This window comes from Arthrobacter sp. 10L424 (assembly GCF_056395325.1).
Genome location: NZ_JBFTJH010000003.1, coordinates 567,161 through 623,584, shown reverse-complemented (window position 1 = coordinate 623,584; position 56,424 = coordinate 567,161). Strand labels below are relative to the sequence as shown.

Here is a 56,424-nt window from a genome sequence, read left to right as displayed (position 1 = left end):
TCACCGTGGTGGCGCCGGCGAGCGCGGCGCCCGCGACGGCTGCCACGCCCACGCCACCGCAGCCGATGACGGCGACGGAATCGCCGCGCTTGACGTTTCCGGTGTTGATGGCCGCGCCGATGCCTGCCATCACCCCGCAGCCGAGCAGGCCGATCGCAGCGGGGTCAGCCTCGGGGTCAACCTTGGTGCACTGCCCGGCGGCGACCAGGGTCTTCTCGGCGAAGGCGCCGATGCCCAGCGCCGCGGAGAGTTCGGTGCCGTCCTCGAGCGTCATCTTCTGGGTGGCGTTGTGCGTGTTGAAGCAGTACTGCGGCTGGCCCTTGGCGCAGGCACGGCATTCGCCGCAGACGGCACGCCAGTTGAGCACCACGCGGTCGCCGGGGGCCACCTCGGTGACGTCCGGGCCCACGGCGCTGACGACGCCGGTCGCCTCGTGGCCGAGCAGGAACGGGAACTCATCGTTAATGGCGCCCTGCTTGTAGTGCAGGTCGGTGTGGCAGACGCCGCATGTGAGGATGTCCACCAGGGCCTCGCCGGGTCCGGGATCCGGGACCAGGATGGTCTCCAGGGTGACGGGGGCTCCTTTGGAGCGGGCTACGACGCCTTTGACTTTATGGACCATGGAAATAGCTCCTCTGCTCAAATCGCGGTTCTCACCGCAGGACTCTTTGTCGTACGGCTTCTGCCGCACACAACTTTGCCGCACAACGAAGTCCGGCGCGGCCCCCAAAGGAGGCCGCGCCGTCGTCGTCATCGGTTCATAAAAGGGCCTTAGGCCGCGAGGCGGCTCTTGACCTCTGCCGCGGAGGGGTTGGTGGCCGCAGTGCCATCCGGGAACAGCACGGTGGGGACGGTGCGATTGCCGCCGTTGAGCTTCTCCACGAGATCTGCGGTGCCTTCAACTTCTTCGATGTTAATCTCGGTGTACCCGATGCCCTGGGCGTCCAGCTGCTTCTTCAGGCGGTTGCAGTAGCCGCACCAAGTGGTCGAAAACATGGTGATGGTGCCGGATTCGGGGGTGAAGTCCATGAAGTTCTCCTTCAAGCTGGTTGACGGCGCGCGGTGGCAGCGCCAGTTGCGACAAAAAGTCGTACGTTACTCCCAATAACCGTAACCCGCAGGCCGCTATTCCCGCACAGTGCGGCGCCGGTGCTACGTCGCGGCCGGGTGCGAAGTCGCCGGAAAGCTGCGGAGTCGCCGGAACGTTTCGGCGACCTCGCATGGTTCCGGCGACTTCGGTGGGCTCAGCCGGGTCGCCTGTGGCGCGCGGATGACACAGCATGGGTGCGGTGGCATGCTGGTGCCATGTGTGGACGCTACGTGATGGCCCGGGCCGTCGGGGACCTGCTGGCCGAGTTCGACGCCGGGCTGGAGGAGGAGGTCGCGATTCCGCCGTCGTGGAATGTGGCCCCGACCGCGGATGTGCCCATCCTGCTGGAACGGCTGGTCGACGGGCAACCGGTCCGGCAGCTGCACATCGCGCGCTGGGGACTGGTGCCGTCCTGGGCAAAGGACCCGGGAATTGGCTCGAAGATGATCAACGCCCGCAGTGAGAGCGTGCTGGAGAAGCCGGCGTTCCGGAAGGCCACCCGCGCCCGGCGCTGCGCCGTCCCAGCCGACGGCTACTACGAATGGAAGGGCGAGGGCCGCGGCAAGCAGCCGTATTACGTGCACCCCAGGGACGGCCACCCGATAGTCTTCGCCGGCCTCTACGAATGGTGGAAGGACCCGTCGAAAGCCGAGGACGACCCGGCACGCTGGCTGCTCTCGACGTCGATCATGACCACCGATTCACCGCCGGAAGGCTACGCCGGGGGAATGCTGGCCGAACTCACAGCCCTGCATGACAGGGTGCCGCTGCCGATGGACCGGGAAACGATGCAGTCGTGGCTGGACCCGCAGGCCGATGACGCCGCCGGACTCGTGGACCTCGTCCGGGCCGGCGCACACGATGTCGCGGAGGGCTGGACGATCGACGCCGTCGGCACCGCCGTCGGGAACGTCAGGAACGACTCCCCGGAACTCATCCAGCCGGTGGGAAGCCTGTTCTAGCCGCGCCGGCGTGAAGTGCTGCATTGATGAGCGGACGGTAGGCCCGAATCTTCCGGTTCCCGTCCTTGCTGGGTGCGCTACCAGCGCTAGTCCTGCACGGAGGGGTTTTCGGGCCTGCACTCGAACCCTGCTTCGTAACGTGGGTGAACGACGGTAACGGACGAATGATTCTGCGACTCGAAATGTCGCTGAGTCCCCGCCAGCCGAATGAACGTAGGGGGTACGGTTACCATTTGACTCGGCGACTATCTGGTTCCACCAAGGGGTGATTTGTGACAATTGTCAGTCGTGAGGCGGCCACAACGATTTACCGCATGAAACGGATGGCGAGGGGCGTACGGTGGATTGTCCTGAGCACCGTTCTCGCAGTGTTGGGATTACTCGGATTGTGGGTAACCATCCCGGTCTGGATAAACGTTGCACTTGCGGTGATTTCATTTGCCCTGTTGTTTCTGGAGATACGCGCTTATCGACGTGCTTTGGCATCCACGGAGTTTGTCCCTCGACTAAGCGATTCCTTCGAAAGTGTCCTGCTAGCAGTCGCGAACAGCAATCGGTTCACATACCGCAAGTTTCCGCACGGGACGTTCCTCTCAGATGTGGTTGTGTCATCGGGCATCGAGAACGGGCTGGAGGCTAGGTTGGACCCAGAGCCGTTTAGTGTGCCGCCGCGACTCAGAGCTCTCAGCCAGCGCTTTCTGGACGAAAAAACCAAGGCAAAACACGTCTTCGACGGGCCTATCCTGGGCTGGAACTCCAATGTCGGCACTGCTGACGCACATCTTCCGTCGAGGATAGATTTTCAACCTGCAACGTACTTTCAGCACATCGCAACCGACCAGTTTGCGCTTCATGACGTCCGCCAGAACGATCAGTTTCTTGAAGACCACGGGCGAAGGCTTTTCATTGGCCGACGTGGGATGCTCAGAGATTTCCACGACTCATGGCTCGTCAACGTGGTCGGCACCTCGTGCATGGCATTCACGAGCGATGGAAAACTTCTCATCGTCGACCAAGCGGTTCATAATCTGAACAGCGGAGGCCAGTTGGCGCCTAGCGGTTCGGGCGCGTTGGAATACCGGGATTTCCAGGGCCGAGAGTCGCTTCCCCTGGCCGAGTTGGCCGCCAATGGCGCCAACCGCGAATTGCAGGAGGAATCGGGGGTACGGCCAGAGGAAATTCTGGAGAGCTCCTTCCTCGGGTTTGGGCGATGGCTTGAAAAGGCGGCGCGTCCCGAACTAGTGACCATGAGTCTGCTTTCTGTGGACTCGCACGTTCTCGAGCAGCGGGCAACGGAAAAGCTGGAGAGACCTTTTGTCAGGGGCCGGGCGTTCACGCGGCTGGTTGGAGGTCCTGGCAACTGGTCGTCAACGAGCCCCGAAATAATGCTGGACTCGCAGTTCCGGGGCAGGCTCTCCTTGCCGCTTTCCGTCGGATTGGCACTTCTAGGAGAATTCGTTGCGGCAGGTGGCCCACGTGCCGAAAGATTCGTCGCTCAGGTATGCGCTGGCGACTGATGTGTTGCTGATTTCTTGCCTAGAGTGCAGACTGAACAGCGTCTGGCTCGGCGTGCGGCGGTCGCCGGTCCGACAGTGGCGTGGAACAGCCGCCGAACTCTTGGCTCCATTGGCTCCCTGACCGCCAGGTCCCGGCTTCAGCGACTTAGAGGCAGCGGATGAAACGAGCGGTAATCCTTGACGTCACTGGAGTCCTCGGCCGCGCCATCGCGTGGCGGCATATCAGGGCCGCGTGGGCGGTGGACGTGACCGGCCGCGACACGCGGAAGATGCCGCGGGATCTTGCAGAAGCGGGAGCGCGGGTTTATCGCCTCCGAACGACGGGACAGTACCGCTCTGGTGGGGGAGATGGGCGGCGGTCCTCGTGGATGCGGTGTGTTTCACACACGACGGCTGCGGTCAACACAGCTGCGCTTGTCGAACACATTTCCGGCGTGCCTGGTGCACGTGTTCTCAACAGTGCCGACCCCGATGCGCCGAATGCCCGTCAGATCGCTCGGACGATTGCGCGGCATCTCGGTCACCAGTGGGACGAAGTGCTGCTCGACGAAACCGCTCCCGAGGGGATTGGCGACCACCCGTGGGGTCTCCGGCCGCCGATCATTCTGAGTACCGTCGCCTCGCTTGAGCTGGGCTACGAACCGGTCGGAACGGACGGGGAGACGATTGCGCGGCAGATCGACTGTCTCCTGAACACTGCAGCGTCCGGGGCGGACCCGGCAGCCCAAGATTCGCTCTGGAGAAGTCCACGGCCGGAACCTTGCGTACCGTTGCGGATGCTGCGTGGTGCCGCCGACAAACGCCGGCACCACCGCTGCTTCCTCGTCACCGCACACCGGCTCGAATAGGCGTGCCGCCGTGTACTCCCAGTCACGTTAGCGATGCCGGTGAACACGTCAATAGGGCCATAGTGCCCTTGGCGAGTTGGCGGCGGCCATGTCCGACCCGAAGCGACCAGTCAGGGGAATCCCGACCACAATCTCCGTCGTGTCGCCGTGACTGTTGAGGGCGCTGCGGTGGGCTGGTCTGGATTCGGCAGGCCGCGGGATGACGTGGCTGCGGGAACCGGGGAAGTCCATGGGTTGAATCTCCTGCCTGCCTATTGGTCGAGTGGACTGGGCTCCGCACTGTTCTTGGCCCGGTGGAGGAACTTCGCGCCATGGGCTATGAACGTGCGTATCTCTGGGTCGCTGACGGCAACGGCTGCGCCGTCCGCTTCTACGAAAAGCATGGCTGGTGCCCGGACGGTCGGACCAAGCAGGATGCCCGCTTTGATCCGCCGCTGCTGGAGCGCAGTCTCTCGGTGTCGCTTCCCTAGGTCTCCGGATGGTCCGCCACGTCGCCGCGCCTGTACAGGTGGCTAGCCGCCGTCGCGAATGACGGATCCGAATAGCCGCAGGAGCTCATTCCCGGCCTCCAAGGCAGCTGGCGACTCTGTATCGAGACTGAGGAAGCCATGAACGAGTCCAGCATGAGGCACATGGTGGACCTCAGTTCCGGCGGCAATCAGCCTCCGGGCCAGGGCCTCGCCCTCGTCGCGAAGCGGATCGTGCTCGGCCGTAGCTATGACAGTCGCGGGCAGGCCGCTGAATCTGACGTGCAGTGGGCTCAATGACTCGAGTTGTTCGGCGTCCATGTCCGGTACCCATTGCCTCAGCGACCACGCCAGCGCTTCTGCGTCCAGTCCCCATCCCAGCCCCTTCTGCTGCACGCTTGGCTGCGACAGCGTCAGATCGGCGTTGGGACAAACCAGCAGGAGCCCGCTGAGGCGGGCGCCCTCCCCGACCAGCCGCTGAGCCGCCAGCAAGGCGATCAGACCCCCGGCGCTGTCGCCGGCCAGGGACGGAGGACCGCTGGTTGGTCCAAGGACCGCCGGTGGCTGGAGAGCCCACCTCAATACCGCGACGACGTCGTCAATCGCCGCCGGCGCCGGATGCTCGGGCGCTCGCCGATAGTCGACCGCCAGCACCGAGGCGTTGGCTTCCACGGCCAGCCGGCGGCACGTCCGGTCGTGGGACTCGAGATCCCCGAAGATGAACGCCCCGCCATGGACGTAGACGATGAGCGGCAGTGGCTGCCCGCTGGGTCGGTAGAAACGCAGTTGAACCGGGCCGTCGCCGGGCGTGGCAAGGTCGACTACTTGGGGCAGGCTTGGCCCTGCAGGCCTGGCGCGTGCGGCGCGCAGCTTGTTCACGTCCAGGGGCGGGGCTTCTGCTGGTTGTGAGCGGATGCCGGAAATCCACCGGGCCAGCCCGTCATCGGCGAGTGTCTCGTTCACTTGTCGTCAGAGCGTGACTTCGCCGCCGCCGTCGACCGCCCAGCTGGGATTGAAGGCGACCTCCCAGCGGTAGCCGTCGGGGTCGGCGAAGTATCCGGTGTAGCCGCCCCAGGGCTGGGTTCTCGGCTCGGCGATGATGGCAGCTCCGGCGGACTCGGCCTCCGCCATCACCCAGTCGACTTCCGCAGCGCTGCCCAAGTTGTGGCTCAGGGTGATGGACGGAACCCCGGCCGGGGGATCAACGGCCGCTTCGGCCTGCATCTGCCCGGCGTCCCAGAGCGAGAGGACGAGGCCGTGATTGGCCTGGATGAACAGGACCTCGCCCCGGACTTCCCGGTGGACGGGCCAGCCCAGGCCATCTACATAGAAACTGCGGGAGGCGTCAACACTGCGGACACCCAGTGAGATTAAATCGACTCGTGGCTGCATCATTCGATATTGTCATGCACATGTCCACAAATCACCAAGACGAAAAAGCTGCCAAGGCCGACCGGGAGCAGCTCGCCGCCGTGCGGGTGGCCGTGGACGAGGTGGACGAGCAGATCGTGTCGCTGATCGGCCGCCGCGAGCGCCTGATCCGGATCGCCGGAACCCTCAAGGCTGACAGTGCCGAGGTGCGGGCCCCCGGGCGCGTGGAGCGGGTTATCGAACACGTCCGCGCCACGGCGGAAAATAAGGACATCGACGTCGACCTCGTTGAGAAGACGTACCGGGCAATGATCGACGCGTTCATCACGCTCGAGCTGGAAGTCTACAAAGCCAGCTCCTAGGGCGAGGGGCCTAGAGGGCCTCCTCCACCGGAACGTTCGCCTGGTAGTCGCGGCCGTCGCAGTCGCTGAAGGCCGTCATGAGGTGCCCCTTGGCTAGGCCCATGATGGTGCTCAGCGGAAAGTGCCCGGTAATGGTGTTGCCGGAGTGCTCAACTCCCTTGAGGTCAAAGTTCTCCTCCGTGCCGTCATGACTGAAGCAATAGAAGGACACAGCTTCCCCGTTCATGAACTCGATCCCCATGCGTCGCTGGTGGGAATGATCGGGAGTCGCCGCTAACAGCCCCACCACGTAGGCGCCCTGGCCGGGGATGTTTCCGTCTATATCGAACTTCGCCACCAAGGACGTGTCCTCGGCGGCGATGCTTACCTGCTTCAGAAGTGCGTTATGGGAGCTCATGGATCAATCCTGCTACCTGTGCCTGCGTCCGTCCACCCCTGATCTAGGTTTTCCCCCGGCGCCGTCGTAGACTGGAATTGTTCGAAGATATGTTCGAATAGTTGCTGGCTGTTTGGCCAGATGGTTCTTACAGATGGTGCGGTCCGGGAGGCACGATGGGCATGTTCAGCGAGTCGGTGGACGTCGTCTGCACACCCTCCGGCCAGCCCCTGAAGCTGGACTGGGCAGGCCGGCACTACACCGTCTGCGCCGAACCGGTCCGCTGGTTTGAGCGCCGCCAATGGTGGGCGGAAGAGCAGCGGGCGCCGCTGGGCAGCGGCCCGGGACTCGTGGACCACGAAATCTGGCGGGTTCAGGTGCGCCGGGCAGATTCCCCCGACCCGGAAAGCCTCACACTTGACCTCACCCGGCATGTCGGCAGCGGACGCTGGCGCCTGCTGAGGATCCATGACGCCCTGCTTCACCGGAAACCCGAATCGGCATGAGCTTCACCCATCTCCATGTCTCCACCGCCTTCAGCGCCCACTACGGGGTCTCCTGGCCGGATGAGCTGGCGGCCGCCGCCGCCGCTGACGGGGCGACGGCGCTCGCCTGCACGGACCGCGACGGCCTCTACGGGACGGTCAAGCACCTGAAGGCCTGCATGGCGGCCGGGCTGGATCCGATTGTCGGAGTGGACCTTGCGGTCTTTGACGACGACGGCGACCTCCGCACCCAGTTGGGGGGACGCGTCGTCGTGCTGGCCCATGGGCATAACGACGGCGCCGGATACCGTGCGCTGTGCCGGCTGATCTCCGATGCCCATGCCCGCACCACGGGCAAGGCCGGGGGAGCGGTGCCCGTCGCCGTGACCCGGGCCGAGCTGGCCTCCCGCACCCTGCACCCGGAAACGCTCAAGCCGGTGCTGACCGTGCTGATCGGGCCGGACTCCGACGTCGGGCGTGCCATGGGAGGGAGGCGCTACCTGCGCCCCCGCACCCTGTTCAAACGCTGGCTCGACGCCATGCCGGCCGGAACGATTGCCGCCGAGGTCGTCAGCCAGCTCAGCCCGCCCGGGGAACCGCTCAGCACCGCCCACGCAGTACGGATGCTCAAGCTCGCCGCCGAACACGGGGTGCCCGCTGTGCTGAGCAACGCCGTGCGTTACGTGGCAGAGGACGGCGCGGCCACTGCTGATGTGCTGGACTCCGCCCGCACCCTGAAATCGCTGCCCGAACTTTCCGCGGCCCCGCTGCTGCAGCCCAACGGGCAGGGCTGGCTCAAATCCGCGGACCGGATGCTCCAGCTCGGCAAGGAGACCATGCACGCCGCCGGATACGGTGCCGCCGACCTCAAGAGCCTGATGGCGCAGACCGAGGCGCTCGCGGACCGTTGCCGGATGGATCCGGTGACGGACATGGGGTGGAAACAGCCGGTGGTGCCGGAAGCCTCGGTGATCGGGATCGCCGGGGACGCCCTCATCGAGCTCACCCAGCGGTGCGAAGCAGGCATCAGCAGGCGTTTCCCCGGGATCGCCGGCAAACCCGCCGGGGAGCTGCGCTCGCGGCTGGAACACGAGCTGCGGATCATCGACAGCCTCGGCTTCGCCGCGTACTTCCTGACCGTGGCCGAAGTCTCCCGGATGATCCTGGACATGGGAGTCCGGGCGGCCGCCCGCGGCTCGGGGGCATCCAGCCTGGTCAACTACCTGATCGACGTCAGCCAGGTGAACCCGCTGCAGCACGACCTGATCTTCGAACGTTTCCTCTCCCGGGATCGCGCCACCCTGCCGGACATCGACATCGACGTCGAAAGCGCCGAACGGCACAACGTGTACCGCAAGATTTTTGAGCGCTTCGGCTCCGAGCGCGTCACCTTGATGAGCATGCAGAACGGCTACCGCGCCCGCGGTGCCGTGCGCGACGCCGGCCTGGCCCTGGGCATGGAGGAGGGCGAGATCGGGGACATCGCCAAGCAGCTGTGGCGTTTCTCTGCCCGGAACTTCCGCGAAGCCCTCGAGGAGAAGCCCGAGCTGAAGGAATTTGCCGGCCGGGTGGGGCAGCGCGACTTCAGCGGGAACCAGCAGCTGGACCTGCTGGTGGACCTCACGGAACGGCTGGACCGGCTGCCGCGCCATATCTCCATGCACCCCTGCGGGGTCATCCTGGGGGACGCCACCCTGCTGGACCGCACGCCCGTGCAGCCCAGCGGGCTGGGCCTGCCCATGAGCCAGTTCGACAAGCACGATATGGACCCGATGGGCATGCTCAAACTCGACGTCCTGGGGGTCCGGATGCAAAGCGCCATGGCCTTCGCAGTCCGCGAGGTCATCCGCCTGCATCCCTCCAAAGCCGAAGTGGTGGCCGCCGGGGCGCACCCGGCGGGGCCGGACGGGATGGGCCCGGACTACATCGCCGAGGACGGCAGCATCGACCTTAACGCCGTGCCGCTCGACGACGAACCCACCTACGAGCTGATCCGCAGCACCCACACCCTGGGCTGTTTCCAGATCGAATCCCCGGGCCAGCGGGAGCTGATCGGCAAGCTCGCCCCCCGGGAGTTCAACGACCTCATTATCGACATCTCCCTGTTCCGGCCGGGCCCGATGAAATCGGACATGGTCCGGCCCTTCCTGGAGCACCGGCACGGCTTCGCCCCCGAGGTCTACCCGCATCCGGACCTCAAGCCGGTCCTCCAGGAGACGCACGGGGTCACCGTGTTCCATGAGCAAATCCTGAAGACCTTCGACGTCATGACCGAATGCGGGCTGGCGCGTGCAGACGAATTCCGACGCGCCCTCGGCAACGAGGTCCTGGAATACAGGGTGGAGGAGTTCTTCCGGAAGGAGGCCCGGGCCCGGGGGTACAGCCCCGAGGTGGTGGACAAGGTCTGGGGTACCCTCAAGGCCTTCGGCAGCTTCGGGTTCTGCAAAGCCCACGGCGCCGCCTTTGCCGTGCCCACCTACCAGTCGGCCTGGCTCAAGACCCACCACCCTGAGGCGTTCCTCGCCGGGCTGTGGGAACACGATCCGGGCATGTACCCCAAGCGGCTCCTGGTGGCAGAGGCGCGGCGGCTGGGAATCCCCATCCTGCCCCTGGACATCAACCGCAGCCAGGCCGAGTACAGGGTTGAGCGGGTGGCCGCCGGCCCGGACCGCGGCAAGCTGGGCATCAGGCTGAGCCTGAACGGCATCTACGGACTCTCGGGAACCGAGCTGAAGCGGATCGTGGCCGGTCAGCCCTACGACTCGCTCGCGGACCTGCGGGCCAGGTCCCGGCTCAGCAAACCCAGTATCCAGCGGCTGGCCCAGCTGGGCGCCTTCGATTCCCTCCACCGGGCCTCCGGCGGGACCGCCAACCGCGCCGACCTGGTCCAGCACTTGGTGACCCTGCAAAGCCGGCCACACCGGAAGGGCTTGGACGTGATCGAAGGGCAGCTCTCCCTGCCGCTGGGCGACGTCGAGCTGAAAAACCTCAAAGCCGTGCTGCCCGCCCCCACCCTGGTGGATACCGTCCGGGCCGAGCTGGACCTGATGGCCGTGGACGTCAGCGACCACCTGATGGCCAGCCACCGGCCGCTCCTGGACCGCCTCGGCGTCACCACCGCGGACAAGCTGCTGGGACTGCGCAACGGCACCGAGGTGCTGGTCGCCGGAGTCCGCGTCGCCACACAGACCCCTCCCATGCGGGGCGGCCGCCGGGTGGTATTTATCAGCATCGACGACGGCACGGGCTGCGTGGACTCGGTTTTCTTCCATGAGGCCCAGGAGCTGGCAGGTCCACTGTTGTTCGGCACCCGGCTGCTGCTGATCCGGGGAACCACCCGGCGGACCGGGCCGCGGGGCATCAGTATCAGCGCCAGCATGGCCTGGGACCTGAGCCGCACCGAGGCCCTGCCCTTCCCGGTCCCGGCCTCCGGAATTCCTGACACCCGGGAACCCGAGCCTCCGGGGCCCCTTGACGGCATCACCCGCCACCTCGCAATTACCGGGCTGGGAGGCTGAGTGGCGCGTTGGTTGGCCTCTTCAGAAACCGATAGCATGGACGAGGCTGGCTGTGGTCCCCGTACGCCACAAGCTACGAAGCCTTAACTTTGAATAGGAGACACCCGTGTCAGATGCCCAGCAGATCACCCTTCTCGTCGATGGCGAAGAGACCAAGGTGACTACCGGGACCACCGGCGCGGAACTCTTTTTTGAGCGCCGCGACGTCGTAGTGGCCCGCGTCAACGGCGAGCTCAAGGACCTGGACCAGCCGCTGCCCGAGGACGCCACGGTCGAGGCCGTCACCATCGATTCCCCCGACGGCCTCAACGTCCTGCGCCACTCCACGGCCCACGTCATGGCCCAGGCCGTGCAGCAGCTGCGCCCGGACGCCAAGCTTGGCATCGGGCCGTACATCACCGACGGCTTCTACTTCGATTTCGACGTCGAGGAGCCGTTTACCCCGGAAGACCTGAAGACCCTGGAAAAGATGATGCTCAAGATCATCAACCAGAACCAGAAGTTCGTCCGCCGCGTGGTGTCCGAAGACGAGGCCCGCGAGGCAATGAAGGACGAGCCGTACAAGCTCGAACTGCTCGGCAAGAAGAACGAGGCCGCCGACGCCGGTGAAGGCGTCAACGTCGAGGTCGGCGCCGGCGACATCACCATCTACGACAACGTGGACCGCAAGAGCGGGGACAGCGTCTGGTGCGACCTGTGCCGCGGCCCCCACCTGCCCAACACCAAGCTCATCTCCAACGCCTTCGCCCTGACCAGGTCCTCGGCCGCCTACTGGCTGGGCAACCAGAACAACCAGCAGCTGCAGCGGATCTACGGCACCGCCTGGCCCACCAAGGACGCCCTCAAGGCCTACCAGGAGCGCATCGCCGAAGCCGAACGCCGCGACCACCGCAAACTCGGCGCGGAGCTGGACCTGTTCTCCTTCCCGGACGAGCTGGGCTCCGGCCTGCCGGTGTTCCACCCCAAGGGCGGCATCATCCGCAAGGCCATGGAGGACTACTCCCGCCAGCGCCACGTCGATGCCGGCTACGACTTCGTCTACACCCCGCACATCACCAAGGGCCACCTCTACGAGGTCTCCGGCCACCTGGACTGGTACAAGGAAGGCATGTTCCCGGCGATGCACATCGACGCGGAACTGAACGAGGACGGTTCCGTGCGCAAGCCCGGGCAGGACTACTACCTGAAGCCGATGAACTGCCCGATGCACAACCTCATCTTCCGTTCCCGCGGCCGGTCCTACCGCGAACTGCCCCTGCGGCTCTTCGAATTCGGCTCCGTCTACCGCTACGAGAAGTCCGGCGTTGTGCACGGCCTCACCCGTGTGCGCGGCATGACCCAGGACGATGCCCACATCTACTGCACCCGCGAGCAGATGAAGGACGAGCTCACCGGCACCCTGAACTTTGTGCTGGGCCTGCTCAAGGACTACGGCCTGGATGACTTCTACCTGGAGCTCTCCACCAAGAACCCGGACAAGTTCGTCGGCGACGACGCCGCCTGGGACGAAGCCACCCGCACCCTCGCCGAAGTGGCCGAAGCCTCCGGCCTGGAGCTCATTCCGGATCCGGGCGGAGCCGCGTTCTACGGCCCCAAGATCTCCGTCCAGGCAAAGGATGCCCTGGGCCGCACCTGGCAGATGTCCACCATCCAGCTGGACTTCAACCTGCCCGAGCGCTTCGAGCTCGAGTTCCAGGCCGCGGACGGCACCCGCCAGCGACCGGTGATGATCCACCGCGCCCTGTTCGGTTCCGTGGAACGCTTCATGGGTGTGCTGACCGAGCACTACGCCGGTGCCTTCCCGGCCTGGCTGGCCCCCGTGCAGGTGGTCGGCATCCCGGTGGCCGAGGCGTTCAACGACTACATGTTCGACGTCGTGGACCAGCTCAAAGCCGCGGGCATCCGCGCCGAGGTGGACATCTCCTCGGACCGTTTCCCGAAGAAGATCCGCACCGCCAGCAAGGACAAGATCCCGTTCGTGCTGATCGCCGGGGGCGACGACGCCGACGCCGGCGCCGTTTCCTTCCGCTTCCGTGACGGCAGCCAGGACAACGGCGTGCCGGTGGCCGAGGCCGTCCAGCGGATCGTTGACGCCGTCCGCAACCGGACCAGCTAGCGGGGGAGCAGCACGTGCAGGAAACCACAGGGGCCGCTCCGGAGTATCCGGGGGACGACGGCGTGACCGACGACTTTGGCCTGGCCGGGGTGCCGGACGCGTTCCAGCGCCTGTGGACTCCGCACCGGATGGCCTACATCAAGGGCGGGCAGCACCAGTTCAAGAACGTGGACGACTGCCCGTTCTGTGTGGCGCCTGAACGGGAGGACGACGATTCACTGATCGTCTACCGCGGGCGGACCAGCTACGTCGTGCTCAACCTCTTCCCGTACAACCCGGGCCACCTGTTGGTCTGCCCGTACCGGCACGTTCCCGACTACACGGACCTGACCGTGGAGGAGACCGCGGAGTTCGCCGAGCTGACACAGACGGCCATGCGTGTGCTGCGCAAGGTCGCCAACCCCACCGGCTTCAACCTGGGCATGAACCAGGGCGTGACCGGCGGCGCGGGGATCGCCGGTCACCTGCACCAGCATGTGGTGCCGCGCTGGGGCGGGGACGGGAACTTCTTCCCGATCATCGCCCAGACCAAGGCCATCACGCAGACCCTGGGCGAGGTCCGCCAGCAGGTCGCGGAAGCCTGGCCGCAGGCCACCGCCGGGGCGACTGATGCTGAATAGGCACGCGCGCGGGTTCTTCACCGCGCTGTTCTCCCCGCTTGCCCGCTGGCTGCTCCGGATCGGGGTGTCCCCGGACGCCGTGACCATCGTCGGCACGCTCGGCGTCGTGGTCGGTGCGCTGGTGTTCTACCCGCTGGGCCAGCTCTGGTGGGGCACCCTCTTCATCACCGCCTTCATTTTTTCCGACGTTATCGACGGGATCATGGCCCGGATGCAGAAGGGCGGGGGCCGCTGGGGCAACTTCCTGGATTCCACGCTGGACCGGGTCGCCGACGGGGCGTTGTTCGCCGGCGTCGCTGTCTGGTTCTTCACTGGGGGTGACGACGCCGCAATAGCGATTGCCGCCGTCGTCTGCCTTGTCCTGGGCATGGTGGTTTCGTACGCCCGTGCCAAGGCGGAGGCGCTGGGCTTCCAGGCCAACGTGGGCATCGCAGAGCGTGCCGAGCGGCTGGTGTCGGTCCTGGTGGTCACCGGCTTCACCGGCCTTGGCCTGCCCACGGTGGTGCTGTTCGGAACGTTGTGCCTGCTGGCCGCCGCGAGCCTGGTGACGGTCATCCAGCGGATCATCACAGTCCGCCGGCAGTCGCTCGAGGAGACCGAGGGCACCGCGACCGGACAGGCCGCCTGAGCCCGCGGCGTCGGCCTGTCCCGCGGGGTGTAACCGGAATTCAGCCGGGCGCGGCGGGGGACTAGTATTAGCACTACCGGCCAATGGATCCGGTAATCCGGTGTGTGCGACGCGGCATTTGTGTGCCGTCCGCGATCCGGCGAGGTCATCTATCTACCCATAGGGGTTTTTGTGTCTACACCTGATGTAAGCAGCGAAGCCGGCGCGTCCGCGAAGAGCGTGACGGGCAGCAACCGCGTCAAGCGCGGCATGGCGGAGATGCTCAAGGGCGGCGTCATCATGGACGTCGTCAACGTCGAGCAGGCCCGCATCGCTGAGGATGCCGGAGCCGTGGCAGTTATGGCGCTGGAACGCGTTCCCGCCGATATCCGCGCCCAGGGCGGCGTCTCCCGTATGTCCGATCCGGACATGATCGACGCGATCATCGCTGCCGTGTCCATCCCGGTCATGGCGAAGGTCCGGATCGGCCACTTCGTCGAAGCCCAGGTCATCCAGACCCTCGGCGTGGACTACATCGACGAGTCCGAGGTCCTGACCCCGGCCGACTACGCCCACCACATCGACAAGTGGAACTTCACCGTTCCCTTCGTCTGCGGCGCCACCAACCTCGGTGAGGCCCTGCGACGCATCAACGAGGGCGCGGCCATGATCCGCTCCAAGGGCGAGGCGGGCACCGGCGACGTCTCCAACGCCACCACCCACATGCGCCAGATCCGCGCCGAGATCAAGAAGCTCGCCGCCCTGCCCGAGGACGAGCTCTACGTCGCCGCCAAGGAACTGCAGGCCCCTTACGAACTGGTCAAGGAAGTTGCCTCCACCGGTAAGCTCCCCGTCGTGCTGTTCACCGCCGGCGGCATCGCCACCCCGGCCGACGCCGCGATGATGATGCAGCTCGGCGCCGACGGCGTGTTCGTCGGCTCCGGCATCTTCAAGTCCGGCAACCCGGCCCAGCGTGCCGCCGCCGTCGTGAAGGCCACCACCTTCTTCGACGACCCGGAAGAAGTCGCCAAGGCCTCCCGTGGCCTGGGCGAAGCCATGGTCGGCATCAACGTGGACGAGATCCCCGAGCCGCACCGCCTCGCCCAGCGCGGCTGGTAACAAAACAAGAGCACAAACGACGACGACGACGGCCCGTCACCTCTCCAGGTGGCGGGCCGTCGTCGTATTTCCCCGTCGATTGCTCCCTAATCGCCCTTATCAGGCTCCAAAAGGGCGGCTACGGAGCAGCCGATGAAGGGTCAGTCGAGGCCGCGGCGCTTCAGCAGCGGTTCGAGCTCGGCGTCGCGGCCGCGGAAGGCCCGGAAGGAATCCAGCGGGTCGCGGCTGTTGCCCCGGGAGAGCAGCTCTGCGCGGAAGAAGTCGCCGTTGGCCCGGGTGAGGCCGCCGTTGTCATTGAACCATTCCACCGTTTCGGCGTCGAGCACCTCGCTCCAGATGTAGGAGTAGTAGCCCGCGGCGTAGCCCGCGCCGGCGAAGATGTGCTGGAAGTAGCCGGTGCGGTAGCGGGGCGGGATGAGGTGGTGCGCCACGCCGGCCGCGGCGAGTGCCTTGGCCTCGAACTCCAGGACATCGTCGGGGACATCGGACCCGTCCAGCACATGCCAGGCGAGGTCCAGCAGGGCCGCACCCAGGTACTCGGTGGTGCCGAAGCCCTCGCCCCACAGCTGCGCGGCGTCGAGCTTGTCCACCACCTCCTGCGGCAGCGCCTCGCCGGTGGCGTGGTGGCGTGCATAGTTGGCCAGGACTGCCGGCCACATGATCCACATTTCGTTGACCTGCGAGGGGTACTCCACGAAGTCCCGCGGAACGGCCGTGCCGGCGAACCGCGGGTACGTAACCGACGAGAACAAGCCGTGCAGGGCGTGTCCGAACTCGTGGAACGTGGTGCGGAGTTCGTCCAAGGTCAGGAGCGTAGGTTCGCCGGCCGGCGGCTTGGAGATGTTGAGGTTGTTGATCACTACGGGCCGGGTGTTGAGCAGCCCGGACTGTTCCACGAGGGAGTTCATCCAGGCCCCGCCCCGCTTGGATTCGCGGGTGTAGTAGTCGCCCAAAAACAGGCCCAGCTCGGTCCCGTCGGAGTTGCGGACCTCCCAGACCCGCACGTCCGGGTGGTAGCCGGCGAGGTCGCCGCGTTCGTGGAACGTGATGCCGTAGAGCGCGTTGGCGGCGAAGAAGACACCGTCGTTGAGGACGCGGTCCAGCTCGAAGTAGGGGCGCAGAGCCTGCTCGTCCACGGCGTACCGTTCGCGTTTGACCTTGGCGGAGTAGTAGGCCCAGTCCCAGGCTTCGAGGGGGTGGCCGGCGACTTCAGCCAGCGCCTCTGCTTCGGCGTCGGCGTTCCGGACGGCGGCCGGCGCGAGCCGGTTCATCATGGTCTGCACGGCGGCGAAGTCCGGTGCGGTCTGCTGGTCCACGACGAGTTCGGCGTAGTTGGCGAAACCGAGCAGGGCGGCCTTCTCGGCGCGGAGCCGGACCATGTCCTTGACCAGATCCAGGACGTCAAAGGAACCCCCGTCGCTGCCGCGGCCGATCGAGGCCTCGTACAGGCGGCGGCGGACGTCGCGGTTGTCCAGGGCGGCGAGGGCGGGCTGGTTGCTGGGCTGGATAAGGGTGAGCAGGAACTTGCCCTCGTGCCCGGCGGTTCGGGCGGCTTCCGCGGCGCTGGCAACATCGTCGGCGGGCAGGCCGGCGAGGTCGGCGGCGTCGTCGAGCAACAGCGAGGCCGACTTCATCGCTTCCTTCACCCGCTGGCCGAACTCCGTGCCCAGCCGGGAAAGCTCGGCATTGACGGCCTTGAGCCGTTCCTGGCCGGCGTCGTCGAGCTGGATGCCGGTCTGGCGGAACTCCTTGAGGTACTCGTCCACGAGCCTGGCGGATTCGGCGTCGAGCGTGTCGGTGTTGACGGCGGCGAACCGTTCGAACAGCCCGCGGTTGAGGTAGACGGCATCCTGGTGGGCGGAGAACCGCGGGGACAGTGTGGTCTCGAGGTCGCGGATGGCGTCCGAGGCATCGGCAGAGACGAGGGTGAAGAAGGACGCCGCCGCACGCTGCAGGAGCTGCCCGGACCGCTCCATGGCCAGTGCGGTGTTCTCGAAAGTGGCTGGCTCCGGCGTGTCCACGATCGCCTGGATCTCGGCGAGGTGCTCAGCGAGGCCGGCCTCGACGGCTTCGGCGTAATGCCCGGAGGCGATGTCCGCGAACGGCGGCAGGCCGAACGGCAGGGGGCTGGGGCTCATCAGGGGATTGGTCATGAAATAACTCTTTCATGTCAGCGGTGAGTTCTCAACGGCCTGCCGCGCGTGTTGTGACCGCCGCCACCGTAGGATTGGCGCCATGCGTACCATCACCCCAAGGCTGCGAGGCCGCCTTTTCGCCGCGGCCGCAGCGGTCTCCCTCGCGGCCTCTGTGGCGTCCTGCAGCGTCGGCGCCGGTCCGGATAACAGTGCGTCGGGCTCCCCGGCGGCCGGCGGCACCACCGCCGGGCCGGCAGCTTCGACGACGGCGCCGGCGTCCGCCTCAACGGCATCGAGCACTCCGGCCCCGGCCCCGGCCCCGGCCCCGACCCCGACGCCGGGGAAGGGTCCGGGCTGCGCGGCCGAGCGCTGCGCCTCGGTCGTGGTCACCGGGGACATGCTGGTCCACGCCCAGCTCTGGGAACAGGCCCGCGCGGACGCACTGGCCACCGGCGCCAAGGGGCTGGACTTCGGGCCGCTGCTCGAGGGCCAGCGCAAGTACATCGAGAAGAGCGACCTCGCGGTCTGCCATCTGGAGACACCAGTGGCCGGACCGGCCGGGCCCTTCTCTGCGTACCCCTCGTTCAACGTTCCGCCGCAGATCATCACCGCCACCCGGCAGGTCGGCTACCAGGCCTGCACGACGGCGAGCAACCACACGGTCGACCGCGGAACCGCCGGGCTGGTCCGCACGCTGGATGCGCTCGACGCCGCCGGGGTGCAGCACACTGGCGCCTACCGGACCGAGGCCGATTCCCAAGGCGTCCTGATCCTGCAGACCGCCGCGGCCAAGATCGCCGTGATCAGTGCGACGTACGGTCTGAACGGGCAGGTCCCGGAGGCTGCCTGGCAGGTGGACATGCTCGACCCCGACGTTATGATCGCCAAGGCGAAGAAAGCCCGGGATCTCGGTGCGGACATAGTGCTGGCCGCGATGCACGCCGGCGACGAGTATTCCAGTGTGCCCAACGCCGAGCAGACCAGCGTTGCGCATGCCCTCGCGGACAGCGGGCAGTTCACCATGATTTACAGCCACCACTCGCACTCGGTCCTGCCGATCGAGCACTACAAGGGAACCTGGATTGTCTACGGCCTGGGCAACGGGATCACGGAGCTCTCACCGAACTACCGGGTGAACAACGAGGGCCTGCTGGTCCGGGCCCAGTTCAGTGAGAACGCGGCAGGCAAGTGGACCGCCTCCGACTTGGCCTGGGCGCCGTCGGTGATTGTCCGCGGCCCGTACCGCTGGTGCTCCGTGGCGTCCGATGCCCCGCAGGGCACCTGCGCGAGTGCCGCGGCCGACGCAGCCACCCGCAAGCGGACCCAGACCGTGGTCGAGTCGATGGGGGCCGCGGCTGCGGGCGCCCACGAACTGCTCATCACCAAGGAACCGTAGGGTTTGGAGGAAAGACGGCGGGCGGCGCCCGTGCTCTCGACCGTCCACCTGCTGTGCGGCCTCCCGGGGGCCGGCAAGACGACGCTGGCAAGGCAGCTCGAAGCAGGGCTTCCGGCCGTGCGGTTCAGCCTGGACGAGTGGATGCTGCGGCTCTACCCGGACCATCACTTTGCGTCCGGGAGCTACGGGGAACTCGCGGAAACGTGCAAGTTGCTGATCTGGGAGACCGCCCGGCAGGTCCTGCAGTGCGGGACGGATGTGGTGCTTGACTGGAACCAGTGGAGCCGCGGGAGGCGTGCTGTCTGGGCCGGCAAAGCAGAGTCGGCGGGCGCCGCCGTCGTCGTCCACTATGTGCGGACACCGCTGCAGACTTCCATCGAGCGCGCGGCTGGCCGCACCGGGAGGTGTGAGGCGGGTTCACACCGGCTCGGGGAGGCGGACGTCCGGCACCTGGCCGGGATCTTTGAGGAACCGGAACCGTCGGAGGGCCTGCGGATCTTGCCCTGATACCGGCCGGCGAATACCGTGATGGTGACGCGGGCGCTCAAGAAGTCAGCCCTGTCAGACGAGGACAGGAGGCTTTCGTGGGCAAAGTATCGACGGCGGACCGGGAACCCCGGAACGGGAGGTTCCCGAACGGCATGGAGTACCTGAAATGGGGCAACGGCCCGAAAACGCTGCTCTTCATCCAGGGAGGCCCCGGCAGCACGGTTCCCAAAGGAATGTTCCGAGGAGTGATCCGGCGGCAGTTCGATGGCTTTCTCCGCGCCGGTTACGCTGTCTGGGTTGTCACCCGCCGCCGGGGAATGCCGCCGGAGCACACGATTGCGGGCATCGCGGACGACTACGCCCGGCTGATTGCCGAACAGTTCGGCGGGCGCGTCGACCTGGTCGTGGCGGAGTCATTTGGCGGGATGGTGGGGCAGTACCTGGCCGCGCGGCACCCTGACTCATTCGGTCACATCGCGATGGTGGTCACGGGCGCTGAGTTGAGCGACTGGGGCAAGGACGTCGATTCGCGGATGGCCACGGCCCTGGCGGGTGGTGACACCAACGGGGCCGGGACGGTTTTCGCCGAGTATCTGTTGCCGGGCCGGCGGATGATGTGGCTGCGGCGGCTGATCGGGCCCCTGATCAGCCGGCGCCTGCTCAGCGGAGCCGATTTCCCCGCTCAGGATGTGCTCACCGAAGTGCAGGGCGAAATGACCTTCAATTCCAGGGCAGTGCTCCCGCTCATCCGGCGGCCCGTGCTGCTGATCTGTGGCGGCTCTGACCAATTCTTCCCCCGCGATGTCGCCCAGGAAACGGCCGGGCTCATCCCGGACTGCACCCTCGTTTGGTACGAGGGGAAGGGGCATCTCCGGGCCGCCTCCAGCGGACGCATCGCCCGCGACGTGCTGGAGTACGCCGCCCGCAGCAGAGACCCGGCCTGAGTGAACTTGGTCGTGCGGGGCTAACCTCCGGCCGGGCCCAGATCGAGGGTCATATAGACGCTGTTCGGGTCTTCCCCGTAGCCGGCAAAGGGCGGGCAAACGCTGAACCCGTGGCGTTGGTACAGCCGGCGTGCCGGAGCGAAAAAGTCCTGGCTTCCGGTCTCGAGATACAGGCGGTGATAACCGCCGCGCCGGGCCTCGGCCAGGATGTGGGCCAGCAGGAGCGTGGCGATGCCGCGGCCCCGTGCGTGGGCCGCGGTCCGCATCGACTTGATTTCGCCGTGTTTGGTCTTGGACTCGCCGGGTTCGAGCAGTTTCAGCGCACCGCAGCCAAGGACCCCCGAGTCCTCGCGCGCGGTCCAGAATGCGATGTCCGGTCCGGAGAGCGCCGCAGGGTCGAGGGTGTGCACGCTTTCGGCGGGCGAGGTGGCGAACATGTCGGCGAGGTGCTCACTCAGGAGCTGCTCAACGTCCGCGCGGCCGGGGCTGTCACGGTCAATCCGGATCATCGGGCAGTGTTCCTCCACAGAAGTTGTCGTCGCCCACCAATCTACCGGGGTGCGGCTTCGTCTGCCGAAGCCGTCGAAGTCGCCGGAACCGTGCGGGGTCGCCGGAACGTTCCGGCGACCCCGCCGCTTTCCCGCGATTTCGCGTCCGACGGCGGCTGTCGGCACTATGCTGGGCCCAACGCGGCCGGACGGGCCGCGGCCGGTTGGGCGATTGGGGGGATCCATTGCGAACGATAGACAACAACGGCACAAACAGCCGGAACCACTCGCCGAGAAGCTCGGGCTCCCCGTCGAGAGGCAAAACGCACCGGGCAGGATCTGCGCGGCCGGTCGCCGTCGCGGTGTGGCTGGGCGCCGCCGTCGTACTGGCATGGCTGGTGCTGGCCGGCAGAACGGAGGCTGCCATGGAGGCGGCGCCGTGGCTGTTCCTGGCGTCGTGGTTCGTCTACGTGGCGCAGTGGCGGCCGCTCCTCCGGACAGACGCGCACGGGTTCGAGCTCGTCAACGGACTCCGCGACCACCGGATACCTTTCACCGCGGTCGAGGACGTCGAGGTCCGTTACACCGTGGTGGTCAGGGCTGCCGGAAGGCGGTACGTCAGCTGGGGCGCCCCGACGCCGCCGGGTGCTTTCGGCTCCGGATTCGACCACGTCAGCGACCTGAAAAGCCGGCCGCACAGCATCCTCCCGGGCAATGAGCGCATCAGCCAGAAACAGACGACGACCGGCCGGGATGCCATCGTCGCTGCCTGGCAGGATGCGCGGATCGCGGGTTTGACGGGTGGTTCCGGCATCGTCAGCTCGTCATGGAACCGGCCGGCGATCATCGTCGGGATCATCGCCGCCGGGTGGGCGATACTGACGGCAGTCGGCTGACGGCGCCCTGACCGGGGAAATGCTCCACAACTACTGCAATCGGATGGCGGCAGTGTGCGCCGAGGTCGCCGGAAGCGCGCGGGGTCGCCGCAACGGTCCGGCGACTCCGCCGCTTTCCCGCGATTTCGCGTCCGACGGCGTTTGACTGACCCGGCTCCGGCCCGCCGTGCTGCGCGCCCGCCGTCGGCTCAGCGCGGGCGTCGGGAGGCGTGTTCGCGGGCGAGGACGGCGTAGGAGTCGTCCGGCGTGCCGGGGGAGAAGCTGCCGTACTTACGTTCGACGGCGGTCCGGATGAGGAAGTCCGCCAGCGCAGGGTTCTTCGGCAGCAGGGATCCGTGCAGGTAGCTCGCCACGATGTTCCGGTACCGGGCGCCTTCCTGGCCGTCGTTGCTGTTGTTGCCGGTGCCCTTGGCGGTGGTTCCCAGCGCTGAGACGCCCGGGCCGAGGGTGGTCTGGCCGCTGTGGTTCTCGTACCCCAGGACGGTGCCGAACTCGCTGGTGGACACCGCCACGTTGCCGATCAGCCGCTCGTCGGTTCCGTGGGTCTCCACGTCCAGGATGCCGATCCCCGGGATGACGGACCCCGTCCGGGTCTTGAAGAACTTCCCGAACAGCTGGTACAGGCCGCAGATCACCAGCATGGGCGTGCCGTCCTCGGCCAGGTCCTTCAGGACGGCCTCCCGCGACAGCAGGTCGTCCTGGATGACCAGTTGGCCGCTGTCCTGCCCGCCGCCGCCGACGACCAGGTCGATGTCCGCCGGAAATTCGTCGCCGACGTTGTACTCAAGCAGCTCGGGGGTGTAGCCGTGCCAGCGCAGCCGCTGTGCCAGCACCAGGGCGTTGCCCCAGTCGCCGTAGATGTTCATGTCCCGCGGGTACAGCTGCAGGACCCGGATGGTTCCCTTGCCGGGTTCCGGGGATTCCTCGGGCGGAAGCACGTGCCCGAAGGAAAGCTTGGACTGGTCGGAATCGGGCTGGGGGGTCATGAGACCACCTCCACTGTGGTGATTTTGGACAGCTCGCGGCGGATGGCCAGCATCGCTGTGTAGGTGCAGAAGATCCGCTTGGGTTTGTCTTTGGCGCCGCTGATGAAGGCCGCCAGCGCGGGGGCGATCTCGGTGTTCACGGCGCCGATCGCAACGTCGTCGTACTGCAGGCGCAGCGCCATGTCGTACGCGCGGGAGCCGCTCAGCTGGTCCACGCCGCCCTCGCGAAGGGTGTCGAACTCGACGTCCCAGAGCCAGGACATGTCCCGGCCGTCGGCATAGTTGTCATTGATCGCGATCATCGTGGCGTACCCGGCCGCCGGGAACGACTTCAGCCCCAGCCGGAAGCCGCTGGGGTTCTTCACCAGCACCAGGTCCAGCGGCAGGCCGTCGACGACGAGGCTCTCACCGCGGCCGAACGCCGGCGCCACTTGCGCCAGGGCCTCCAGAAGGCCGTCGTTGTCGGCAAGGACCGGCGTTCCCTGCCCTGTGTCCCGAACCGCAATGGCCCGGGCCAGGGTCAGCGCGGCGGCGGCGTTGAAGATGTTGTAGACGCCGCGGAGCTTCATCGCCGTCGTCGCCGTGGCGCCGTCGTACTCAAAGTCCGCGTCCGCCGCACCCACCCGGCGGAGCACGACGTCGGCGTGCGGCTTGGGCGGAGCCGGCGGCACCGGGCTGCCGGGGGCGGCCCGCAGCTCGTCGTCGTTCGGGAAGGTGCTCAGCAGCGAGTCGTCGAGGCCGAAGTAGAGGACGTCGGGCCCGTCGAGGGTTTGCGCGATCCGGGCGACCCGGGGGTCCTCCCGGTTCAGCACGACGGTTCCCGTGGTCTTGGCGGCGATGTGCTGCAGCAGCTGCGCCGTCTTGTCGATCTCGCCGAAACGGTCCAGCTGGTCACGCAAGACGTTGAGCAGCAGGCAGTAGCGCGGCGGAACCTGGTTGACGAAATGCACCGCGTGGGCCTCGTCCAGTTCCAGCACGGCGACGTCGGCGTCCAGTCGACCCCGCCAGTCCACCTCGCCGAGCAGCGCAGCGGCCACGCCGCGGGTGAAGTTGCTGCCGGTGCGGTTGGTGAAGACCTTCAGGCCCTGGCTCTCGAGCAGCTCCACCACCATCTTTGTGGTGGTCGTCTTGCCGTTCGTGCCGCTGACGACGGCGACGCCGTGGGGCAGCGTGGACAGCGTCCTGCGCATGAAGCCGGGGTCGATTTTCTCGACGACGAGCCCGGGAAGGGCAGAGCCTCCGCCCCTGAGCCGGGAGACCCGGCGAACGAACTTGCCGAGCGGAACGCTGAAGTAAAACATGCTTTGTAATATATCCCAGCGGCGGCATGGAAGCCCGCCGGGAGGCGGCGCCGCGTGCCCCTATGCGGGGCGCCGAGCACTATGCTGTTCGGATGACCAACCCCTCTTCCGAGCCTTCTTCCCGCGTGGGAACAGGGCTGCGGATCGGCGTCCTGGCTCTCCAGGGCGACTTCCGCGAACACCTCCACGCGGTGGAAGCCGCCGGTGCCACGGGCATCGGCGTCCGCCGGCCGGCTGAACTCGACGGCCTCGACGGACTCATCATTCCCGGCGGCGAATCGACCACCATCGACAAGCTGTCCCGGGCCTTCGGACTCCGCGACCCGCTGCGCGAACGCATCCAGGCCGGACTGCCGGTCTACGGCTCCTGCGCCGGGATGATCCTCCTCGCGGATGAGATCACCGACCCCGCGAAGGACCTCGCCGGCAACCCGCAGCAGACGTTCGGCGGCCTCGACATCACGGTGCGCCGGAACGCCTTCGGCCGGCAGCGCGAATCCTTCGAGACGGACCTGGACTTCAAGGGCCTTGACTTCAGCGCCACCGACAACGGCGTGGCCCCTGTCCATGCGGTCTTCATCCGCGGACCATGGGTGGAACGAGTCGGCGACGGCGTGGAAGTCCTCGCCGAAGTGGAGCCCTCCAAGGCGTCCCACCCCGAGGCGCTGGCCGGGACGGCTAGAATTGTTGCTGTGCGTTCCGGCAAGCTGCTGGCCACCTCCTTCCACCCGGAAGTGACGGGGGAGAAGCGCGTGCACGAATTGTTTATCCGAATGATCAGAGGAGAAGCGTAAAGCATGTCAGGCCACTCCAAATGGGCGACGACCAAGCACAAAAAGGCCATCCTCGATAGCCGCCGGGCCAAGTCGTTCGCCAAGCTGATCAAGAACATCGAAGTCGCCGCACGCATGGGCGGTCCGGACCTTGCCGGCAACCCGAGCCTGGAACTCGCCGTCACGAAGGCCAAGAAGACCTCGGTCCCCGCTGACAACATCGACCGCGCGATCAAGCGCGGCGCCGGCCTCACCGGCGAAGTCGTGGACTACACCGAGATCATGTACGAATGCCGCGGCCCGCAGGGCTCGGCGCTGCTGATCGAATGCCTGACGGACAACAAGAACCGGGCAGCCTCCGAAGTACGCCTCGCGATCTCCCGTAACGGCGGCACCATCGCCGATCCCGGTTCGGTCAGCTACCTCTTCTCCCGCAAGGGCGTGGTCTCGCTGCCGAAGAACGGGCTGAGCGAGGACGACGTCCTGATGGCCGTCCTCGACGCCGGCGCCGAGGAAGTCAAGGACAACGGCGACAGCTTCGAGATCCACTCCGAGCCGACCGACCTGCAGGCCATCCGCGATGCGCTCAAGGAAGCCGGCATGGAGTACGACACCGACGAGGCCGAGTTTGTGCCGTCCATGCAGGTGCCGCTGGACCTCGACGCCGCCAAGAAGTTCATGAAGCTCGTCGACGCCCTCGAGGAGCTCGACGACGTCCAGAACGTCTACAGCAACGCCGACCTCAGCGACGAAGTGCAGGCCGCACTGGAAGCGGAGTGACCCTTCGCGTCCTCGGCGTCGATCCGGGCCTCACCCGCTGCGGGATCGGCGTCGTGGACGTCGAGAAGAACCGCCGCGCCACCATGGTGGCGTTCGGCGTCGTCGGTAGCTCACCGGAGGAGAGTCTGGACCAGCGCCTGCTGGTCATCGCCACCTCCATCGACGAGTGGCTGGACCGGTACGAACCGCACGTCCTTGCCGTCGAACGCGTCTTCTCGCAGCTCAACGTCAGCACCGTGATGGGCGTCGCCCAGGCCTCCGGCGTCGTGATCGCAGCCGCCGCCCGCCGCGGCATCCCGGTGGCACTGCACACCCCCTCGGAAGTCAAAGCCGCCGTCACCGGCAGCGGAACCTCGAACAAGGACGCCGTCACCAAGCTGGTCACCAAGATCCTCCGGCTCGATGCGCCGCCGAAACCGGCCGACGCCGCCGACGCCCTGGCGCTGGCCATCACCCATGCGTGGCGGGCCGGCGGCGGGACCACCCCTAAAGGCGCAGTCGCGACGGGACCGGGCAGCCAGTCGCTGACGCCGGCCCAACGGGCCTGGGCGGACGCCGAGGCCAAAGCGCGCCGGGCGCGCTGAATGTCCGGCAGATCCGTCGCGGAGCTTGGTAGGGTATTCGTAGATATGTTCGGATAACCGGGTCCTCCCGGTTCTATTTTCAGCTGAATTTTCAGGAGCCCGGCTTTGATCAGTTTTCTCCGCGGAACCGTAGCGCACGTCGGCCTGTCCTCCGCCGTGATCGACCTCAACGGCGCCGGCATGAGCGTGAACGCCACCCCACAGACCCTCGGCCGGCTCCGCGTCGGCGACGAGGGGAAGCTTTTCACCTCCCTGATCGTGCGCGAGGACTCCCTCACCCTGTTTGGTTTCGGCGGCGACGACGAACGCGAGGTCTTCGATGTCCTGCTCAGCGTCAGCGGCGTCGGCCCCCGGCTCGCGTTGGCGGTCCTGGCCGTGCACGAGCCGGAAGCGATCCGCGTCGCAGCACACTCCGGGGACGGCAAAGCATTCACCAAGGTCCCCGGCATTGGCCCCAAGGTCGCCGGGCGGATCGTGCTGGAACTGGCCGGCAAGCTGGTGCCGCACGGCACCGCCGCGGGGACCACGGCTCCGGCCGCATCCGCCGAAGCAATTTGGAAGCCGCAGGTCGTTGCGGCCATGACGAGCCTTGGCTGGTCCGAGAAGGACGCCACGTCCAGCATCGAGAAGTCACTGGCGGATTCCCCCGAGCTGGCCGAGAAGGGCAACGTCGCCGAGATCCTGCGGGCAACCCTCCGCTGGCTGGGCCAGGACGGCGCCCGCGCGGGGAACAGGATAGGCGCCCGTGGCTGAGCCGTCCCTGGTGGGCGGGGGAGAGGAACCGGAGGAGCGGGTCATCGAAGCCGCTCTCCGGCCCAAGAACCTGCACGACTTCGTGGGCCAGCACCGGGTCCGCAAGCAGCTTTCCCTCGTCCTGGAGGCCTCCCGGATGCGCGGCCGCAGCGCCGACCACGTTCTGCTCTCCGGTCCGCCCGGGCTGGGCAAGACGACGCTGTCCATGATCATTGCCGCCGAAATGAACGCCCCCCTGCGGATCAGCAGCGGTCCCGCCATCCAGCACGCGGGGGATCTGGCCGCCATCCTTTCCTCCCTCTCCGAAGGCGAAGTCCTCTTCCTCGATGAGATCCACCGGATGTCCCGGCCGGCCGAGGAAATGCTCTACATGGCGATGGAAGACTTCCGGGTCGACATTGTTGTGGGCAAGGGCGCCGGCGCCACCGCCATCCCGCTGGAACTTCCGCCGTTCACCCTGGTCGGCGCCACGACCCGCGCCGGTCTGCTGCCCGGGCCGCTCCGGGACCGCTTCGGCTTCACCGGCCACCTCGAGTTCTACTCCGTGGCCGAACTGGAACTCGTGCTCCGGCGCTCCGCCGGGCTCCTGGACCTCAAGGTCAACTCCGCCGGGTTCAGCGAAATCGCGGGGCGGTCCCGCGGCACACCTCGCATCGCCAACCGGCTCCTGCGCCGGGTCCGGGACTGGGCTCTGGTGCACGGGATCGAGCAGATCGACGCCCGCGCCGCCTCCGCGGCGCTGGACATGTATGAAGTGGACAAGCGCGGCCTGGACCGGCTGGACCGCGCCGTACTGGAAGCCCTCATCACCAAATTCGGCGGCGGACCGGTGGGCCTGTCCACCCTGGCGATCGCCGTCGGCGAAGAGACCGAAACCGTGGAAACGGTCGCCGAGCCCTACCTCGTCCGCGAGGGGCTGCTGGGACGAACCCCGCGGGGAAGGATCGCCCTCGCCCCCGCCTGGACGCACCTCGGTTTCGCGGTTCCGGCCGGAGTGTTCGCGCAGGACCCGCTGGAGCTCTTCGAAGCCGCCGACGACGAGCCCGACATTGCGGGCGGGCTGGGCCAGGACGCTGATCCGGAATGGATCCGTAATAGTCAATAGCACCGCTCCGGCACGTTTTCCCTTGTAGACTGGTATGACGCTCGGCACGTTCGGGTCTTTGTTTCTGTGCGCGGCCACCACCTGGCCGCCGGCTTGGCATGTTTCGCTGCCGGCCAGCCCGAAGCGAAGCGGACGTTGCTGTAAAACCAGCTACGCAAGTACAGAACGGAACTATTCCTGTGTTCGGACTTATTTCTGCCCAGACCCAGCCGCAGGCCGGCGGCGGTATCGACATCATGACCATCCTGCTGTTCGCCATGCTCGGCGTCTTCGTCTTCATGATGTTCCGCCGCAACAAGAAGACCCAGCAGCAGCAGTCGCAGCTCCAGTCGAAGTTTGCTCCGGGTGTCGAGGTCATGACCAGCTTTGGCCTGTACGGCCGGATCGTCGAGATCGACGATGCAGAGAACAAGGTCCTGCTGGAACTCTCCCCGGGCAACACGGCCACCGTGCACCGCCAGGCCGTCACCAAGATCGTCGAGCCGGTTGTCCCGGCTGAGGAGCCCACGGTTGTCCCCGACGACGCCTCTTCCCTGACCACCGACAGCACCGCAACGGTCAACGATGCCCCGCGCGACGAGACGCCGGAAGAAACCCTGCGCCGCCTCAACGACGAAGGCAAGAAAGACAGCTAGTCTGCCTGCTTGAGCTATCCCGCGAAGCAACGGTTGCGGGCAACCGCCGGAGCGGCCTCCCTTGGTCCGCACCGGCGGTTCGTCCGTAAATAATAGAAAGATCGACAATGGCACGAACTGGCCCCAAAAACACAGCCCTCAGGGTGCTGGTCTGGCTCGGCGTTATCCTTGCCGTCCTGACCGCTGTCCTGGCAGGCGGCACCATGGCCGGCCAGGCGAGCTGGGCTCCCAAGCTTGCCCTGGACCTTGAAGGCGGCACCCAGATGATCCTGGCGCCCAAGGTTGAGGGCGGTTCGGACATCACCGAAGAGCAGCTCAACCAGGCCGTGGCGATCATCCGCCAGCGCGTGGATGGCTCCGGCGTCGCCGAAGCCGAAATCAGTACGCAGTCCGGACGCAACGTCGTGGTCAGCCTTCCCGGCACCCCGTCGAAGGAAACCCGTGCGCTGATCCAGGCATCCGCCGACATGAACTTCCGGCCTGTGCTGCAGGCCGGTCCCGGCGCGGCAGTCCCCGCGGAGGCGCAGACTCCGGAGGACCAGCTGCCCAAGCCCACCGCGGAGCCCGCCAACGGCAGCGACGTGAACTGGATTACCCCCGAGCTCTACAAGCAGTTTGAGGCGCTCGACTGCGACAACCCGTCGCAGGACAAGCAGGAACGCTCCGACCCGGCCAAGCCGCTGGTCACCTGCGAACCCGCATCCGAGGGCCGTCCCGCAATCAAGTACATCCTCGGCCCGGTTGAGGTCAAGGGATCGAGCATCTCCGGTTCCACCTTCCAGCTGCAGCGCGGTGCCCAGGGCGCCGTGACCAACGAGTGGGCTGTGAACATCCAGTTCAATGACGAAGGCACTGCCAAGTTCAAGACGGTCACCGAGCGGCTGAACAAGTTCTATGTCGAAGCCGGCGGTGAGAGCGGCTCGGATCCGAAGTCCCAGTTCGCGATCGTCCTGGACGACCAGGTCATCTCCGCCCCTCGCTCCCAGGCAGTCATCACTGATGGCCGCCCACAGATCACCGGCGGGTTCACCGAGCAGTCCGCGAAGGCCCTCTCCGACCAGCTCCGCTTCGGCGCCCTGCCGATCAGCTTCGAGATCCAGAGCGAACAGCAGATCTCCGCGACCCTCGGCGGTGAGCAGCTCCGCATGGGCCTGCTCGCCGGCCTGATCGGCCTGCTGCTGGTGGTGGTGTACTCCCTGTTCCAGTACCGGGCACTGGGCCTCGTCACCGTCGCGTCCCTCGTGGTCGCGGGCGCCCTGACGTTCCTGGCCATCGACATCCTGGGCTGGACCGAGAATTACCGGCTGTCCCTCGCGGGCGTCGCGGGCATCATCGTGGCCATCGGCCAGACCGCGGACTCGTTCATCGTCTACTTCGAACGAATCCGCGATGAGCTCCGTGAAGGCCGCGGCCTTGTCTCGGCAGTCGAGAACGGCTGGAAGCGTGCCAAGCGCACGGTCCTGGCGTCCAAGGCCGTCAACTTGCTGGCCGCCGTCGTCCTGTACTTCGTGGCGGTGGGCAACGTCCGCGGCTTCGCGTTCACCCTCGGCCTGACCGCGCTGGCCGACCTGCTCGTCGTCTTTATGTTCACCCACCCGACCCTGCAGCTGCTGGCCCGCACCAAGTTCTTCGGTGAAGGCCACCGGCTCTCCGGGCTGGACCCGAAGAGCCTCGGCGCCGTCCCCTTGTACCGGGGCGCGGGCCGGTTCCGCACCCCTGCGGACAAGCCGGCCCAGGTTGCCGCGCTCCGCGCCAAGAATACCGGCGCCGCGGCTGAAGCCGAACGCCGGATGACCATTGCAGAACGACGCCTCGCCGAACGGCAGGAACAGCTTGCTGGTTCCTCCAAGAGCTCGACCAAGGAGGGCAACTAAATGGCCACCAGCTTCGCCAATTTCGGTAACGAGCTCTACACGGGCAAGCGCTCGTATGACTTCGTCGGATCCAAGAAAATCTGGTTCCTGATCGCGGCCGTCCTGGTGGCGCTCTCGATCCTCCTGCCTGTCGTCAAGGGCGGCTTCAACCTCGGCATCGAGTTCCGGGGCGGCTCGGAATTCACCGTCTCCAACGTGAAGACCACCGACGCCAACGTCGGCGAGCAGGCGGTCAAGGATGTTGTTTCCGGCAGTGTCCCGCGGGTGGCCAACGTCGCAGGCAACACGATGCGGATCCAGACGGACAAGCTGACCGACGACGAGACGCTCCAGATCAAGGCGGGCCTCACCGAGGCCTACGGAGTGACGGACAACGAGGTGACGTCCACCTTCATCGGCCCCACGTGGGGCGCCGACGTCACCAAGCAGGCCCTGCTGGGCCTGGGAATCTTCGTCGGACTCGCCGCGGTGCTGATGGCGCTGTACTTCCGGACCTGGAAGATGTCGCTTTCGGCGATCGTCGGCATGCTGGTGACCATGTTCATCACCGCCGGCGTCTATGCCCTGAGCGATTTCGAAGTCACGCCGTCGGCGATCATCGGCTTCCTGACCGTGTTGAGCTACTCGCTCTATGACACAGTGGTGGTCTTCGACAAGATCCGCGAGAATACAGCGGACCTGCAGGCTTCCACGCGGCGGACCTTCGGCGAGGAAGTCAACCTTGCCGTCAACCAGACCCTGGTCCGCTCCATCAACACCATGATGGTGGCCATCCTGCCCGTCGGTGCGATCCTGTTCATCGGCGCGGGTCTGTTGGGCGCCGGAACGCTGCGGGACCTGTCGCTGGCCCTGTTCGTCGGCATCCTGATCGGCACTGCGGCCACGATCTTCATCGCTGCGCCGCTCTACGCCTGGCTGCGCCAGGGCGAACCGGAACTGGTCAAGCAGGCCGAGCGTGTGGCTCACCGCCGTGCCCAGGCCGCCAAGGCTGAGTCCCCGGCGGAGCCCGCCACGGCATAGCCGCAGCGGTCCTGCCGGACCGGTCACCGCCGCCGGGAACTGTCCCGCGGTCCGACGGGCCGGAGAACGTCATTCGTGACGCTCTCCGGCCCGTCGCCGTATGGACGCCGGTTATCGAAGTATCCTGCTGCGGGAATAGACTGGAAGAATTAACGGGTTCGGAGAGGTGCTCCATTGGAAGAACGTTCGACGCCGGTGCCATCAGCGCCGGTGGCTAAGGCCTCAGGCCAGGGTTCGCAGACTGGCGTGGTGGCTCCCGGACGCGCAGATCCGCCGGTGCCCGTGGACAGCTCGGGCGCACGCCCCACGTTCCCCGGCCGTCGTGAACGCACCCGTTCCCGGCTTGCCCGCCTGACCGGGCGCGGCGCCCCTGCCTATTCCCCCATCCTTGAGCCGCTGCTGCGCACGGTCCGGGCCAACAACCCGAAAGAGGATTTCGACCTCATCCAGCGTGCCTTCATCGTGGCGGAGCGCTGCCACCGCGGGCAGAAGCGCAAGAGCGGTGACCCTTACATCACGCACCCGGTGGCGGTGGCCACCATCCTGGCCGAGCTCGGGCTCAGTGGGACCACACTGGCAGCGGCGCTCCTGCACGACACCGTTGAGGACACCTCCTACACCCTGGACGACCTGAGAGGCGAGTTCGGGCCGGAAGTCGCCATGCTGGTGGACGGTGTGACCAAGCTGGACAAGGTCAGCTTCGGCGAGGCAGCCCAGTCTGAGACCGTCCGAAAGATGGTCGTGGCCATGGCCAAGGACATCCGGGTCCTGATGATCAAGTTGGCCGACCGGTTGCACAACGCCAGGACCTGGCGTTTCGTCTCGGCAGAGTCGTCGGCGCGCAAGGCGCGGGAAACCTTGGAAATCTTCGCCCCGCTGGCGCACCGGCTCGGCATGAACACGATCAAGTGGGAGCTGGAAGACCTCTCCTTCGCGGCCCTGTACCCGAAGGTTTACGAGGAAATCGTGCGCATGGTGGGGGACCGGACCCCCGAACGCGAAAAGAATCTCTCGGTGATCCGCAACCAGATCACCGAGGATCTGCGCGAGGCCAAGATCAAGGCCACCATCACGGGCCGGCCCAAGCACTACTACTCGATCTACCAGAAGATGATCGTCCGGGATAAGGACTTCGACGACATCAACGACCTGATGGGCGTCCGGGTCCTGGTGGATTCCGTCCGGGACTGTTACGCGGCACTGGGCGCCATGCATTCGCGCTGGAACCCCCTGCCGGGGCGGTTCAAGGACTACATCGCGATGCCTAAGTTCAACATGTACCAGTCTCTGCATACGACGGTGATCGGCCCGGGCGGCAAGCCCGTGGAGATCCAGATCCGCACCCATGAAATGCACCGCCGCGCCGAATACGGCGTCGCCGCGCACTGGAAGTATAAAGACCAGCCGAACCGCACGGCCGCCGGACCGGGCAGCCCGCGCGACGGCGACATGGGCTGGCTCCGGTCCCTCGTTGACTGGCAGCAGGAGACCTCGGACCCGGGGGAGTTCCTCGACTCCCTGCGCTTTGAAATCAACGCCCGTGAAGTGTTCGTCTTCACGCCCAAGGGCGAGGTCATGGCCCTGCCCGCCGGCTCCACGCCCGTGGACTTCGCCTATGCCGTCCACACCGAGGTGGGCCACCGGACCATCGGTGCCCGCGTCAATGGAAAACTGGTCCCGCTCAACAGCGAACTCAACCACGGCGACTGGGTGGAGATCTTCACCTCCAAGGCCGAAGGGGCCGGGCCCAGCCAGGACTGGCAGCACTTCGTCAAGAGCGCCCGCGCCCGCAACAAGATCAGGCAGTGGTTCAGCAAGGAACGCCGCGAGGAGTCGATCGACCGCGGCAAGGAACTGCTGACCAAGGCGATGCGCAAGCAGAACCTCCCGCTGCAGCGCCTGATGACGCATGACGCCCTCGCCGCGGTGGCCGAGGATTTCAAGTACGTCGACATCTCCGGCCTCTACGCCGGTGTGGGTGACGGGCACACCTCTGCGCAGTCCGTCATGGAACGCCTGGTGGAGAGCCTCGGCGGCAACGACACCCCCGAGGACGACCTCACCGAGGTATCCATCCCGACCCAGGTCACCAAGGCCCGGTATTCCGATTCCGGAGTCGTGGTGCGCGGTGTGGACGACGTCTGGGTGAAACTCGCGCGCTGCTGCACGCCGGTACCTCCTGACCCGATCCTGGGCTTCGTAACCCGCGGCTCCGGCGTCTCCGTGCACCGGACGGACTGCACCAACGTCAGCGGACTGCTGGAGCAGCCCGACCGGATCGTCGAGGTCGATTGGGCACCCACGCAGTCGAGTGTCTTCCTGGTCGAAATCCAGGTCGAAGCGCTCGACCGCAAATCCTTGCTTTCGGATGTCACGCGGATCCTGTCCGAGAACCACGTCAACATTCTGGCGGCCAGCGTGCACACGTCCACGGACCGGGTGGCGATCTCCAAGTTCGCGTTCGAGATGGGCGACCCCAAGTACCTGAGCCATGTGCTGAGCGCCGTCCGCCGCATCGACGGCGTCTTCGACGTGTACCGCACTACCGGCAACCGGCGGCGCAGCTAATACGCTGCCGGCCTTCGGATCCGCCGCCGGCTAAGGCGCCGGGCCGGCCCGGAGGTGCTCGAGCTTCGCCAGAGCGGCGTTCTTGTGCGGCACCCTAGGGGTGGCCTCCACAGCGAGCCTGAGCAGCCGCAACCGCACACCCAGTTCGGGCTGGGCCAGGAGCGCGCGCAGTGCCGGTATGGCACGCTCGGCGTCCACGTGCAGGGCGATGTCCACTGAGGTCCGCAGCGGGCTGGAGACCATCAGCCCGCCCAGGCTCACGACGTCGAACGCTCCGAGGCGCACTTCATGGAATGTGCAGCCCCGCATGGACCTGAGGCTGGAAATCCGCCGGTTGGCGTCTACGAGCAGGGCGAGCCGGTCCGGTTCAGCGGCGCAGCCATAGATCCAGGCCGCAGTCATCCTTCCTGCGACGACCCGCTGCCGGATTGCCGGACGGATGAGGACGGCCGCGGCGCGGGCCCGGAGCTGCGGAGTGGCCCGGCTGCCCGGGGGCAGATAGCCGCGCTGGTAGAGCTGTGTCAGCACGCCGTCGGACGCCATGGCCTGCAGCTCGGGCCAGGTGAAAAGCGCTCCGGGGGAGTAGAGCTCAAGCGGTGCCGAGTGAGACGGTGCGAATGGGGGCGGCGCCACGTGAGACGGTGCCACGTTCGACGGCGCCGCGTGAGACGGTGCCACGCGGGACAACACCAAGTCAGACTGTGCCAAATGAGGCGGGGGCGGAGCGGTTGCTGGAGGGCCGGAAACATTGACCATCCAGCCATCCTGTCCGGTCCTGGATAAAGCGAACAGGCCCCGTCCCGGTCATGTGGATAACCGGTGCGGGGCCTGTATCAAACAGCCAGCTTCAGTGGCTGGTGCCTACCGTCTAGGAGAGCTCGCTCGCTGACTTCTCAAGCTGTTCCAGCCAGGCCTCACGGGCCTCGAGGGCTTCCTTGGCGGCCTTGATCTTGCGCTCGTCGCCGGCTTTCTCTGCCTTGGCGAGGTCATCCCGGAGCCCGGAGATGGCGGATTCCAGCTGCGTCAGGGCGCTGTTGGTGCGCGCCTTCGTCTCAGGATTGGACCGCTTCCAGTTCTCGTCCTCGGCGTGGCGTACGGCGTCTTCGACCTTGCGGAGTCCGGCTTCAACGCGTCCCATGTCGGCGCGCGGAACCTTGCCGGCTTCTTCCCAGCGGTCACGGATGGACTGGAGGGCCTTCTTGGCGGCCGCGAGGTCCGTGATGGGGAGCAGCTCGTTGGCTTCCGCCAGCAGGGCTTCCTTGACCACCAGGTTCGCGCCGTATTCCTGGTCGATCTCGTCGTTGGCAGCCTGCCGGTGGGTGAAGAAGACGTCCTGCGCGGCACGGAAACGGGCCCAGAGCGCGTCGTCATCCTTGCGGCTGGCGCGCGGTGAGGCCTTCCACTGGTCCATCAGGCGGCGGTATTCGCCCGCGGCAAAGCCCCAGTCGGTGGACGTCGAGAGTGCTTCCGCCTCGGTGATCAGCTTTTCCTTGGCGGCCTTGGCTGCCGAGTTGTTGCTGTCCAGCTGGGAGAAGTACGCGCGGCGGTGCCGGTCAAAGACGGTGCGTGCGGCACGGAAGCGCTTCCAGAGGGCGTCCTCGTTGCTGCGGCCAAGACGGACGCCGCTCTTCTGCGCGGTCTTCCAGCTCTCGAACAGTTCGTTCATCCGGGCGCTGGAGGTTTTCCACTGGATCTGGGCCGGGTCGTGGCCGGCGATCTCTTCAGCTTCGGCGACGATGGCCTCGCGGGCCTTCAGCTCGGCGGCCCGGACGGCGTCGTGTTCGGCTTTCTCGGCCTTTTCGAGCGTCGTGATCTGCTGGGAGAGGGTGTCCAGGCGCGCCTCGGCGGAGCGAAGATCGCCCACCATGTTGCGCTCGGCCAGCTGCTCGCGCAGGTGGGTCACGGTCTTCTGCATGTCCGTGGTGGGCGCCTTGGAGCTGACGCGCTGTTCCAGCAGGACAATCTGCGCGACGATGTCGTCGTACTTCCGGGCGAAGTAGCCCAGGGCTTCGTCATCGCTGACGCCCGGGTACTGGCCTACGGGATGCTCCTCACCGTCGACGGTCAGGAAAACGTGGCCGTCACCTTCAACGCGGCCCCAGCGGGCCGCTTCGGCCAGCGACGCGGCGGAGGACACTGCTGCCGGCGCGGCGGCGGGGGCGGCCGGTGAGGGCTTGGCCTTCGGACGGGCCGCGAATGCTGCCGGTGACGGCGCCGGACGGGCGGGAGCCGGGGCAGGGACCGGGGCCGCGGGGGCCGAAGGTGCTGCTTCTTCCGCGGGTGTCTCGTCAGCGGTTGCCTCAGTTGCCTCGGGAGCCGCGGTGGAGGTCCCGGCGTCGGCCGCGGGGGCCTCCGTCGCCGTCTCCGTTACCGGCTCAGTTGCCGGTTCCGGCACCATGTTTTCGGGAGTGTCGGTCGCCTGAGCCAGCACGTTGGCCTCAGCTTCGGTCTCGTTGGCAGCTGCTGCTGACACTGTTTCGTCGGATTTCTGACTGTCTGTCACCGCTAGAAGTCTTTCGCTTGGAGGGAAATACCGGGGCCGTGGCCACAAGGGCAACGGCTGGTTACTTCAGAGAGAACGAGTCTATCGTGACTGGTTCCGCAGGTGCGCCGTCTGTGGCGTTATCACCCGGTTTTAGTCCGGCGGCCGCGATGTTGGTCACCACGTCCAGGCCTGAGGTCACCTTGCCCACCACGGTGTAGCCGCCGGCGGCGTCGGCCGGAATGACGGTGTCCTTGTACACGATGAAGAACTGCGTGCCGTTGCCGTACGCGTTTCCGCCGCTCCTGGCGACAGCGATGGTACCGGCGGGGTAGTTGTTGTCCTGCGGGGTGTTTTCCAGCGGACCCCAGGTGAAGCTCGGGTCGCTGCTGCCGTCGCCGGACTTGGAGCCGCACTGCAGCACGCCGAAGGTCTCGGCCGTGGTGAGCCGGTGGCAGTTGAGCCCGGCGTAGAAGTTCTGGTCCGCGAGGGACTTGAAGACGGCGGCCGCCTGGGGCGCCGCCGTGCCGTCGAGTTCGACGCCGAGCGTGCCGCTGTTGAGCTTGAGTTCGCCGGTGAAAGTCTTGCCGGCCGCGGTCTCGGGCTTCGGGATGTTCTCGGCGTTGGCGGTGGGGGAGGCAGAGGGCGACGGCGGAACGGGAGGAGTCGCGGAGGGGCTGGTCAGCCCGGCCTGTGCCGCGGCATATTCGTCTTCGGTCGGATTGGACGAGAAGACCGTCAGCTGGAGCACCAGGGCAACCACCACTGCGGCGGTGCCGGCGCCAATAGCGAGGACGTTGTCGCGCTTCCGGCGCTTGTCCTGCTCCTTGCGCAGCTCGCGCTTTGCCTCCATTTGCTGGACGCGCCGCTTGGCTTCGCGGGCGCTCCGTGAATTGGCCGCCAAAAGTCCTCCTGCTTGTCTGGCCGAAACCGGGCGGCGCCGGGGGCGCCGTCGTGCGTTCAGCGGTAATGCTGCCGGCAGTCCGGACGTGCGGGCCCCATTAGAAGTTGGGGGCGCGGAACGCATAAACTGACTGCCGCACACAGTTTATGCATGACCGGCCGCTCTGCTGCCCATCTGACCCCCCGTTTCGGACGGCCCGTTTCGGCCGCAACGCGGCGCAGCAGGCTCCTGCCGGTTTTACCAGAGGAGAAAATCCACCATGGCACGCACCGCCTCCCTGTCCGGATTCCCCGAGTGGCTTCCCGAGGAACGGCTGGTGGAGCTGCATGTGCTGGACACGCTGCGCCGGGTCTTCGAACTCCATGGCTTTTCCTCGATCGAGACCCGTGCCGTGGAAACCGTCGGGCAGCTGCTGCGCAAGGGCGAGATCGACAAAGAGGTCTACGGGCTGAGCCGGCTGCAGGACGAGGAGAGCGAGGAAGCCAAGTCACACAAAGGCGATCCGCACGCCCTGGCCCTGCACTTCGACCTCACCGTGCCGTTCGCCCGGTACGTCGTCGAAAACGCCGGCTACCTCGCGTTCCCGTTCCGCCGCTACCAGATCCAGAAGGTCTGGCGCGGCGAACGTCCGCAGGAAGGCCGTGCCCGCGAGTTCACCCAGGCGGACATCGACATTGTGGGCGACGGCGAACTCCCGTTCCGCTACGACGTCGAGATTGCCCTGGTCATTGCCGAGGCCCTGAGCGCCCTGCCGATCCCGGACTTCCTGCTCCGGATCAACAACCGCAAACTGGCGGAGGGCTTCTACAACGGCATCGGACTCACCGATACCGCCGGGGTGCTGCGCAGCATCGACAAGCTGGAGAAGATCGGCCCGGCCAAGGTGGCGGAACTGCTCAAATCCGAGCTCGGCGCCACCGACGAGCAGGCCCAGTCCGCCCTCAACCTGGCCTCGATCCGCACCGAGGACACGTCCTTCGTGGCGCAGGTCCGCGCGCTGGGGGTCAGCAACGTACTGCTGGAAGAGGGCCTGGCCGAGCTGGAGCAGGTCATCGCCGCTGCCGTCCAACGGGCGCCCGGCAAGGTGGTCGCGGACCTCAGCATCGCCCGCGGCCTGGACTACTACACCGGCACCGTGGTGGAAACCGTCCTGGTGGGCCATGAGCAGCTCGGCTCGATCTGCTCCGGCGGACGCTACGACGCCCTCGCCAGCAAGGGCAACCGCAAGTTCCCCGGCGTCGGCCTCTCCATTGGCGTGACCCGGCTGGTTTCCCGGATCCTCAGCCAGGACCTCGCCAAGGCAACACGATCCGTGCCGACGGCCGTGCTGGTGGCACTGAACAGCGATGACAGCTGGGGCGCGTCGCAGGACGTCGCCGCGGAACTCCGCGGCCGGGGGATCGCCACCGAGGTCGCGGCTAAGGCCGAAAAGTTCGGCAAGCAGATCAAATTCGCCGACCGCCGCGGCATCCCCTTCGTCTGGTTCACCGACGATGACGGCAAGCACCAGGTCAAGGACATCCGCACCGGAGAACAGCTCGACGCCGATCCAGCTACCTGGGCTCCGGCCGCGGACGACCTGCACGTCCGCGTGCTGAAGGCCTAAGCGGCCCGAATGCAGCACCTGAACGCCGCCTAAGTGGCGGCGTTCCGGCGCCGCAGCACCACGAAGCGGCCGGCCATGCCCACGGCCAGCACTGCCGCCATGCCCAGCACCGAGGCGGGCGGCAGTGTCACGGCCAGGAGCAGGCAGCCGAGGAACCCCAGGACGTTAAGCCAGCGCGGCGCATGCCATGGGCGCGCTGGCAGGGTGAAGGCTGCGGCGTTCGTCACCGAGTAGTAGACCAGCACACCGAAGCTGGAAAAGCCCACGACGGTCAGCACGCTGGTGGTCAGCAGCAGCACTGTGACGGCGGCCGCGACGGTCAGTTCGGCGAGGACAGGAACGGTGTGCGCGCCGCCCAACCGGGCGAGCGGGGACGGCAGGTCCCGCTCCCGCGCCATCGCCATGGCGGTCCGGCCCACCCCCGTGATGAGTGCCAGCAGCGCGCCAAGGCACGCGGCCGCCGCACCCGCCTGGACGAACGGGGCGCCGGCGCTCAGCTGCGAGCTGGTCACGGCGTCGAGCAGCGGCGCCGTCGAGCCGGCAAGCTGCTCGGCGGACAGGTGCCACTGCAGCAGGAGCGCCAGCCCCAGGTAGATCACAAAGGCCCCGCCCAGCGCCGCGAAGATGGCCCGCGGAATGGTGCGGGCGGGATCCTTGACCTCTTCGCCGAGCGTCGCGATCCGGGCATAGCCGGCGAAGGCAAAAAACATCAGCCCCGCGGCGGGGAGCACACCCCAGCCGCCCGCCCCGGCGGCCGTGCCGGGGCCGCCGTCGGAGGCGGCATGCGGACCAAGAATCATGGCGGCCGCCACGAAGGCCAGGGTCGCGAGCACCACGCCGAGCAGGATCCGGGTCAGCAGCGCCGTCCTGGTGATCCCCAGCAGGTTCACTCCTGTCAGGACCACGACGGCGGCCACCGCCAGCGGCGTCGCGAATTCCGGCGCCACATAGTGGCCGAACGTCAGGGCCATGGCCGCGCAGGAAGCCGTCTTGCCCGTCACGAAACCCCAGCCCGCGATAAAGCCGGGCCACTCGCCCAGCCGGATCCGCCCGTAGACGTACGTGCCGCCGCTGGACGGGTATCTGGCCGCCAGCTGGGCGGAGGCCACCGCGTTGCAGTACGCGATCACACCGGCGACCGCCACGGCAACGGCCAGCAGGGGACCGGCCAGTGCAGCCGCCGGTGCGAAGACCACAAAGACGCCGGCGCCCAGCATGGAGCCGAGCCCGATCGCGGTCGAATCCAGAACGCCCAGCCGGCGCTGCAGCCGCTGCTGGCGGTGCTGGTCCGGGGGCGGCTGGCTCTGGTGGCGGCTTGCCATGGCGGGAGGGGCCCTTCCAACGGGTAAACTCGTACGGGATCGTTCCTGTAGCGATCCTATTGAACATGAGTTTTGATTTCCCTCTGTCTTCTTCAGAAAGGCGTGCTGTGCTGCGCACACATGACCTCGGATCCCTTCGTTCCGAGCACATTGGACAAACCGTAACCCTCGCCGGCTGGGTCGGCCGGCGTCGTGACCACGGTGGTGTCGCCTTCGTTGACCTGCGCGACGCTTCGGGCGTGTCCCAGGTGGTCGTCCGTGAAGAAGAGGTCTTCCACGGCCTGCGCAACGAGTTCGTGCTGCAGATCGTGGGCACCGTTTCCCGGCGCCCCGAGGGCAACGAGAACCCTGCGCTGGCCACCGGCGAGATCGAGGTCATGGCCGAAAAGGTCACCATCCTCAACACGTCCGATGCGCTGCCGTTCCAGATTGATGAGCACGTCGAGGTCGGCGAGGAAGCCCGCCTCAAGCACCGCTACCTGGACCTGCGCCGCCCCGGCCCCGCCCGCAACCTGCGCCTGCGCTCCGAGGCCAACCGCGTGGCCCGCGAGCTGCTCCACCAGGACGGCTACGTCGAGATCGAAACCCCGACGCTGACCCGGTCGACGCCAGAAGGCGCCCGCGACTTCGTGGTTCCCGCACGCCTGGCGCCGGGTTCCTGGTACGCGCTGCCGCAGTCCCCGCAGCTGTTCAAGCAGCTCCTGCAGGTGGGCGGCTTCGAGAAGTACTACCAGATCGCCCGCTGCTACCGCGACGAGGACTTCCGCGCGGACCGCCAGCCGGAATTCACCCAGCTCGACATCGAAGCCAGCTTCGTCGAGCAGGACGACATCATCAGTCTCGGCGAAAACATCGTCAAGGCGCTGTGGAAGCTGATCGACGTCGAAATCCCGACGCCGATCCAGCGCATCACCTACCACGACGCCATGGCCCGCTACGGTTCGGACAAGCCGGACCTGCGTTTCGGCCAGGAGCTCACCGAGCTGACCGAGTTCTTCAAGGACACCAACTTTGGCGTCTTCAAGGCGCCTTACGTCGGCGCCGTCGTTATGCCGGGCGGCGCCTCCCAGGCCCGCCGCGCCCTCGACGCGTGGCAGGAATGGGCCAAGCAGCGCGGCGCCAAGGGCCTGGCGTACGTCCTGTACAAGGAAGACGGCGAGCTCGCCGGCCCCGTCGCCAAGAACCTCACCGACACCGAGCGTGCAGGCCTCGCCGACGCCGTCGGCGCCAAGCCCGGCGACTGCATCTTCTTCGCCGCCGGCGAGAAGACCCCGTCCCGCGCCCTCCTTGGTGCTGCCCGCGTGGAAATCGGCCACCGCACCGGCCTGATCAACCCCGCCGACTGGGCCTTCTGCTGGGTGGTGGACGCACCGATGTTCGAACCCGCCGCAGCCGCAGTGGCCTCCGGTGACGTCGCCGTCGGCGCAGGCAAGTGGACCGCCGTGCACCACGCGTTCACCTCGCCCAAGCCCGAGTTCATGGACAGCTTCGACCAGGATCCCGAGTCGGCCCTGTCTTACGCCTACGACATCGTCTGCAACGGCAACGAGATCGGCGGCGGCTCGATCCGTATCCACGAGCGCGACGTGCAGGAACGGGTCTTCGAACTCATGGGCCTGGACAAGGCGGACGCCCAGACCAAGTTCGGCTTCCTGCTTGAAGGCTTCAAGTTCGGCGCACCGCCCCACGGCGGCATCGCGTTCGGCTGGGACCGCGTGGTTGCGCTGCTGGCGGGCGTCGAGTCCATCCGCGACGTCATCGCGTTCCCGAAGTCCGGCGGCGGGTTCGACCCGCTGACCCAGGCCCCGGCACCGATCACGGCGCAGCAGCGCAAGGAAGCCGGCGTGGACTTCAAGCCGGAAGCCAAGAAGGCTGCGCCGCCGGCGGACGACGCCAAGTAGCCTGAATCGATGATCAGCAAAGGCTCTCCGGGAAACCGGGGGGCCTTTGCTGTGGCAGAAACTGCTGTCTCCAAAGTATTGGAAGACGGTGAGGACGGAGGGGGTTGCATGGCACCGGAACCGATGCCCGGGATTGAAGGGCTGATGGACGCCGCGTGGCCTGCCGCGGAGCGGGAGGAGTCCGGCGGCTGGGTGCTCCGGGCTGCCTCCGGCGTGACCCAGCGGGCCAACTCCGTCTGGCCCCGCGAACCCGGTGGCGACATCCACGGGCAGCTCGCCACGCTCCGGGAGGCACGCCTCTGGTACCGGAACCGCCGGCTGCCGTTGATCTTTCAGGTCTTCGATAATCCGCGTTACGCACCGCTCAACGCCGTCCTGGACGCTGAGGGGTTTACCCGGCAGTCCGAGACCCTGGTGTTGGTCCGCGACGGCGGGACAGATGCCCCGGCCGATCCCGGCGTAGAGATTTCCACGGAACCATCCGCGGAGTGGCTGCGGCTGTGGTGGAGCGTGGACGGACGCGGCGACGAGACTGCCCTCGCCGTCGCCCGCGGGATCCTTGAACGCTGCCCCTCGCTGTACGCCCTCGTGCGGGACGACGGCGGCCGGCCCGCCGCCGTCGGACGCCTTGCCGTTCCATCCGGGGCTTCCGGCGGCGCGGGCGGGCTGTACTGCATGGCGACGCGCCCGGACGCCCGGCGGCACGGCTATGGCTCCCGCATCCTGCAGGCGCTGCGGCGCGAAGGTGACGCCCGGGGCCTCGGCAGTTACTGGCTGCTGGTGATGGCCTCCAATGCGGGAGCCCGCGAACTCTACGCCCGCGCCGGGTTCCGCGCGGCGGGCCGGTACCTCTACCGGCAGGAACGGCCCAAGCGCCACCAGACCGGCTGCTGACTTCCCATCCGATATGCCCACCGGCTGCCGCCAGCATCCTGACCGTGAGCTGCTTTACTCGGCCTATCGATTATCGATAGAATTTCATTGTTCATCGACAAGGGAGCCCCATGGGAAAGATAACAGTCCTCGCCCTCCGCACGGTCCTCGCGATGGGACTCGCCGGCTCTCTGTTCGTGCAGGTGTGGATGGTCCCGCTACTGTCCATCGATTTGGAGGAGGCCGGTGCTCCCACCGGGCCGCGCATCGCTCTCCTGGTGATTGTGGTCCTGGGCATCGTGAGCATTCAGGTCACCCTGGGGTGTGTGTGGCGTCTGCTCACGATGGTGCGCCGAGGAACTGTGTTCTCCCACGCGGCTTTCCGGTTCGTGGACGTCATCTTCGGAGCCATCGTGGCCGCAGCGCTGCTGATGTTCGGCATCGCCGTCATCCTGGCGCCGGGCGAAGCCGCTCCCGGCGTCGTCCTCTTGATCTGCGGGGCGTCCCTGATGATCGCCGGGACGGCACTGATCGTGCGGGTGCTGCGGATCCTGCTGACCCAGGCGGTCGCCCGTGAGGCTGAAGCGGCATTCTTGCGGACTGAACTGGACGAGGTGATTTGATGCCGATCGTCGTCGACATCGACTTACTGCTTGCCAAGCGCAAGATGTCCGTCGGAGCGCTTGCGGACCGCGTCGGCATCACGCCCACGAACCTGGCCGTGCTCAAGAACGGCCGCGCCAAGGCTATTCGCTTCACGACGCTCGAAGCGCTGTGCGCAGTACTCGACTGCCAGCCTGGAGAACTGCTGCGCTGGGAACCCGAGGTTTCGACGGCCGTGACGTCAGCCGGCGACGGCCGTGAACGCTCACTCCTGCCTGGAGGGGCCGAGCCGTGACCGGCAGGGCTAAGTGCCCGCGGCCGGCCGGTGTGCGAGGAGAACAGCCTGGGGCGTGTTTTCCTGAGCACGCGCCCGGCGCGTCATCCGGGCGGTCACGCTGAAGCCGGCGTCCGCCAGGAGTTCGGCGATGGTCTCCGGTGTGAACAGCTGGGACTCCAGCGACACGTCGTGCCCGTAGGCGCGTGAGACATGCCGGTGGCCCTCGCCGACCTGGAAGCTGAGCAGTGCATGGCCCCCGGGCGCCAGGACGCGGAAGAATTCGGCGAACACCCGGGGGAGTTCCTCGGGCGGCGAGTGGATGATCGAATACCAGGCGAAGACCCCGCCCAGCTGGCTGTCCGCGAAGGGAAGCTCGGACAGCCTGGCGGCTGCAAAGCTGAGCTCAGGATAGTTTCTGCGGGCCACGGAGATCATCCCGGGGGACACATCAATCCCTGACACGTCCAGACCCAGTGCCGCCAGCAACCGGGTCATGCGGCCCGTCCCGCACCCGGCATCGACCACTGATTGGGCGTTCCCCTCGGTCACGTGGGCGACGAACGCGCTGATCATGCCGTGGTCCGCCGGTGCTTCGAAGCTGGCATCCGGCAGCAGGCGGGCGTAACTTTCCGCAACGGCGTCGTACGTTGACCGGACACTGTCGAGGTGATCATCAGCAATCATCTGGACAGGCTACCGGGCACCTTTGTCAGCCCCGTGCGGACGCGGTGACCGCGGCGGTCAGCGGCCCGGCCAGCCAATCCTCGGCTTCCTGCTGCGAACGCAACCGGACAACGGTGAGGTGCGGGTGCTTCTGGAGGAGGGCGGGCACGGCCTCGTGGTAGTTCCGCCGGGACCTGATGGCCCAGCGCACAATGTGTTCAGGATCGGTGACGACCGTCCACAGCGGCGCTTCCCGGTTGCCGTTCCACAATTCCTCCCGGCTCCAGCGGCGCTGGACGGTGCGCCGGACGAGGCGGGGAAGCGTGACGCGCACAAAGGGCAGGTCGAGCCAGACCAGCACCTCTGCGCTCTCGGCGAGCAGCGGCCGCGCGGCGTCGTACTGCCACTCGGTGATCCACGAGCCGGTCCTGATCAGCGACCGAACATCGGCGAGAAACTCGGGTCGTGGAGTCCACGCCGGTCCGTGGAAGAGCGCGTCGATCTCTGTGTGCGGGCCTCCCGTGATGGCGGCGATTCGCCGGGCGAGCGTTGTCTTGCCGACACCCGAAACCCCTGCCACCAGCATGCGCTTCGGGGCTAAGGGCAGCGGGTCGCTATGAGAATGCATGGGTAGAGCTTAGGCCGACGGGTGCGGAAAGCACCGCCACGTGCGTCTTGGGGTGCGGACCTGGTTGGCGTTCCACGACGCATGCCGGGGCGCATGCGAGGATGATCCGATGTTGTATGCCAACGAACAGAGTGTCCTCGACGCGGCGAGCGAGTTAGCGGGCCGGATCGGTGATTCGCCCAACCACACAGTCGCCGCAGCCGCCATGGACACGGAAGGGCGGATCTTCACCGGCACGAACGTCTACCACTTCACTGGGGGACCGTGCGCCGAACTTGTGGTTCTCGGGGCAGCTGCGACGGCCGGTGCCGGGCCGCTGACAACAATGGTCGCAGTAGGCAACGACAGCAGAGGCGTCATTGCCCCCTGCGGACGTTGCCGCCAGACCCTCCTGGATCTGCACCCGGACTGCTTCGTCATCGTGCCCACGGCGGAAGGGCCGGACTGCAGACCCGTCCATGAGCTGTTGCCTTTCGCTTATCGCTACCCGGGGGCCGCGGTCGAACGAATTGTCCGGTTCAACAGCGCCTACTTTGACCGAGTCCGGTCCGGTCAGAAGACTGCTACCACCAGATACCGGGATCCGGTCGAAACCGGACCCGCGCTCTTCGTCTTCGAAGATGACGATGGATACCGCCGTCTCCATGGGGTGATTGACGACGTCGAAGATCTCCGCTTGGACGCATTGACGCCGGAACACGCGGACCTGGAAGGAGCATCTTCGCTGGAAGCTCTGCGGACGGGGCTGCGGCACCATTACCCCGGCCTGGCCGACGACGCACTCATCAGTGTTGTCCGATTCCACCTTCAGGATTCGCAACGGTCACGTCCCGCCGATTCCGGATCGATATAGTTGCGGCATGCCCGAGCTGATCGAACCTACCGGACGGCTGCACGCGGCCTGGCTTTTGGCCCGTGCGGAGTGGGGGCCCGGCGCCCATGAGGACGGTTTCGGGCTGTTGCCGACGGACGACGTCGACTCGCCCGCAGGGTTCGCAGCCTGGGTGGAGCGGCTGGCAGGGGAGTCGGAGCGCTGTACGTACCGCTGGATTGTTGAGAACGATCAGGTGCTCGGCGGGATCGCGCTGCGCCACGAGGGGCACGATTCTGTGCCGCGGGCCGGACATATCGGCTACGGAATTCGGCCGTCGGTCCGTCGGCGCGGACTGGCAACCTGGGCCCTCGGCCGCATGCTCTGCGAGGCACGGGCACTCGGCATGGAGCGCTTGCTGGCGGTCTGCGAAACTGAAAACGCCGCCTCAGCGAGAACCATAGAACGCCATGGCGGCATCCTCGAGGATGACGCCCGGAACGGCGCTGTGCTGCGCTACTGGATCAGGACCGGCGAGTCTCGCACCTGAGTCTGCGATTGCCTCCAGCAGCCGCCCCAGTCGCGGTTTCGCCGATGCGGACCTGGAAAGAATTCCCGGCAAGCTCGACGGGTGAGTCTGAACCGACTCGAGCCACTCTGGGAAGAATTTGAACGCTGGCGAGGCGAAGTGTGTGGCCCGTAGCAAGCGTCGTCGCCGGCTGGTAGGCCAATGAGATTCAGGATCTCAGGCTTCCCAGGGCCGGTTCCCACCCTTCGGGAGTCGGCCGGTGGCGTGTTTCGCTGCCGCGCCGCTGGTTTCGTGAAAACTGTCAGAGGTGGCCACTAGTTTGGGGGTATGGAAAGCACGGACTGGAGTGCGGAAGGCAGGGAGGCCCTCGCGGCTGTCGCGGCGTTGACTGCGGCGCTAAATCCCGTCACCGCGGCCGGCGCTGATCAGACTGGTCCGTCCGGCTCCGGCGCTGATCATGTTAGGTCCGGTGCCGATCCGTTGTGGGACGATCCGTTGCGGGATCTGGCGGATGCTTGTTTGGATGGGCTGGCCGAGTTGGCTCGGTGGGATGCTCGTTCGGCGGCTTTGAAGGCGCGGCTGGCCGCGGAGTACTTGCGGGCAGCCACGGTATTGGCGCCGCCCGCGGCGTCCCCGCAGGAGGCGACCGCCTGGGAGATGGCTTTGGTGGCCGAGGTCGCGTGTGTGCTGACCGTGAGCGAACGGTCGGCCTCCGCCCTCCTGTTCGACTCGCAAGCGCTTACGACAGCGCTGCCGCTCACGCTTGAGGCTTTGCAGGCCGGGACGATCTCCTGGCAGCACGCCCGGATCATGGTCGACGAAACCAGCAGCCTGGACCCGGCCGGGGCGGCCGCGCTCGAGGCGCACTTCCTGGACCCCGGCGCACCCAACCCCGCGCGGGGGTGCCCGGCGGGGGAGCTGGTGCCGGGACGGTTCCGGGCCAAGGCGCGCACGTGGCGGGAACGCCACCACCCAGTCAGCATCGAAAAGCGCCACACCAGGTGTGCGGCGGACCGGCGGGTCGAGTTCGTCCCGGACCGCGACGGCATGGCCTGGATCAACGCCTATCTTCCGGCAGACACCGCGGCGGGAATATGGGAGGGGACCACCGCCGCGGCCCGCGCCCTGCAGGGCCCGGACGAGGACCGTACCCTGACCCAACTCCGCGCCGACATCGCCGCGACCTTGCTCCTCACCGGCAACGGTTCCGCAGAGAGCAGTACCTCCGCGGCCGGCGGTGTTCCGTCGCCGCGGGCGCAGGTCCTGGTCACCGTCCCGGTGATGTCCCTGCTCGGCGCCAGCGATGAGCCGGCGATGCTGGACGGGTACGGGCCGATCCCGCCGTCCATGGCCCGCCGCCTGATCGCCGACGGGGTCGAGTCCTTCCACCGGGTCCTGACCGACCCCCGGGACGGTGCGCCGCTGGAAATCGGGCGGACCAGCTACCGTCTGACGAAGGCCCAGCGTCAGTGGCTCCGGCTCCGCGACGGGAAATGCCCGTTCCCGGGCTGCAGCAACCCCTCCCTGGACAACGAGGCGGACCATCTCCTGGCCTGGGCAGACGGAGGCACCACCGGGATCGCCAACCTGGGACAGCCGTGCCCCAAGCACCATCGCCTCAAACACGGCTCTGCGTGGACACCTGCCGGGGCCACTAAGGACAGCCCGCCGGGCTGGATTTCACCATCGGGTCGGCACTACCGCAGCGAACACCAGGACTGGGAACCACCCTGCTGGCCGGACCAGTTTCCTGCGACGGATATGGATACCGACAGCGACACGCTCCTGGCACAGTGCGCCCGCGAGGACCGGGAACCTGATTCCGATTCCGGGTTGCCCCCGGATCCCTTACCGGACTGGCACCTATTCACGGCCGGGCACCGATGGGCCGCCGCAGAGATAGACGACCTGGGCTGGCCAGAGCCCATCTGGGACCCGTATCCGGAATACCTCCTGATCCAAAACGCCTGAATCACTCGTTGCGTGCCCATTCAGAGTTCGTTCGAACAGGACGCGCACCGGCTTGGCCCCGGGAGGGCGCTAGGCATGACATCTGGCGCGCTGGGGGCGACTACGTGACCAGTCAGCCCGCGTCGACGCTCGGGGGAGCGGTTCGTTGTTCCTCGTCGTCGCCAGCGGACGTGGCGGACGCGCCCGTCGTGGTTCGGCTCAGGGTCTCAATGTAATCAAGAGTCTTCGGACTGACATGCCGCACGGCCGCCAGTTCCTCCCGGAGAGCGCCTCTCGTGGCGTCTTCACCGAGCATGGCCCGGAGGTCCATTACCGTTTCGATGCCCTGACGCTCGAACACGTGGGTAATGTCCTCGACCTGGGCGAGGCGGCCAGGCGACGGCCAGTTGATGACATCCGAGAGCTTCCCCGTGTCGAGGCGGCGGCGGAATCCGCTGGTCGTGGCCGCATCCGGCCAGGCCTCAATCAGGGCGACAACGCGAGGCAGGACGGTCTCGTGATAGTTCTGCCGTCGCTGCAAGGTCGCATCGACAATTATGGCCCCGACGTGGTCCCAGCCACGGCGGATTTCGGTCGAGGCGTCTATGCCCTGTGGATCCGTTAACGCCGGAAGGTTGGCATCATCATTCTCGATAGTCATAAGTGAATCCTTCCATGCGCCGGCAGTGAGGGCGGGCGGTCAGTCGTCAGATCCCTTGTCCCCGGCGGGTCGTAACACGGGAGGGCATCCATCGGGAGGGCATCCAGCTGTCGGGATTCATCGAGGCCGCCGCAGTCGGCGCCTATGCGCCACGCCGTCGGCGCCCATGCGCCATACGTGGTACATCGAAAGGGTTCCGCTTGCTTCCGGATTCGGGAACGTGGGATCAATCCCTACCCCCGCAGCCGTTCCTACGTCGGCGGATCCGTCACCAGGATCCGCACCGCGCACAGGTCCGCCGCTGCCTTCTTCAGAACTGCCGCGCGCGGATCCGGCACGTCCAGGAACGCCAGCCTCGGCCGTGCGGCGTACTGCTTCAGCACCGGTTCGGCGAGGACCTGCTCAGCAAGGGTCCGGTCGCCGCCCGGAGCCAGGTACTCGATCCGGTGCTCCGCGAAAATCCGCGCGGCATGCTCCGCCACCGCCTCCACCAGCGCATCGGCCTGGTTGGCCCGCCGCCGGGCAAAGCGCTGCTGCGACCAGCCGCCGGCAGCCGTCCGGGACTGGACATGCCGCGTGCCGGTCTTGGAGGCGAGCACGACGCCGCCGCTCACCACCGCCACTGAGTAACCTCCGCGGCGGACCAGTACGGCCCCGATGCCCCGCGGCTGGGACGCCAGGGAAGCGAGGCGGGCGACGGCGCCTTCGCCGCGCCCGGGGCGGCCGTCCGCCGGCCACGGCGCCTGCAGCAGGGCCAGGGCGCCGTCTGCGGCACTCAGCTGCAGCCCGCCGTCGAGCTCCTGTTCCGCCAGCGTGCCGTGGCTCGCGGCGAAGCGCTCCACCCACCCCGGCAGCCGGGCGCCGGAGACGAACGCCACACGGGACTCGGGGGTTGTCATGGCAAGGGGTCTCCGTTGTGAGGCGAGTGTCTGGGCGGGCGGGAACTAGAAGTAGCCTATCTATGTGGATGATCTCTTTGGCGCAGGGCGGGACAGCGGCGCCGCTATCGAGGATGACGGCGACGCCGACGAATCCGGCGACGGCCGCAGAGTCTCCCCGCGCAGCCCCCTCGCCGTCAGGATGCGGCCGCGGACGCTCGACGACGTCGTGGGCCAGCAGCACCTCCTCGGCCAGGGCTCTCCGCTGCGCCAACTCGCCGCCGGCACGGACGCCACCGGCCCGGCGGGCCCCAGTTCACTGATCCTCTGGGGGCCTCCCGGTACCGGCAAGACCACGCTCGCGCACGTCATTGCCAAAGGACCCGGCCGGAAGTTCGTCGAGCTCTCCGCCATCACCGCCGGCGTCAAGGATGTCCGCCGCGTCATGGACGAAGCGCTCACGGCCCGGGACCTCTTCAAAACCACCACCGTGCTGTTCCTGGATGAGATCCACCGCTTTAACAAGGCCCAGCAGGACGCCTTGCTGCCCGGCGTCGAGAACCGCTGGGTGGTCCTGGTCGCCGCGACCACCGAAAACCCTTCCTTCTCCGTCGTCTCCCCGCTGCTGTCACGCTCCCTGCTGTTGACGCTCAAGCCGCTCACCGACGCCGACGTCGAGGGCCTGCTGGTGCGGGCCACCAAGGACGACCGCGGGCTCGGCGGCAAGGTGGAACTCAGCGACGAGGCCCTGGCGCATCTCGTCCGGCTCTCCGGCGGCGACGCCCGCCGGGCGCTGACCGCGCTCGAGGCGGCCGCCGGCGTCGCGTTCGGTGACGCGGACGACGTCGACGGAGCTGATGGAATCGCAGGGGTCGCCGGGGCGGCCGGGTCCGCCACGGTGAAGATCGAACTCAGGCACACCGAGCGTGCCCTCGACGTTGCCTCGGTGCGCTACGACCGTGCGGGCGACCAGCACTACGACGTCGCCAGCGCCTTCATCAAGTCCATCAGGGGCTCCGACGTCGACGCCGCCCTGCACTACCTCGCCCGGATGCTCGAGGCGGGGGAGGACCCCAAGTTTGTCGCCCGGCGCATCGTCATATCCGCGGCCGAGGACGTGGGCATGGCCGACCCGACGGCGCTGCAGACCGCCGTCGCCGCCGCCCAGGCCGTGCAGCTCATTGGTATGCCGGAGGGCCGCATCATCCTGGCCGAGGCCGTGGTCCACCTCGCCACCGCACCCAAATCCAACGCCGCGTACCTGGGCATCAACCAGGCGATCGCCGACGTCCGCGCCGGCCTGGGCAACGGCATCCCCGCCCACCTGCGCGACGCCCACTACCCGGGGTCCAAGCAGCTGGGCCACGGGCAGGGCTACAAATATGCCCACGACGCACCCCACTCCGTGGCCACCCAGCAGTACCCGCCGGACGACCTGGTGGGCCGCAACTACTACGAGCCCACCGCCAACGGCGCCGAAAGGGACATTTCCACCCGGCTGGAGCGGCTGCGAAAGATCATCCGCGGCAAGTAGCCGGGGGCCGCAGGAAACTGACCGTTGACTTCCCTACGGTGAGGTCTAACGTGGATTTAGATCAGCAAAAACCTGCTGAACGTGCGTGCCTGCACCCGTGCCTCCGTGCGTGGACACGCGGCAGGCTGCACACATCGCCGGCTCTTCGCTTCCAGGACCTCAGGCCAGAGGCCGGCCCGTCAGTTGCCTGGCTCAAGGCCGGGCTTCATCGTCCAAGTTTCCTAGGTCGTGTCTTCATGTCCTTGAATTTCGTCACAGCCCTGGCAGTCAAGTCCTTCGATGTACCGGACAAGAAACGGTGCCCGGAGAACGCCGAATTCGATCTCGTCACCGTGAACGACTACTCGGTGGCCCGGCTCATCCTCGGACCGGGTTGGCGGTGGTCCGAGTCGATCAGACCCCTCGAGCAAACCGAGGTGTGCCAGCACCACCATCTCGGATTCTGCATCTCGGGAGGAATGGAGGTGGAATCCACCGAGGGGATGCGCACCACGATCCGTCCCAACGACACCTACGCGATTCCGCCCGGCCACGATGAATGGGTGGTCGGGGCGGCGCCGTTCGTGGCCGTGGAATTCCTGGGGGCCGCATCCTTCGGGCGGCGCAGCAGCCGGGGCGTGCACGCCAGGTTCTGACCGGCCGCCCTGACCGGCCGGCCCGACCGGCCGCCCTGACCGGCCGCCCTGACCGGCCGCCCTGACCGGCCGCCCTGACCGGCCGCGGCTTCCAGCATGGTAGGCTTGTTCGTTGTCTGGCAAGGCACAGACGCACAATCCACCTGATTCCAGCATTGCACGCTGTTGCGATGTTCATCTGATGGGTTTGCCCTGTGCCCAGTAGCAAAAGGCAGCGGTTGGCCGATGCTCTCCATCGTGGAGGCCAGTAACACTGACACACCGCAGATATTGGAAGGACACAAGTGGCTAACAACACTCGTGCTCGCCGTACCGCACGCCTCTCGCGCGCACTCGGCATTGCTCTGACCCCCAAGGCCGCCAAGTACATGGAGCGCCGCCCGTACGGCCCCGGTGAGCATGGCCGTGCCCGCAAGAAGCAGGACTCCGACTACGCCGTACGTCTGCGCGAAAAGCAGCGTCTGCGCGCCCAGTACGGCATCCGCGAAGCCCAGATGACCCGTGCCTTCGAAGAAGCACGCCGCACCAAGGGCCTGACCGGTGAAAACCTGATCGAACTGCTCGAAATGCGTCTCGACGCCCTCGTGCTGCGTGCAGGCTTCGCCCGCACCATCGCCCAGGCCCGCCAGCTGGTAGTCCACCGCCACATCCTGGTTGACGGCATCCGCGTTGACCGCCCGTCTTTCCGCGTCTCCGAGGGCCAGCTGGTCCACGTTCACAGCCGCAGCGAGACCATGCCCCCGTTCCAGGTTGCAGCAGCCGGCGCTCACCGCGACGTCCTGCCGATGGTTCCGGCATACCTGGACGTCAAGCTTGACGCCCTGCAGGCACGCCTGGTCCGTCGCCCCAAGCGCTCTGAGGTCCCCGTGACCTGCGAAGAGCAGCTCGTCGTGGAATTCTACGCACGCTAGATCCAGCGCGACACCTTACAAAGAAGCCCGTGGCAAGCGCCACGGGCTTCTTTGTATGTAAGGTACTTGGGGGAGTTCTGCGGTTGCCGGTTGTGTCAGCCGGAGACGCCCGCAGGTACACGATGCAACAAGGAGATGAACGACTATGACTGGTGGCGATATTGCCGGCCTGATCGCGGCCGGAGTGTTTGCACTGCTGGTCCTGCTGCTAGCCGTGCCGATCCTGAAGCTCGGGGGAGTGTTCGACGAAGTGCGGACCTCCATCCGTTCGATCAGCGACGGCGCCACCCCGCTGATGGACGAAGTCACCGCCACCGTCTCCACCACCAATGAGCAACTGAAGAAGGTCGACGGGATCGCCAACAACGTTTCCGACGCGTCCGCCAACATCTCGGCGCTGTCCTCGCTCATGGCCGCAACCGTCGGCTCGCCGCTGATCAAGGTCGCGTCCTTCAGCTACGGTGTGCGCTCGGCCTTCACCGCCCGCAAAAAGCCCGCCACCGGCCGCCGCAGCCGCTAAGCCCAGCTGGAGAACCTGACATGAACAGAATCATCTGGATGGGAATCGGCGTCGCCATCGGCGTCATCGCGTTCCGCAAAATCACCGAAGCGCAGTCCAACCTGGGCCCCGAGGGCCTCAACCGGGCCGTAGGCAGGCTCGCCGACGGACTGTACGACTTCGCCGACGCCGTCCGCGAGGGTATGAACGAACGCGAGACAGAACTCCGCAGTGCCCTGGGGATTGACGCCGGCCTGGAGAAGGCCGTCAGCAAGAGCACCGCCGGCAAGGATGCAGTCCGGCGCTAGCCGGGAGAGAATGAGAAAAACGGCGGCACCCGCAACAGGGGCCGCCCGCACGGCCGCAGGCCGCGACCAGACCGTTCCGCGGACTACGCGCGTGAACGCCGAACGCAGTGAACAAGAAACACAGTGAACATAAACACCGTGAACTTAAAACACAGTGAATATTGAAGGGTAAGTAATCAGCTCATGAAGTCGCAGGAGATCACTAAGCGCTGGATCGACTTTTTTGTCAGCAAGGGCCACACGGCGGTTCCTTCCGCCTCCCTGGTCTCCAGCGACCCTTCCCTGCTGTTCACGGTGGCCGGCATGGTCCCGTTCATCCCTTACCTGACCGCCCGGGAAGAAGCACCTTACAAGCGCGCCACCAGCGTGCAGAAGTGCATCCGGACCGGCGACATCGAGGAAGTCGGCAAGACGGCCCGCCACGGCACCTTCTTCCAGATGTGCGGCAACTTCTCCTTCGGCGACTACTTCAAAGAAGACGCCATCAAGTTCGCCTGGGAACTGCTCACCACAAGCGTTGACGACGGCGGCTACGGCCTGCCGCCCGAGCTGCTCTGGGTCACCGTCTACGAAGAGGACGACGAGGCCGAGCAGCTCTGGCTCAAGAACACCGGCATGCCGGCCGAGCGCATCCAGCGGATGGGCAAGGCGGACAACTACTGGTCCACCGGCCAGCCCGGCCCGGCCGGCCCCTGCTCCGAGATCTACTACGACCGCGGCCCGTCCTACGGCGTCGAGGGCGGACCGATCGCCGACGAGAACCGGTACGTCGAAATCTGGAACCTCGTGTTCATGCAGTACCAGATCGACAACGTCCGCTCCAAGGTCGACTTCGACATCACCGGCGAACTGCCCAAGAAGAACATCGACACCGGTCTCGGCATGGAGCGCCTCGCGATGATCCTCCAGGACGTCGAGAACATGTACGAAACGGACCAGGTCCGCCCCGTCATCGACCGGGCCGCAGCACTGTCCGGCCGGGAATACACCTCCGCCGAGTCCGCCGCGGACCCGCACCACACGGACGACGTCCGGATGCGCGTCGTCGCCGACCACATCCGCTCCTCCCTCATGCTGATCGCCGACGGCGTCACCCCCTCCAACGAAGGCCGCGGCTACGTGCTGCGCCGCCTGATCCGCCGCGCCGTGCGCTCCATGCGCCTGCTCGGCGTCGAAAAGGCCTGCCTGCCGGAGCTGCTGCCCGCCTCCCGCGACGCCATGAAGGGCGTCTACCCGATCGTGGAGACGGACTTCGACCGGATCAGCCGGATCGCCTACGCCGAGGAGAAGGCGTTCCTGCGCACCATCGCCTCCGGCACCGCCCGGCTCGAAGACGCCGTCAAGGAATCCCAGGCCGCCGGCCAGCCGCTCTCCGGCGCCGACGCCTTCGCCCTGCACGACACCTACGGCTTCCCGATCGACCTCACCCTCGAAATGGCGGAAGAAGCCGGGCTGAAGGTCGACGAGCCGGAGTTCCGCAAGCTCATGCTGGAACAGCGCCAGCGCGCCCAGGCCGACGCCAAGGGCAAGAAGGGCTCCCACGCGGACCTCAGCGCCTTCCAGGAACTGCTCTCCGCCGGCGAGACCGTCTTCACCGGCTACACCGAACTCAACGGCGAATCCAAGGTCCGCGGCATCCTCGCCGGCGGACGCAAGGTCTCGCAGGCCTCCACGGGCGAAGAAATCGAGCTCGTCCTGGCCGAGACGCCGTTCTACGCCGAAGCCGGCGGCCAGGCAGCCGACACCGGGCTGATCACCGGCGACGGCTTCGTCGTCGAGGTCCTCGACGTGCAGCGCCCCATCAAGGGCCTGAGCGTGCACAAGGCAATCGTCCGCGAGGGCGAAATCGGTGCCGACTCCCTCGTCCAGGCGGCCGTGGACCGCGAACGCCGGCATGCCGCCGAACAGGCCCACACCGGTACGCACATCGTGCACGCGGCCCTGCACCAGATCCTCGGCCCGGAAGCGTTGCAGCGTGGTTCCTTCAACAAGGCCGGCTACCTGCGTTTCGACTTCGCCTGGGGTGAAGGCCTGAGCCCGGCCACGCGCTCGGAGATCGAGGAAGTATCCAACATCGCCATCCGCAACAACTACCGGGTGGAGACGAAGGTCATGGGCCTCGCCGAGGCCAAGGCCCTGGGCGCCATGGCGCTCTTCGGCGAAAACTACGGCAACGTGGTGCGCGTCGTCGAGATCGACGGCGCCTGGTCCCGTGAGCTCTGCGGCGGCACCCACGTCGAAAACACCTCGCTGATCGGCAGCCT

Annotated in this window: 55 protein-coding genes and 1 pseudogene (2 of these 56 only partly in view); 39 read left to right on the top strand and 17 right to left on the bottom strand. The window is 66.9% G+C overall.

The features are described 5' to 3' along the window. Positions 1-622, bottom strand: partial view of an S-(hydroxymethyl)mycothiol dehydrogenase gene (locus AC1DC5_RS08445; RefSeq protein ID WP_476864827.1) — the 5' portion only. The gene continues 464 nt to the left of window position 1, outside the view; the window shows 622 of its 1,086 coding nt (coding positions 1-622); the start codon lies at positions 620-622; its stop codon lies off the left edge, out of view. A gap of 149 nt (positions 623-771) precedes the next feature. After that, positions 772-1,029, bottom strand: a complete 258-nt coding sequence (locus tag AC1DC5_RS08440; RefSeq protein WP_024367105.1) for a mycoredoxin — start codon at positions 1,027-1,029, stop codon at positions 772-774. Positions 1,030-1,305: 276 nt separating this feature from the next. Here AC1DC5_RS08440 and AC1DC5_RS08435 point away from each other — a divergent pair, with 276 nt between their 5' ends. The 5 genes and pseudogenes from AC1DC5_RS08435 (at position 1,306) to AC1DC5_RS08415 (ending at position 4,887) form a co-directional block, all read left to right on the top strand. Further along, positions 1,306-2,052: an SOS response-associated peptidase gene (locus AC1DC5_RS08435; RefSeq protein WP_476864826.1), complete on the top strand. Its 747-nt coding sequence runs from the start codon at positions 1,306-1,308 to the stop codon at positions 2,050-2,052. A 272-nt stretch (positions 2,053-2,324) separates the two neighbouring features. Then, a complete protein-coding gene (locus tag AC1DC5_RS08430; RefSeq protein WP_476864825.1) occupies positions 2,325-3,569 on the top strand; it encodes a hypothetical protein in 1,245 nt (414 codons plus the stop codon). Positions 3,570-4,003: 434 nt separating this feature from the next. Further along, on the top strand, positions 4,004-4,417 hold the full coding sequence (locus AC1DC5_RS08425; protein ID WP_476864824.1) for a hypothetical protein: 414 nt from the start codon (positions 4,004-4,006) through the stop codon (positions 4,415-4,417). A gap of 138 nt (positions 4,418-4,555) precedes the next feature. Then, positions 4,556-4,690, top strand: a pseudogene (locus AC1DC5_RS08420) (hypothetical protein); the annotation flags it as partial. Positions 4,691-4,728: 38 nt separating this feature from the next. Next, positions 4,729-4,887 (top strand): N-acetyltransferase, encoded by a 159-nt coding sequence (locus AC1DC5_RS08415; protein WP_476864823.1) that lies wholly within the window; start codon positions 4,729-4,731, stop codon positions 4,885-4,887. Positions 4,888-4,929: 42 nt separating this feature from the next. Here the strand turns inward: AC1DC5_RS08415 and AC1DC5_RS08410 are convergent, their stop codons facing one another. Both AC1DC5_RS08410 and AC1DC5_RS08405 read right to left on the bottom strand, forming a co-directional pair. Next, complete coding sequence (locus AC1DC5_RS08410) at positions 4,930-5,847, bottom strand: alpha/beta hydrolase (RefSeq protein WP_476864822.1); 918 nt, start codon at positions 5,845-5,847, stop codon at positions 4,930-4,932. Between the two features lie 6 nt (positions 5,848-5,853). Then, complete coding sequence (locus tag AC1DC5_RS08405; protein ID WP_476864993.1) at positions 5,854-6,276, bottom strand: VOC family protein; 423 nt, start codon at positions 6,274-6,276, stop codon at positions 5,854-5,856. Between the two features lie 14 nt (positions 6,277-6,290). Between AC1DC5_RS08405 and AC1DC5_RS08400 the strand changes: the two genes are divergently transcribed. Further along, positions 6,291-6,617, top strand: coding sequence for a chorismate mutase (locus tag AC1DC5_RS08400; protein ID WP_476864992.1), 327 nt, complete (start codon positions 6,291-6,293; stop codon positions 6,615-6,617). A 10-nt stretch (positions 6,618-6,627) separates the two neighbouring features. Here AC1DC5_RS08400 and AC1DC5_RS08395 read toward each other — a convergent pair whose 3' ends face one another. Further along, a complete protein-coding gene (locus tag AC1DC5_RS08395) occupies positions 6,628-7,014 on the bottom strand; it encodes a hypothetical protein (protein WP_441404247.1) in 387 nt (128 codons plus the stop codon). A 155-nt stretch (positions 7,015-7,169) separates the two neighbouring features. On the opposite strand from AC1DC5_RS08395, the gene AC1DC5_RS08390 reads away from it, so the two are divergent. The 6 genes from AC1DC5_RS08390 to pdxS all read left to right on the top strand — a co-directional run bounded on the left by AC1DC5_RS08390 (position 7,170) and on the right by pdxS (position 15,458). Continuing rightward, the gene (locus AC1DC5_RS08390; RefSeq protein WP_441404246.1) at positions 7,170-7,499 is read left to right on the top strand and encodes a DUF6504 family protein; all 330 of its coding nucleotides are present in this window, start codon (positions 7,170-7,172) and stop codon (positions 7,497-7,499) included. Continuing rightward, positions 7,496-10,996, top strand: coding sequence for a DNA polymerase III subunit alpha (locus AC1DC5_RS08385; protein ID WP_476864821.1), 3,501 nt, complete (start codon positions 7,496-7,498; stop codon positions 10,994-10,996). The genes AC1DC5_RS08390 and AC1DC5_RS08385 overlap by 4 nt, the downstream gene beginning before the upstream one ends. Positions 10,997-11,102: 106 nt before the next feature. Then, positions 11,103-13,112, top strand: a complete 2,010-nt coding sequence (thrS, locus tag AC1DC5_RS08380; RefSeq protein WP_476864820.1) for a threonine--tRNA ligase — start codon at positions 11,103-11,105, stop codon at positions 13,110-13,112. A gap of 14 nt (positions 13,113-13,126) precedes the next feature. After that, on the top strand, positions 13,127-13,732 hold the full coding sequence (locus AC1DC5_RS08375) for an HIT family protein (protein WP_476864819.1): 606 nt from the start codon (positions 13,127-13,129) through the stop codon (positions 13,730-13,732). Then, positions 13,722-14,360 carry a phosphatidylinositol phosphate synthase gene (gene pgsA / locus AC1DC5_RS08370; RefSeq protein WP_476864818.1) on the top strand — a complete coding sequence of 213 codons (639 nt, stop codon included), beginning with the start codon at positions 13,722-13,724 and terminating at the stop codon, positions 14,358-14,360. The genes AC1DC5_RS08375 and pgsA overlap by 11 nt, the downstream gene beginning before the upstream one ends. A 171-nt stretch (positions 14,361-14,531) precedes the next feature. After that, entirely contained in the window at positions 14,532-15,458 is a 927-nt protein-coding gene (gene pdxS / locus AC1DC5_RS08365; RefSeq protein WP_476864817.1) for a pyridoxal 5'-phosphate synthase lyase subunit PdxS, read from the top strand. A 140-nt stretch (positions 15,459-15,598) separates the two neighbouring features. Here pdxS and AC1DC5_RS08360 read toward each other — a convergent pair whose 3' ends face one another. Continuing rightward, on the bottom strand, positions 15,599-17,611 hold the full coding sequence (locus AC1DC5_RS08360) for a M3 family metallopeptidase (protein WP_476864816.1): 2,013 nt from the start codon (positions 17,609-17,611) through the stop codon (positions 15,599-15,601). A gap of 82 nt (positions 17,612-17,693) precedes the next feature. Between AC1DC5_RS08360 and AC1DC5_RS08355 the strand changes: the two genes are divergently transcribed. The 3 genes from AC1DC5_RS08355 to AC1DC5_RS08345 all read left to right on the top strand — a co-directional run bounded on the left by AC1DC5_RS08355 (position 17,694) and on the right by AC1DC5_RS08345 (position 20,422). Then, a complete protein-coding gene (locus AC1DC5_RS08355) occupies positions 17,694-18,989 on the top strand; it encodes a CapA family protein (RefSeq protein WP_476864815.1) in 1,296 nt (431 codons plus the stop codon). A 3-nt stretch (positions 18,990-18,992) separates the two neighbouring features. Next, on the top strand, positions 18,993-19,496 hold the full coding sequence (locus AC1DC5_RS08350) for a P-loop nucleotide/nucleoside kinase family protein (protein WP_476864814.1): 504 nt from the start codon (positions 18,993-18,995) through the stop codon (positions 19,494-19,496). A 77-nt stretch (positions 19,497-19,573) separates the two neighbouring features. Continuing rightward, complete coding sequence (locus AC1DC5_RS08345; RefSeq protein WP_476864813.1) at positions 19,574-20,422, top strand: alpha/beta fold hydrolase; 849 nt, start codon at positions 19,574-19,576, stop codon at positions 20,420-20,422. Between the two features lie 20 nt (positions 20,423-20,442). Here AC1DC5_RS08345 and AC1DC5_RS08340 read toward each other — a convergent pair whose 3' ends face one another. Continuing rightward, positions 20,443-20,931 (bottom strand): GNAT family N-acetyltransferase, encoded by a 489-nt coding sequence (locus AC1DC5_RS08340; protein ID WP_476864812.1) that lies wholly within the window; start codon positions 20,929-20,931, stop codon positions 20,443-20,445. A gap of 224 nt (positions 20,932-21,155) precedes the next feature. Here AC1DC5_RS08340 and AC1DC5_RS08335 point away from each other — a divergent pair, with 224 nt between their 5' ends. Next, positions 21,156-21,806, top strand: a complete 651-nt coding sequence (locus AC1DC5_RS08335) for a hypothetical protein (RefSeq protein WP_476864811.1) — start codon at positions 21,156-21,158, stop codon at positions 21,804-21,806. Between the two features lie 188 nt (positions 21,807-21,994). Here the strand turns inward: AC1DC5_RS08335 and AC1DC5_RS08330 are convergent, their stop codons facing one another. Then, a complete protein-coding gene (locus AC1DC5_RS08330; protein ID WP_476864810.1) occupies positions 21,995-22,792 on the bottom strand; it encodes a type 1 glutamine amidotransferase in 798 nt (265 codons plus the stop codon). Then, a complete protein-coding gene (locus tag AC1DC5_RS08325) occupies positions 22,789-24,093 on the bottom strand; it encodes a MurT ligase domain-containing protein (protein ID WP_476864809.1) in 1,305 nt (434 codons plus the stop codon). The genes AC1DC5_RS08330 and AC1DC5_RS08325 overlap by 4 nt, the downstream gene beginning before the upstream one ends. A gap of 92 nt (positions 24,094-24,185) precedes the next feature. Here AC1DC5_RS08325 and pdxT point away from each other — a divergent pair, with 92 nt between their 5' ends. The 9 genes from pdxT to AC1DC5_RS08280 all read left to right on the top strand — a co-directional run bounded on the left by pdxT (position 24,186) and on the right by AC1DC5_RS08280 (position 34,185). Continuing rightward, positions 24,186-24,887 carry a pyridoxal 5'-phosphate synthase glutaminase subunit PdxT gene (pdxT, locus tag AC1DC5_RS08320; RefSeq protein WP_476864808.1) on the top strand — a complete coding sequence of 234 codons (702 nt, stop codon included), beginning with the start codon at positions 24,186-24,188 and terminating at the stop codon, positions 24,885-24,887. 3 nt (positions 24,888-24,890) lie between these two features. After that, the gene (locus AC1DC5_RS08315) at positions 24,891-25,646 is read left to right on the top strand and encodes a YebC/PmpR family DNA-binding transcriptional regulator (RefSeq protein WP_224046648.1); all 756 of its coding nucleotides are present in this window, start codon (positions 24,891-24,893) and stop codon (positions 25,644-25,646) included. Then, complete coding sequence (gene ruvC, locus AC1DC5_RS08310; protein WP_476864807.1) at positions 25,643-26,230, top strand: crossover junction endodeoxyribonuclease RuvC; 588 nt, start codon at positions 25,643-25,645, stop codon at positions 26,228-26,230. Before AC1DC5_RS08315 ends, ruvC begins: the two co-directional genes overlap by 4 nt. 105 nt (positions 26,231-26,335) lie before the next feature. Further along, entirely contained in the window at positions 26,336-26,983 is a 648-nt protein-coding gene (ruvA, locus tag AC1DC5_RS08305) for a Holliday junction branch migration protein RuvA (RefSeq protein ID WP_476864806.1), read from the top strand. Further along, positions 26,976-28,088, top strand: a complete 1,113-nt coding sequence (gene ruvB / locus AC1DC5_RS08300; RefSeq protein WP_476864805.1) for a Holliday junction branch migration DNA helicase RuvB — start codon at positions 26,976-26,978, stop codon at positions 28,086-28,088. Before ruvA ends, ruvB begins: the two co-directional genes overlap by 8 nt. Before the next feature lie 236 nt (positions 28,089-28,324). Next, positions 28,325-28,723, top strand: a complete 399-nt coding sequence (yajC, locus tag AC1DC5_RS08295; RefSeq protein WP_476864991.1) for a preprotein translocase subunit YajC — start codon at positions 28,325-28,327, stop codon at positions 28,721-28,723. Positions 28,724-28,830: 107 nt separating this feature from the next. Next, positions 28,831-30,597, top strand: coding sequence for a protein translocase subunit SecD (gene secD / locus AC1DC5_RS08290; RefSeq protein WP_441404228.1), 1,767 nt, complete (start codon positions 28,831-28,833; stop codon positions 30,595-30,597). Next, positions 30,598-31,617 carry a protein translocase subunit SecF gene (secF, locus tag AC1DC5_RS08285; RefSeq protein ID WP_441404227.1) on the top strand — a complete coding sequence of 340 codons (1,020 nt, stop codon included), beginning with the start codon at positions 30,598-30,600 and terminating at the stop codon, positions 31,615-31,617. It abuts the gene before it with no gap. Between the two features lie 174 nt (positions 31,618-31,791). Continuing rightward, on the top strand, positions 31,792-34,185 hold the full coding sequence (locus tag AC1DC5_RS08280) for a RelA/SpoT family protein (RefSeq protein WP_476864804.1): 2,394 nt from the start codon (positions 31,792-31,794) through the stop codon (positions 34,183-34,185). 30 nt (positions 34,186-34,215) lie between these two features. Here the strand turns inward: AC1DC5_RS08280 and AC1DC5_RS08275 are convergent, their stop codons facing one another. The 3 genes from AC1DC5_RS08275 to AC1DC5_RS08265 all read right to left on the bottom strand — a co-directional run bounded on the left by AC1DC5_RS08275 (position 34,216) and on the right by AC1DC5_RS08265 (position 37,571). Then, positions 34,216-34,818, bottom strand: a complete 603-nt coding sequence (locus AC1DC5_RS08275) for a hypothetical protein (RefSeq protein WP_476864803.1) — start codon at positions 34,816-34,818, stop codon at positions 34,216-34,218. Positions 34,819-35,053: 235 nt separating this feature from the next. Continuing rightward, positions 35,054-36,688, bottom strand: a complete 1,635-nt coding sequence (locus AC1DC5_RS08270; RefSeq protein WP_476864802.1) for a DUF349 domain-containing protein — start codon at positions 36,686-36,688, stop codon at positions 35,054-35,056. A gap of 61 nt (positions 36,689-36,749) precedes the next feature. After that, entirely contained in the window at positions 36,750-37,571 is an 822-nt protein-coding gene (locus tag AC1DC5_RS08265; RefSeq protein ID WP_476864801.1) for a peptidylprolyl isomerase, read from the bottom strand. A 259-nt stretch (positions 37,572-37,830) separates the two neighbouring features. Here AC1DC5_RS08265 and hisS point away from each other — a divergent pair, with 259 nt between their 5' ends. Continuing rightward, complete coding sequence (gene hisS, locus AC1DC5_RS08260) at positions 37,831-39,177, top strand: histidine--tRNA ligase (protein ID WP_476864800.1); 1,347 nt, start codon at positions 37,831-37,833, stop codon at positions 39,175-39,177. A gap of 29 nt (positions 39,178-39,206) precedes the next feature. Here hisS and AC1DC5_RS08255 read toward each other — a convergent pair whose 3' ends face one another. Continuing rightward, positions 39,207-40,499, bottom strand: a complete 1,293-nt coding sequence (locus AC1DC5_RS08255; RefSeq protein WP_476864799.1) for an APC family permease — start codon at positions 40,497-40,499, stop codon at positions 39,207-39,209. Positions 40,500-40,606: 107 nt separating this feature from the next. On the opposite strand from AC1DC5_RS08255, the gene aspS reads away from it, so the two are divergent. From aspS to AC1DC5_RS08235, 4 genes are all read left to right on the top strand, one after another. Continuing rightward, entirely contained in the window at positions 40,607-42,400 is a 1,794-nt protein-coding gene (aspS, locus tag AC1DC5_RS08250) for an aspartate--tRNA ligase (protein WP_441404220.1), read from the top strand. Positions 42,401-42,508: 108 nt separating this feature from the next. Continuing rightward, positions 42,509-43,294, top strand: a complete 786-nt coding sequence (locus tag AC1DC5_RS08245; protein WP_476864798.1) for a GNAT family N-acetyltransferase — start codon at positions 42,509-42,511, stop codon at positions 43,292-43,294. Between the two features lie 110 nt (positions 43,295-43,404). After that, positions 43,405-43,896, top strand: coding sequence for a DUF2975 domain-containing protein (locus AC1DC5_RS08240; protein WP_476864797.1), 492 nt, complete (start codon positions 43,405-43,407; stop codon positions 43,894-43,896). Next, positions 43,896-44,171, top strand: a complete 276-nt coding sequence (locus AC1DC5_RS08235) for a helix-turn-helix domain-containing protein (RefSeq protein ID WP_476864796.1) — start codon at positions 43,896-43,898, stop codon at positions 44,169-44,171. Before AC1DC5_RS08240 ends, AC1DC5_RS08235 begins: the two co-directional genes overlap by 1 nt. A 9-nt stretch (positions 44,172-44,180) precedes the next feature. Here AC1DC5_RS08235 and AC1DC5_RS08230 read toward each other — a convergent pair whose 3' ends face one another. Then, positions 44,181-44,837: a class I SAM-dependent DNA methyltransferase gene (locus AC1DC5_RS08230; RefSeq protein WP_476864795.1), complete on the bottom strand. Its 657-nt coding sequence runs from the start codon at positions 44,835-44,837 to the stop codon at positions 44,181-44,183. A gap of 25 nt (positions 44,838-44,862) precedes the next feature. Beyond that, positions 44,863-45,444, bottom strand: coding sequence for a P-loop NTPase family protein (locus AC1DC5_RS08225; RefSeq protein WP_476864794.1), 582 nt, complete (start codon positions 45,442-45,444; stop codon positions 44,863-44,865). Between the two features lie 109 nt (positions 45,445-45,553). Here AC1DC5_RS08225 and AC1DC5_RS08220 point away from each other — a divergent pair, with 109 nt between their 5' ends. The 3 genes from AC1DC5_RS08220 (at position 45,554) to AC1DC5_RS08210 (ending at position 48,755) form a co-directional block, all read left to right on the top strand. Further along, complete coding sequence (locus tag AC1DC5_RS08220; protein ID WP_476864793.1) at positions 45,554-46,297, top strand: ASCH domain-containing protein; 744 nt, start codon at positions 45,554-45,556, stop codon at positions 46,295-46,297. A gap of 7 nt (positions 46,298-46,304) precedes the next feature. Then, complete coding sequence (locus tag AC1DC5_RS08215) at positions 46,305-46,805, top strand: GNAT family N-acetyltransferase (RefSeq protein ID WP_476864792.1); 501 nt, start codon at positions 46,305-46,307, stop codon at positions 46,803-46,805. A gap of 306 nt (positions 46,806-47,111) precedes the next feature. Further along, positions 47,112-48,755, top strand: coding sequence for an HNH endonuclease signature motif containing protein (locus AC1DC5_RS08210; RefSeq protein WP_476864791.1), 1,644 nt, complete (start codon positions 47,112-47,114; stop codon positions 48,753-48,755). Between the two features lie 112 nt (positions 48,756-48,867). On the opposite strand, the gene AC1DC5_RS08205 is transcribed toward AC1DC5_RS08210, so the two are convergent. Together AC1DC5_RS08205 and AC1DC5_RS08200 are read right to left on the bottom strand one after the other, a co-directional pair. Beyond that, positions 48,868-49,395, bottom strand: coding sequence for a hypothetical protein (locus tag AC1DC5_RS08205; protein WP_476864790.1), 528 nt, complete (start codon positions 49,393-49,395; stop codon positions 48,868-48,870). 251 nt (positions 49,396-49,646) lie between these two features. Continuing rightward, on the bottom strand, positions 49,647-50,294 hold the full coding sequence (locus AC1DC5_RS08200) for an acVLRF1 family peptidyl-tRNA hydrolase (RefSeq protein WP_476864789.1): 648 nt from the start codon (positions 50,292-50,294) through the stop codon (positions 49,647-49,649). A 64-nt stretch (positions 50,295-50,358) separates the two neighbouring features. On the opposite strand from AC1DC5_RS08200, the gene AC1DC5_RS08195 reads away from it, so the two are divergent. The 6 genes from AC1DC5_RS08195 to alaS all read left to right on the top strand — a co-directional run. Next, the gene (locus tag AC1DC5_RS08195) at positions 50,359-51,807 is read left to right on the top strand and encodes a replication-associated recombination protein A (protein WP_476864788.1); all 1,449 of its coding nucleotides are present in this window, start codon (positions 50,359-50,361) and stop codon (positions 51,805-51,807) included. 236 nt (positions 51,808-52,043) lie between these two features. After that, positions 52,044-52,442: a cupin domain-containing protein gene (locus tag AC1DC5_RS08190; protein WP_476864787.1), complete on the top strand. Its 399-nt coding sequence runs from the start codon at positions 52,044-52,046 to the stop codon at positions 52,440-52,442. Between the two features lie 284 nt (positions 52,443-52,726). Continuing rightward, the gene (gene rpsD / locus AC1DC5_RS08185; RefSeq protein ID WP_224046625.1) at positions 52,727-53,353 is read left to right on the top strand and encodes a 30S ribosomal protein S4; all 627 of its coding nucleotides are present in this window, start codon (positions 52,727-52,729) and stop codon (positions 53,351-53,353) included. Between the two features lie 145 nt (positions 53,354-53,498). Next, positions 53,499-53,873: a DUF948 domain-containing protein gene (locus AC1DC5_RS08180; protein WP_224046624.1), complete on the top strand. Its 375-nt coding sequence runs from the start codon at positions 53,499-53,501 to the stop codon at positions 53,871-53,873. Positions 53,874-53,893: 20 nt separating this feature from the next. Continuing rightward, positions 53,894-54,160 (top strand): DUF6167 family protein, encoded by a 267-nt coding sequence (locus AC1DC5_RS08175; RefSeq protein ID WP_441404207.1) that lies wholly within the window; start codon positions 53,894-53,896, stop codon positions 54,158-54,160. A gap of 183 nt (positions 54,161-54,343) precedes the next feature. Continuing rightward, positions 54,344-56,424 carry the 5' portion of an alanine--tRNA ligase gene (gene alaS, locus AC1DC5_RS08170; RefSeq protein ID WP_476864786.1) on the top strand. It continues 598 nt past the right edge of the window, so only the first 2,081 of its 2,679 coding nucleotides appear in the window; the start codon lies at positions 54,344-54,346; the stop codon falls past the right edge of the window.

Bases quoted from the DNA above. Each gene is read 5' to 3' on its own strand.
- AC1DC5_RS08355 (WP_476864815.1), top strand. From the start codon at position 17,694: ATGCGTACCATCACCCCAAGGCTGCGAGGCCGCCTTTTCGCCGCGGCC.
- AC1DC5_RS08245 (WP_476864798.1), top strand. From the start codon at position 42,509: ATGGCACCGGAACCGATGCCCGGGATTGAAGGGCTGATGGACGCCGCG.
- AC1DC5_RS08435 (WP_476864826.1), top strand. From the start codon at position 1,306: ATGTGTGGACGCTACGTGATGGCCCGGGCCGTCGGGGACCTGCTGGCC.
- AC1DC5_RS08205 (WP_476864790.1), bottom strand. From the start codon at position 49,395: ATGACTATCGAGAATGATGATGCCAACCTTCCGGCGTTAACGGATCCA.
- AC1DC5_RS08405 (WP_476864993.1), bottom strand. From the start codon at position 6,276: ATGCAGCCACGAGTCGATTTAATCTCACTGGGTGTCCGCAGTGTTGAC.
- hisS (WP_476864800.1), top strand. From the start codon at position 37,831: ATGGCACGCACCGCCTCCCTGTCCGGATTCCCCGAGTGGCTTCCCGAG.
- AC1DC5_RS08415 (WP_476864823.1), top strand. From the start codon at position 4,729: ATGGGCTATGAACGTGCGTATCTCTGGGTCGCTGACGGCAACGGCTGC.
- AC1DC5_RS08230 (WP_476864795.1), bottom strand. From the start codon at position 44,837: ATGATTGCTGATGATCACCTCGACAGTGTCCGGTCAACGTACGACGCC.
- AC1DC5_RS08235 (WP_476864796.1), top strand. From the start codon at position 43,896: ATGCCGATCGTCGTCGACATCGACTTACTGCTTGCCAAGCGCAAGATG.
- AC1DC5_RS08385 (WP_476864821.1), top strand. From the start codon at position 7,496: ATGAGCTTCACCCATCTCCATGTCTCCACCGCCTTCAGCGCCCACTAC.
- secD (WP_441404228.1), top strand. From the start codon at position 28,831: ATGGCACGAACTGGCCCCAAAAACACAGCCCTCAGGGTGCTGGTCTGG.
- AC1DC5_RS08325 (WP_476864809.1), bottom strand. From the start codon at position 24,093: ATGTTTTACTTCAGCGTTCCGCTCGGCAAGTTCGTTCGCCGGGTCTCC.
- AC1DC5_RS08175 (WP_441404207.1), top strand. From the start codon at position 53,894: ATGAACAGAATCATCTGGATGGGAATCGGCGTCGCCATCGGCGTCATC.
- AC1DC5_RS08225 (WP_476864794.1), bottom strand. From the start codon at position 45,444: ATGCATTCTCATAGCGACCCGCTGCCCTTAGCCCCGAAGCGCATGCTG.
- AC1DC5_RS08330 (WP_476864810.1), bottom strand. From the start codon at position 22,792: ATGACCCCCCAGCCCGATTCCGACCAGTCCAAGCTTTCCTTCGGGCAC.
- AC1DC5_RS08390 (WP_441404246.1), top strand. From the start codon at position 7,170: ATGGGCATGTTCAGCGAGTCGGTGGACGTCGTCTGCACACCCTCCGGC.
- AC1DC5_RS08315 (WP_224046648.1), top strand. From the start codon at position 24,891: ATGTCAGGCCACTCCAAATGGGCGACGACCAAGCACAAAAAGGCCATC.
- AC1DC5_RS08190 (WP_476864787.1), top strand. From the start codon at position 52,044: ATGTCCTTGAATTTCGTCACAGCCCTGGCAGTCAAGTCCTTCGATGTA.
- AC1DC5_RS08215 (WP_476864792.1), top strand. From the start codon at position 46,305: ATGCCCGAGCTGATCGAACCTACCGGACGGCTGCACGCGGCCTGGCTT.
- AC1DC5_RS08220 (WP_476864793.1), top strand. From the start codon at position 45,554: ATGTTGTATGCCAACGAACAGAGTGTCCTCGACGCGGCGAGCGAGTTA.
- yajC (WP_476864991.1), top strand. From the start codon at position 28,325: ATGACCATCCTGCTGTTCGCCATGCTCGGCGTCTTCGTCTTCATGATG.
- pdxT (WP_476864808.1), top strand. From the start codon at position 24,186: ATGACCAACCCCTCTTCCGAGCCTTCTTCCCGCGTGGGAACAGGGCTG.
- AC1DC5_RS08210 (WP_476864791.1), top strand. From the start codon at position 47,112: ATGGAAAGCACGGACTGGAGTGCGGAAGGCAGGGAGGCCCTCGCGGCT.
- AC1DC5_RS08200 (WP_476864789.1), bottom strand. From the start codon at position 50,294: ATGACAACCCCCGAGTCCCGTGTGGCGTTCGTCTCCGGCGCCCGGCTG.
- AC1DC5_RS08395 (WP_441404247.1), bottom strand. From the start codon at position 7,014: ATGAGCTCCCATAACGCACTTCTGAAGCAGGTAAGCATCGCCGCCGAG.
- pgsA (WP_476864818.1), top strand. From the start codon at position 13,722: ATGCTGAATAGGCACGCGCGCGGGTTCTTCACCGCGCTGTTCTCCCCG.
- AC1DC5_RS08360 (WP_476864816.1), bottom strand. From the start codon at position 17,611: ATGACCAATCCCCTGATGAGCCCCAGCCCCCTGCCGTTCGGCCTGCCG.
- AC1DC5_RS08340 (WP_476864812.1), bottom strand. From the start codon at position 20,931: ATGATCCGGATTGACCGTGACAGCCCCGGCCGCGCGGACGTTGAGCAG.
- AC1DC5_RS08180 (WP_224046624.1), top strand. From the start codon at position 53,499: ATGACTGGTGGCGATATTGCCGGCCTGATCGCGGCCGGAGTGTTTGCA.
- AC1DC5_RS08240 (WP_476864797.1), top strand. From the start codon at position 43,405: ATGGGAAAGATAACAGTCCTCGCCCTCCGCACGGTCCTCGCGATGGGA.
- secF (WP_441404227.1), top strand. From the start codon at position 30,598: ATGGCCACCAGCTTCGCCAATTTCGGTAACGAGCTCTACACGGGCAAG.
- AC1DC5_RS08440 (WP_024367105.1), bottom strand. From the start codon at position 1,029: ATGGACTTCACCCCCGAATCCGGCACCATCACCATGTTTTCGACCACT.
- AC1DC5_RS08255 (WP_476864799.1), bottom strand. From the start codon at position 40,499: ATGGCAAGCCGCCACCAGAGCCAGCCGCCCCCGGACCAGCACCGCCAG.
- AC1DC5_RS08400 (WP_476864992.1), top strand. From the start codon at position 6,291: ATGCACATGTCCACAAATCACCAAGACGAAAAAGCTGCCAAGGCCGAC.